The following is a 43,698-nucleotide window of genomic DNA, read 5'->3' as shown; positions in this document are numbered from 1 at the left end:
TGATGCCCTTTTTTAGGAAATTACGCGAGTAATTAACCTAATACTTTAGCAACAACGCCCGCACCTACTGTACGGCCACCTTCACGGATAGCGAAACGTAAACCGTCGTCCATCGCGATTGGGTGAATCAGTTCAACGATCATGTTGATGTTGTCACCTGGCATTACCATTTCTACGCCTTCTGGTAATTCGATAGTACCAGTTACGTCAGTTGTACGGAAGTAGAACTGTGGACGGTAGCCTTTGAAGAATGGAGTATGACGACCACCTTCATCTTTGCTCAGAATATAAACTTCTGATTCAAATTTAGTGTGTGGGTTGATTGAACCTGGTTTCGCCAGTACTTGTCCACGTTCGATTTCTTCACGTTTAGTACCACGCAGAAGAACACCTACGTTCTCACCTGCACGACCTTCGTCAAGTAATTTACGGAACATTTCAACACCAGTACAAGTTGTTTTCGCTGTTGGTTTAATACCAACGATTTCAACTTCTTCACCAACTTTGATTACGCCACGCTCAACACGACCTGTTACTACTGTACCACGGCCTGAAATTGAGAATACGTCTTCAATTGGTAACAGGAATGGTTTGTCAATTGCACGCTCTGGCTCTGGGATGTATGAATCCAGTGCTTCTGCTAATTCAACAATTTTTGCTTCCCACTCTGCTTCGCCTTCCAGTGCTTTCAGCGCTGAACCACGGATTACTGGAGTGTCATCACCTGGGAAATCGTACTGAGACAGAAGTTCACGAACTTCCATTTCGACTAATTCCAGTAACTCTTCATCATCTACCATGTCACATTTGTTCAGGAATACGATGATGTAAGGAACACCAACCTGACGACCTAACAGGATGTGCTCACGAGTTTGTGGCATTGGGCCATCTGTCGCAGCAACAACCAGGATAGCTCCGTCCATTTGCGCAGCACCAGTGATCATGTTTTTAACATAGTCGGCGTGACCTGGGCAGTCTACGTGTGCGTAGTGACGAGTTGGAGTGTCATATTCTACGTGTGAAGTAGAGATGGTGATACCACGAGCTTTTTCTTCTGGTGCGTTATCGATTTGATCGAATGCACGAGCAGCACCACCATAAGTTTTAGCTAAAACTGTAGTGATTGCAGCAGTCAGAGTTGTTTTACCGTGGTCAACGTGGCCGATAGTACCAACGTTAACGTGCGGTTTTGAACGTTCAAATTTTTCTTTAGACACGACTATATTCCTTAATATCGCTCCCTCAAATAGAGGGAGCGTAAACTAAATTGAACTCGAAAGGATCTTATTTCGCTTTACGAGCTTCGATAATAGCCTGAGCGACGTTGCTAGGCGCTTCGCTGTACTTCAAGAACTCCATAGAGTATGAAGCACGACCCTGAGTTTGTGAACGCAGGTCAGTTGCATAACCGAACATCTCAGCCAGTGGTACTTGGGCACGGATGATCTTACCGGTAGGCAGATCGTCCATACCTTCAACCATACCACGACGACGGTTTAAGTCACCGATAACGTCGCCCATGTAATCTTCTGGCGTTTCAATCTCAACTTTCATGACTGGCTCAAGCAGAATTGGCTTAGCTTTCATGAAGCCGTCTTTAAATGCCATTGATGCGGCGATTTTAAACGCGATTTCTGAGGAGTCAACATCATGGTAAGAACCATAATGTAAACGAGCCTGAATATCCACAACAGGATAACCTGCTAATGGACCAGATTTCAGCTGTTCTTGAATACCTTTATCAACAGCTGGGATGAATTCTTTAGGAATTACACCACCAACGATATCGTTGATAAATACGTAGTTCTCTTCACCACCTGCTGGTAATGGAGACAGGTCGATAACAACATGACCGTACTGACCACGACCACCAGATTGTTTCGCGTGTTTACCTTCGATATCAGTTACTGTATCACGAATAGTTTCACGGTAAGCAACCTGTGGTTTACCTACGTTCGCTTCAACTTTAAATTCACGACGCATACGGTCAACTAACACGTCTAAGTGCAGCTCACCCATACCAGCAATGATAGTCTGACCAGTTTCTTCGTCACTTGATACGCGGAAAGATGGATCTTCCTGAGCCAGACGGTTCAGAGCGATACCCATTTTTTCTTGGTCAGCTTTAGTCTTAGGTTCGATAGCAACAGAGATTACTGGCTCTGGGAATTCCATACGTTCTAAGATGATTGGTGCCTCAATTGCACACAGAGTATCACCTGTAGTAACGTCTTTCAGACCGATAGCAGCAGCGATGTCGCCTGCACGAACTTCTTTAATTTCTTCACGCTTATTAGCATGCATCTGAACAATACGGCCAAAACGTTCTTTTTTGTCTTTAACCGGGTTCAGAACTGTGTCGCCTGAGTTTACAACACCAGAGTACACACGGAAGAATGTTAAGTTACCAACAAATGGGTCAGTTGCGATTTTGAATGCCAGAGATGAGAACGGCTCTTCGTCGCTTGAATGACGTTCTGCTGGAGTATCTTTACCGTCTGGTAACATACCTTTAATTGCAGGAACATCTGTTGGTGCTGGCAGGTATTCAATTACCGCATCCAGCATTGCCTGAACACCTTTGTTCTTAAACGCAGAACCACAGGTAACCAGGATAATTTCATTATCTAGAACGCGTTTACGCAGAGCAGCTTTGATTTCTGCTTCTGTCAGTTCTTCGCCGCCCAGATATTTGTCCATCAGTTCTTCTGATGCTTCAGCTGCTGATTCGACTAGGTTGTTGTGCCATTCTTCAGCTAAATCTTGCAGATTTGCAGGAATGTCTTCGTATTCGAAGGTAACACCTTGGTCTTCTTCATTCCAACGGATTGATTTCATTTTAATTAAATCAACAACACCGGTGAAATGTTCTTCAGCACCTACTGGAATTTGCAGTGGAACTGGGTTTGCAGCCAGACGTGTTTTGATTTGTTCAACAACACGCAGGAAGTTTGCACCCATACGGTCCATTTTGTTAACGAACGCGATACGTGGTACATGATATTTGTTAGCCTGGCGCCATACTGTTTCTGACTGAGGCTGAACACCACCAACTGCACAGTAAACCATAACCGCGCCATCAAGAACACGCATAGAACGTTCTACTTCGATTGTGAAGTCAACGTGTCCTGGGGTGTCGATGATGTTTACACGGTGAGGCTCAAACTGTTTAGCCATACCAGACCAGAATGCAGTAGTTGCTGCGGATGTGATAGTAATACCACGTTCCTGCTCCTGCTCCATCCAGTCCATTGTTGCTGAACCTTCGTGAGTTTCACCAATTTTATGGTTTACACCGGTATAAAACAGAATACGTTCACTTGTAGTGGTTTTACCGGCATCGATGTGCGCACTAATACCGATATTACGGTAGCGTGCTATGGGGGTTTGACGAGCCATTTTTTCCTCTCTCGTGGGCGTTCAATTCAGGTAAAGGACAGCAGAGCTGTCCTGAAAAGAGTTGCGATACTCCGTGGATTACCAACGGTAGTGTGCGAACGCCTTGTTTGCATCTGCCATACGGTGAACGTCTTCACGTTTCTTAACAGCAGCGCCTTTGTTTTCAGCCGCATCAGATAATTCATTTGCCAGGCGAAGAGCCATGGATTTATCACCGCGTTTACGAGCAGCTTCAACAATCCAACGCATTGCTAATGCATTACGACGAACTGGGCGTACTTCAACTGGAACTTGGTAAGTTGAACCACCAACACGGCGGGATTTAACTTCCACAGTAGGGCGTACGTTATCTAATGCGATTTCGAACGCTTCCAGTTCAGTTTTGCCTGAACGCTGAGCCAGGGTCTCAAGCGCATTATATACGATAGATTCTGCAGTAGATTTTTTACCGTCTACCATCAGAATGTTTACAAATTTAGCCAGCAGTTCTGATCCGAACTTAGGATCTGGCAGAATTTTACGTTGACCAATTACACGACGACGTGGCATGGAAATACTCCGTTTAAAATTCAGGGTTGTCCAAAACTCAATGAGTTTATTTTGACATTATTGGTGAAAAAATGTTTGGCCTTACTTAACGGAGAACCATTAAGCCTTTGGCTTCTTCACACCGTACTTAGAACGAGCTTGTTTACGGTCTTTAACACCAGAACAGTCCAGCGCGCCGCGAACAGTGTGGTAACGCACACCTGGTAAGTCTTTAACACGACCACCACGGATTAAGATTACGGAGTGCTCCTGCAAGTTGTGGCCTTCACCACCGATGTAGGAAGAAACTTCGAAACCGTTAGTCAAACGCACACGGCATACTTTACGCAGTGCTGAGTTTGGTTTTTTTGGAGTGGTAGTATATACACGAGTACATACGCCACGTTTTTGCGGGCAAGCTTCCAGAGCTGGAACGTTGCTTTTAACAACTTTCGAGCTACGAGATTTGCGTACCAGCTGATTAATAGTTGCCATTTAAAAAAAGCTCCTGGTTTTTGCTTCGTAAACACGGATTTGAACTCTGTCTTGTCAACAAGACAAAACATGAGGACGCAGAATTTTATTGCTGACGGGCTCATGTGTCAAGAATTATACAGCAATTCTACGCTCCCCAATGAATTTGTTGGGGGTGTTTTACCGTTAAATCGACAAAATCACCATAATTGATGAGTTTAATATGATGAGATACTTGATCTTTTAAGCCTCTTGCCAAAACATCATCAATTAATGCGTAAATTGAAATTTGCTGTTGAAGACAATATTTTAATAAGGGATTCTCTTCAAGAACTGCCAGTACACCATCTTGTATTAACAAAACATCATCTTCTTTTGTCAATAAAGATAAAAAAGTCTCTAAATCACTTTGATAAATAGAGACGGAATAAGTATACAACATAACCGTTCAACCTTCCTGACTAACTTCTGTATTAAAAGCGCAATACCACATCATATTCACTCAATTTTTGAGCAATATCTTGTTGGGATATCACCTGTGCATCCAAGACAAAAGAAGTTTGAGAGGATAATCCACGATGAACCATGTCTTTCAGTGATATATAGACGCTTGTCACATCATACAAGGGTAGCACTTTAAATGTTGCTGCATGATGACGTGATAACACCCCTTCAGGCTGTTGATTTTCAACGAGTTGAAATACACCATCAGAGATAAAAAAAACGCCAATATCTTCTGTTAAGGCTGAGGTTGCTAGTAAAGCATCCAAACCTTCTCGACCCGCACTATTACCATGAGGTGCTTGAGTAAAAAGGAAGGCAACTGAATTCATTTTCTTCATTTAAAATTGCACCACACGAGAACAAGTCAACATAGCTTGAGCCAGTGAACCCAAACCACTTAACTCAAATTCAGGCGCCATGTTATCGTTCATCATTTCCAGTTCTTTGGCCTGTTGTTTATCAATAATTCCTCTACGCAATGCCGCAGCAACACAAACATGTAAAGGGATTTGATGTTTTTTCGCCAACGCAACCCACGCTTTATGAAGATCAAATTCATCATTTGCAGGCGATACCAATTTATTAGCATTCACAACACCTTCTCGATAGAAGAAAATTTGTGCAATTTGATGCCCTTTTTCAATAAGGGCATTTGCGAATAAATAGGCACTTGAAGCTTGTTCAGTTCCGTAATGAGGCCCCGTAACCACTAAACAATATGTCAAGGAACTCATAATGTTGCCTTATTCTCCATTTTTAAATTGGCGAATATAAAGATACACAGTATGTTTTGAAATATTTAAGCGGTCTGCAACCTGATTAATGGCATCTTTAATATCAAAAATACCTTTTTCATAAAGATTTAACACAACTTGCTTATTCTTGGCATTATTCGCGACTTCACGATCATTATTTACTTCTTCAATCGTGAACTCTAATGTTTGAGCCACTAAATCATCAACTGATGAGGCAAAGTTAACATCAGATGCAACTTCATGTGTTTCTTCAGGAATAAAGGTTTTAATTACTTCAGAGAATGGAACATCAAGGTTCATATTGATACACAATAAACCAATGACTCGACGTTCACGATTACGAATAGCAATCGTGATTGATTTCATCAGTGCACCACTTTTCGCTCTAGTAAAGTAAGCCTTTGAAAAACTTGAATCTTCATCTGTAATATCATGTAACATTTGTAATGCCAAATCGGTAATTGGAGAGCCAATCTTACGACCAGTGTGTTCTCCATTGGCGATTTTAACCGCTGAACATTTCAAATCTTCCAGAGAGTGCAATACGATTTCGCAATGGTTACCGATGAGCATAGCCAAACCATCCACGGCTGCTTCATAGGACTTCAATATTTCGTGATCAGTTTGAGTAAAAGGTCGGCTATCTAGTTTTTCAAACTCGCTGCTGTCACCATTAAATAACGGGCTAGACATTTGATTATATAATCCTTAAAGGCTTTAATTATGATAATGACTTGAGGTTCTATTTTTTATAACGATTCGTCATTGCGGATCAATTCAATATTGAAAAAATTTAAATATAAAAACAGAATTAAGAACGATTCTGACGTTAGATCGTCAGAAGATCTACGTCAAGTGACTTAAAATAAGAGCTTTGTGATAGGTCACAGCTTTTTTCATTTTTCTTCATATTTTGTACTCATCCCCTCTCTTTATTTTTGAAGAATTCCTTTTTTAGGCGTGAGAAGGATCAAAATTGACTCTATTGAATAGATTACCTATATTCCAATTTATTGTTATTTTAACTAGCGATTAATCCCATGAATATACTGATGATATGCCAATCTCAGCAAACTTCATCAATAATAGGATTAATTTCTGTCGCTTCTATGCCTATTGAAACTCTCTTTCCACCACCTCAACCTATGAAAGAGGTTGTAGTCAATACAACGGTTATTGTTGCAACTTGCATCGCTTGATCTATTTAATCGGCTTAATCGCATATTTAACCAACAGGCTAAATTGATGTGTTATTTACGTTTATTTATTGATGTTTTATCAATCGCCAACCATGACTAAAAATAATCAAGCTATCTTACTGCTCATTTTACAGGTGTATCATCATGCATTTACGTCAATATTGGGCGAAATTCGGTCCAACGACATTATTTGTTTTATTATGGAATAGCGGTGCTATCTTTTCTCGTTGGGGCTTAGATAATGGTAGCGCATTTGCTATTATACCGCTTACTCTCAAGCGGTAACTTAGTTAATGTCACGAGCTTATTCTATTTAGTACCCTAAGTGACAGCCTTAATGGATTATATTTTCTTGGGCAATAAGATGTCGCTACTTAGCTTAGTAGGAATGGGGCTATTATTATTGGTTTGCTGTTTTTATTAAAAAAAACAAAAATCGATTAATACTATATGTGTTAATAAATAATGTATTAGAAACAAAAATGCTGACATTTATGTCAGCATTTTTTTCTTTATAAATAAATTACTTGTCGCTTTCAACACTCAGTAATTCAATTTCAAACACTAAGGTTGAATTAGCTGGAATACCGCTAGTTGCACGTTGTCCATAACCTAATTCAGGTGGAATAACTAATTTGATTTTACCGCCTTCTTTGATGTATTTCATACCTTCAGTCCAACCAGGAATAACGCTTTTCAGGCTAATTGTCAGAGGTTCTTTACGATCATAAGAGCTATCAAATTGTTTACCATCAATCAGCATACCCTTGTAGTTTACAGTAACACGGTCAGCATCTGTTGGTGTTTTTCCTTTACCCGGATTTTCAACTAAATACAGTAAACCGGATTTTGTTTTTACCACACCTTTTTCAGCAGCAAATTCTGTGCGGAATTTATCACCAGCAGCTTTGTTTTCAGTCGCTTCTTTTTCCATTTTTGCCGTTGCTGCAGTACGGACTTGATCTTCAAAAGCCGCTAATGTTAATTCAATTTCAGCATCTGATAATTTTGATTTACTATTAAATGCATCCTGAACACCGGCTAACAGTTGTTTAGAATCTAAAGTAATACCAATATTTTTTTGTTCTTGTAATGCAGCTTCCATATAGCGACCCATCGACGCACCTAACGCATAGGCATTTTGCTCATTTTGAGTTTTAAATGCGCTATTTAGTGTTGGCACTTTAGCTGCTTCTTCAGCGAATGCATGCGGTGCACTGAATGCGAAAGCTAAACTGGTTGCCAACAACGTCGTTTTTAATAAAGATTTCATCCCATTCTCCAGTATATGTTAGTGAGTCGCTACGTTTTGCAAACGATCATCATAGACCTTCACTAAAACGTTTTGCATCACTTCTTGCTGTCGTTGCGGTATGTACTCGTCATACTTCAAGTTGTCGAGTTGTTGACTGAGTTTATTTGCACGAGTCACATACGATGTATGTTCTTAGTGACTTATTCACTTGTCGCCTAGTCGCACCTCGAATATTCAGAGTATAAACCTCATCTACGGGTAGCAATTTTATATGAATTTAAAAAATTTTGCCGACACTCTTAACAGTTAATGTTAGGATTTTTGTCAGCACTGAGTGCTACCACATTAGCAAAATAGTCTTTTATCTCAAACCAGATTTATGTCTTCCTGTGTATATATCAGTAAATAAGATTAAATTTCGCAAGTTTGTTAGTCATAGTCGTCGTAATAGGACATTTTAAAGGAGGAAAAACACAATGGATATTAAGGAAGTAGAGCGATTGCTCATTCAATTAGAAAGCAAAGTTGCTTTCCAAGATGCGACTATTGAAGAATTAAATCAGGTGGTCACACAGCAACAAATTGAAATCAGCCGCTTTAAAGAAGCCTTAAAAATTGTTTCTGAGCGCCTAAAAAATTCTCAAAACTCAATACTTGCTAGACCTGAGGATGAAACACCGCCACCTCACTATTGAGTTGTTGTTCGCTGTTAATATCAAAGCTGAAAACAAAAAAGGAGCGCTTAAACGCTCCTTTTGATCTTTTCAAAGAAAGATTAGTGCTGACAACCACAACCGCCATTGCCGTGACCGTGACCACCGTGACCATGACCACCGCCACAGCATCCACCTTCTTCACCGTGTGAATGACCATGACCGTGACCACCGCCACAGCATCCGCCTTCTTCACCGTGACCGTGGCCACCACAACATTCGTGCTCTTCTTCACCATGTACGTGACCGTGAGCTAATTCTTCTTCGGTCGCTTCACGAATTGCAACGATTTCAACATGAAACTTCAGGTTTTGACCTGCTAACATGTGGTTACCATCAACAATAACTTCGTCACCTTCAATACCTGTAATTTCTACTGGTACTGGACCTTGGTCGGTATCAGCCAGAAAACGCATACCAACTTCTAACTCATCAACGCCCACAAAAACATCTTTCGGTACGCGTTGAACTAAGTTTTCGTCATATTGACCATATGCATCATCAGAAGCCACTTCTACGTCGAATTTCTCACCGACTTCGCGACCTGTTAATGCATTTTCTAAACCACTGATTAAAGAACCACGGCCATGCAGATAGTCTAACGGTGCGCTCACCGTGGACTCATCAACTAAAACACCGTCTTCTGATCTTACTTGATAAGCCAGACTAACTACCAAGTCGTTTGCTACTTTCATGACATCTCCTACATACCCGTGGGCAAAATTTTCCCGATTGTAACGAAAAATAAATCTTCTGTATCGGGTTATATCAAAAAACCTATAATTATTGTGGTGTAAAGATCCCAATGACTTGTTCATTTTTACGAACAAGTGAGTTAACTTCACCCTCTGTTTGCCGTTGTTGATGGCCACATTTCGCACATTCCACAATATCCACTTTATCTTCACGCCACATTTTAAGTGTATCTTGAGCTTGACAGTGTGGGCACACAGCTCCTGCAATAAAGCGTTTACGGGTTGCAGACATGGGGTCAGTTCTCCTGTTTATCAATAGATCTTTTTTCTTTACTTATTTGAGGAATATCCTCTGTTAAAGACTCATCCCAAATATCCGGTTGGTGATGCTCTTGACGAATTTCTTCACTAAAAAGTTCTTCAAGCTCTCGCCTTGCTTCTTTTACACGAGAAACATTGGAAACTTCTTCAGGTGATTCATCCACCAACTTTCTAAGTAATTGCATATCCAAACGACGAAAATGCTGTTGTGCTCGATAAGCTTGGTGAGGATGCATACCTAATTCAATTAATGTCTTACGCCCTAACTCTAAAGCACTAGAAAATGTTTCTCTGCTAAAATCTGTTACACCTGCTTTAAGCAATTCATGAGCCTCAACACGTCCTCTTGCTCTGGAAATAATATGCAAATTAGGGAAGTGTCGCTGACAGAGATGAACAATTTCCATCGTTGCTTCAGGTTCATTACTAGTGATTACAATCGTTTTTGCGTGTTCCGCACCCGCTGCACGCAATAGATTGAGATCGGTTGCATCACCGTAATAAACTTTATAGCCGTATTTACGCATGGTGCTTATGCTTCCGACATCATGCTCTAATACCGTGACATTAACCTTGTTCGCCATTAATAAGCGCCCTACAACCTGTCCCATTCGACCAAAACCAACAAGAATAACTTCTGGATGATTGTTTTCAACAAAAGGCTGTTCGTCTGTTTTAGGATCATTATAACGGCGAGATAATACAGCGTCTGTCATTTGCATCACAAGTGGCGTTGTCATCATAGAAAGCGTGACAACAACCAACAATAATGCCATTTGCTGACTTTCTAATACGCCCATTGCCATAGACGTCGAGAAAACAACAAACGCAAATTCCCCACCTTGGCTTAATACAGCTGAAAATTGTAAGCGCGTGGAAAAACGTAATCTGGCTAACCAAGCGATACTATAAAGTATTAATGCTTTCACAATAACCAGCACTAAGACACCTAATAATACTTGTGGAAGATAACGCCATAAAATACCGATATCTAAAGACATACCGACAGAGATAAAAAAGAGTCCTAAAAGAAGACCTTTAAAAGGTTCAATAGAGATCTCTAATTCATGTCGATATTCTGAATCTGCCAATAACACCCCTGCAATAAAGGTTCCCATTGCCATTGAAAAACCTAGGGTTTCCATAAAAATAGCAGCACCTAATACAACAAGTAGCGCAGCCGCAGTAAAAACTTCCCTTACTCCAGATTTCACAACTAAGCGTAAGAGTGGACGTAATAAATAACGCCCACAAATCAGCAATCCAGCAAAAGCAGCTACTTTCAACCCAATTCGATACCAATCGCTGCTTGCCGTTTCTCCGGCTAACAAAGGAATAACGGCAAGGATAGGAATAACCGCCATATCTTGGAAAAGTAAAACAGCAAAACCTAATTGCCCGCCTTCATTATGGTTCATTCCTTTCTCATTCATAAGTTGCAATGCCATCGCCGTAGAAGACATCGCAATACCTAATCCACCAATAACAGCAGCCTGCCATGAAAAAGAAGTAAAAACGAGAATGAGCCCTGAAAAAATAGAAGCGGTTAATACCACTTGCATTGAACCAACACCAAAAATAGCACGTCTCAATTCCCATAACTTAGCTGGATTTAATTCCAAACCAATAAGGAACATTAAAAAGACCACACCTAGCTCAGAAAAATGCAAGATATCATCAACATCTTTAAACAGTCCGAATCCCCAAGGTCCAATGACAATCCCAGCAATCAAATAACCGAGTACTGCACCAATTTTAAGACGTTGAGCAATAGGTACCATAACTACAGCAGCACACAGGAAAAAGAGCACCGCCTTAATCATCCAATTATCTTCCATTAAGCTTGCTCCCCTTCAAGTGGCGCACTTAACCAATGACGATAAGCTTCACCAATATGGGTCAGTGTTGTTTTAGATTGTTGTCTTGCTGAATACACAATCATGGGTGGTAGCCAGCGCATACCACACATTTCTGCCATTAATTCCAAGGGACGTAATAGTTCTGTGAGTGTATAGTGATTTTTTCCATTATGTTGGTAAGCATATTCAGGTTCACCTGTGGTCACAACACAGCGGAATGCTTTCCCTTTTAAATGTGACCGTCCACTTTCATTCGCAAATGGACGTGTTAACACTCTGTCTTGCCACTCTTTTAATAACGCAGGGCAACTATATGTTTGCAATGGAAATTGAAAAACGATCACTTGATGCTTACACAACAAGGATTGTTCATGGTGTATATCAATAAAAAAATCAGGATAAGTAGCATATAAATCATGGATAGTTATATTCTCTAAATCCCTTACCGCTTTTAATAACGCTTTATTGGCGACTGATTGGCGCGGCTCGGGATGAACATACACCAGTAATACATTTGATGCGTTTGACATCATTCCTCCTTACAAAACGTGTCAGAAACGGTTTTTTCCGTTACCATGCACGCATTGTGACCAACTGTTACGAACAACTTACTCTATATATTAATTTACATACTCTTAATAGACGATATTTATGATTGTTTTTTCTTCTTTGCAAATTCGCCGTGGCGTCAGAGTGTTACTGGATAATGCCAGTGCAACCATTAATCCAGGGCAAAAAATTGGTCTAGTCGGCAAAAATGGTTGTGGTAAAACCACATTGCTCTCTTTATTAAAAGGTGAACTTCAAGCAGAAGCAGGCAATGTCACCTATCCTAGTACATGGTCAATGGCATGGGTTAACCAAGAAACACCGGCACTTGATGTACCGGCTATTGATTATGTTATTGATGGTGATAGAGAATATCGCCAGTTAGAGCAACGATTACAAAAAGCTAACGAGATAAATGATGGCCACGCCATTGCACTAATACATGGGCAATTAGATGCAATAAACGCATGGACAATACAATCTCGTGCAGCGACCTTACTAAATGGTTTAGGTTTCAGCCAACAGCAGCTTAGTGAACCTGTAAAATCATTTTCAGGTGGCTGGAGAATGCGTTTAAACTTAGCACAAGCGCTGATTTGTCGATCTGATTTACTACTACTCGATGAACCCACCAACCACTTAGATTTAGATGCTGTTATTTGGCTAGAAAAATGGCTGAAAAGCTACACAGGCACACTTATTTTAATTTCCCATGACCGTGATTTTCTTGATCCTATCGTGGATAAAATATTGCATATTGAGCAAGAAAAAATCTTTGAATATTCGGGTAACTACTCTTCGTTTGAAATGCAACGTGCAACCAAACTCGCACAACAACAAGCTTTGTTTGAAAATCAACAAGCCAAAATTGCACACTTACAGAGTTTTATAGATAGATTTAAAGCAAAAGCGACAAAAGCAAAACAGGCCCAAAGCCGTGTCAAAATGCTTGAACGAATGGAACGAGTCGCTCCTGCACATTCAGATAACCCATTCCAATTTAGTTTCCGCCAACCCGAAAGTTTACCTAATCCACTTTTATCAATGGAGAAAGTCAGCGCGGGTTATGGTGAAAAAGTTATTCTTAATGACATCAAACTCAATTTAGTTCCTGGCTCACGTATTGGATTATTAGGGCGCAATGGTGCAGGTAAATCAACACTGATTAAATTACTTGCAGGTGAAATTCAACCATTACAAGGGAAATTGGCTCTTTCTAAAGGTATAAAGCTTGGTTATTTTGCCCAGCATCAATTAGAGTTTTTACGCCCTGATGAATCGGCACTACAACATTTAACTCGTTTAGCGCCCAAAGAAACTGAACAAAAATTACGTGATTACTTGGGGGGATTTGGTTTCCATGGCGATAAAGTCACTGATGCTTGTGGTCAATTTTCTGGTGGTGAAAAGGCACGTTTGGTCTTATCACTTTTAGTTTGGCAACGCCCTAATTTGCTGTTAATGGATGAGCCAACAAACCACCTTGATTTAGATATGCGCCAAGCACTGACCCAAGCTTTAATTAGCTTTGAAGGGGCAATTGTAGTCGTATCGCATGATAGGCATTTATTACGTTCAACCACTGACGACCTCTATCTTGTTCACGATGGTCAAGTTGAATCATTTGATGGCGATCTTGATGATTACCAACAATGGTTAGTTGATCAAAATCGTCAAGAGACACAGGCAAATAAGAGCCAACAAGAGAATGGCAATGCTACGACAACCACCAATTTAAGTGCGCAAGACAAAAAAGAACAAAAACGTAAAGAAGCCGAGTTTAGACAACAAACTCAACCACTACGTAAAAAACTGACTACCTTAGAAAGTAAAATGGATAAACTCAGCCAAGAGCTTACCCTCATTGAAACAGCACTTTCTGACAGTGGCATTTACGATATCAGCCGTAAAAATGAGCTTTCAGATTGTTTAAGCCGACAAGGTATCGCAAAGTCAGCACTTGAAGAAGTTGAAATGGAGTGGATGGAATTACAAGAAACGCTGGAAGAAATGACAAACGCATTTGAAGCCCAGTAATACAACGCAATTCACTAATAAAGGAACAATTTTACTTAAAATCGTTCCTTTATTTTTACCCTTCAATTCATTCTTAAAATTTATACAATTCATTTCGCTTAGGGGATTTATATCATTTTACAATAGCACTATTTACACAAAACATAATCTCACCCTATCTAGTAATAACCCAATAAAAATAACCATCTAACGTTTATTTTTTACCTATTTATATTAAGTAAAGGAAATAAATTCTTTCTCGCTAAAGTTTTTAACATTCCAGCCGAATTAATCATTCTGCTAAGTGGACCTCCCACTTACCAACGAAAAGACAAAGCTAATAGGTAGGGTTATGTTAAAACGAATTAAAATCTCTCAAGGTTTAATGTGTGTCCTGACTCTGTTTTGTATTATTCAGATCATTTCTGGAGTACAGAGCATTCACGATGCCTACCAAACTCAAAATAAACTCAAGCAAATTTCATACAGTTTCGACCAACTACGCACAATGGATAATACCTATGCGGAGTTGAACACATTGCGTACAGATATTATTGCGCAAGCATTTAGCTATATATCAAACCCTCAAGCAGAAGATGCAAACATCACCGCATTTATGCAAACCATGCCAGCACGTAAAGCGCAAGTTGATGCTTTGATGAATGAGTATGTTGAGTTATCTGCTCAAACAGGTTTCGATCAGCAACGTATGGCACAGATCAAACAGCTCTATCAAAAGAGCCGCGCTGATCTTGATTTATTGGCACAATATTTAAATGAACGAAATACTAATGCTGTTCGATTGATCTTAAAAAGCCCAGCGAATACTAACTTTACTAACTCACTGTATGAAGCCACAGACTTTATTACAGATGAAGTGGTTAATCCGTCAGTGACCGAAGCGGAAAAGAACTACGACAGCATGCTGTGGATAGCGTCTACCTTTATGGGGATTTTCCTTATTTTCACCACATTAGTGCTTATTTGGATACGTAAATACATCATTGCTCGTATTAATCAAATGATCACCTATCAAGAGACAATTGCTAAAGGTGATTTAGTCAGTCGTGTGGACAGTGACATTTCAGGTAATACTGAAATAGACCAGCTAATGCTGGGATTACAGCAAATGCGCGCACAATTAAAAGAGATGGTAAGCTCTATCCGAAATAGTAGTGCGGCTATTTATACAGGTGTACAAGAGATTGCTGCGGGTAATAATGACTTATCGAGCCGAACTGAAGAACAAGCTAGCGCACTAGAAGAAACGGCGTCTAGCATGGAGCAGATGACCGCAACCATTCGCAATAACACAGAGAGCGCTCGTGAAGTCACAGAGTTGGTGATGAGTACTGCAGATATCGCCGTTCAAGGTGGCGAACACAGTAATAAGATGGTTATGACAATGACAGATATTGCCGATCGTTCACAAAAGATTGGTGAAATTACGGCTGTTATTGATGATATTGCATTCCAAACAAATATCTTAGCCCTTAACGCTGCCGTTGAAGCAGCCAGAGCCGGCGAACAAGGCCGAGGTTTCTCTGTAGTGGCAAGTGAAGTCCGCAATTTAGCACAGCGTAGTGCAGAAGCAGCGAAAGAAATTAAAGAGCTTATTGAATCGACGATATTACGTGTTAGACAAGGTAACGATCTCGTCGAACAAGTTAGTTTATCAATGGGCGAGATTGTGACATCGGTTAATCATGTCTCGGGTTCGATGAAAGAAATTTTATCGGCATCAGAAGAGCAAACGCGTGGTATCACACAAATCAGTCTTGCTGTTAATGAGATGGATAAAGCAACTCAGCAAAATGCAGCGATGGTTGAACAGTCAACAGCAGCTTCTGCCACATTAAGTGAACAAGCAAGTATGTTGGATACTATTGTGAATACATTTAAAGTTGAGCATGAAAAAGTCACACCCGTTAAAGCTATATTGCCTACATTATCAGCTAAATCACAAGACACTGAAACACTAAAAACACCAACAATAAAAACCAATAATCATGAAACAGATGATAATTGGGAAAGCTTTTAATGATATTTCTCACACAACATCGTGTGAGAGCTCTGTGTAGAAAATAGTCCAGAACATATAACAAAACCTCTACCTACCCTACTCCCAGTGATTTTTCTGGGAGTATTTCTGTTTCTTTCGTACATAAACACCCAAAAAAGATCGTTTTTCATACAAAATAAAGAACTTTTTTAAGAAAGATTAAGAGCATTTATGAAATATAAAATTTTATTTTACTTATCATAAGATAAAAAAATAAATAAAAACAAAATACTGCTTATTATCGTTTTAATATTAAACAATGCATTATTAAGATTTACATATTAGTAATTAACACAAAAAATAAGTTAGGTAATATACTTATGGTTTTTTCTATTAATCATTAGAAAATTTTAGCCATTAGCTGACAATTAAAGCTAAAAAAAGAAATATAAGTTGTCTTTACTATCAAACTGAGTAGAAAAGGTAAAGTTTTTAAATATCAAGCCGAATAAGTTTAATTGATAAATAGTTATCGCTCCTTGCTGTGTGTCCTATAAACCAATTAAATAGGTAAGGCTATGCTGAAACGAATAAAAATATCTAATGGCTTAATGTTTATCTTAATACTGTTTTGCGCTATTCAACTTTTTTCAGGTGCAATGAGTATCCGTGATGCGAGTTTAACAAATAAACGGCTCTCACAATTAGCGAATGGTTTTGAACAGATACAAACGATGGATTATGGTTATGCCGAGTTAAATAAATTACGTGAAGATATGCTAAATGTTATGTTTGAAGCTCATCTCACACCCGATATAGCAGAAAATAAAACCTCTGATTTCCTTTCCTCTTATCCACAAAGAAAACAAGAAGTTATAAGTATTATTACCGAATATTTTACGGCTACCGAAAAAGCAAATTTTGCTCCCGAAAAAATAGAGAGTATGAAAAAACTCTTTAATCGTGTGCTTTACGACCTTGATCAACTTGCATCATGTCTAGAGATCCGCGATTACTACGGCTTTCAATCTATTTATGCACATAATACCAATGAACGCTTTACTCAATCCCTTTATGAAGCAACAGATTATCTCAGTGATAACGTTGTTACTCACGCAATAAAAGCCGCTCAAGGTAATTATGAACGTACCTTGGTCTTAGCTTTTGTCTTTATGTTTATTTTTATTCTTTTCACTATTCTTGTTGTAGTTTGGATACGCCGAAATATTGTTTTACGTATCAATCAAATTGTCGGTTATATGTCGGAAATTTCACAAGGAAATTTATTAGAAAATAAAGATATCACCGCAAAAGGGAATAATGAAATCGACCAATTAATTACAGGTATTCAATATATGCGTACCGAACTGTCATTAATTGTGAATGCGATCCGAGGGACAAGTCATCATATTTATACAGGCGTTCAAGAATTATCAGCAGGAAATACTGACCTCTCTTGTCGTACTGAAGAGCAAGCGAGTGCCTTAGAGGAAACTGCATCAAGTATGGAACAACTCACAGCAACAGTGAGAAACAATACAGAAAGTGCTCGTGAAGTTTCACACCTTATCAGCCAGACCTCCAATATTGCCAGCAAAGGGGGCGATGTCACCAATAGAATGGTGAAAACGATGACTGATATAGCCGATAGCTCACAAAAAATTGGTGAAATCACTGCCGTTATCAATAGCATTGCGTTCCAAACCAATATTCTCTCCTTAAACGCAGCCGTTGAAGCAGCTAGAGCGGGCGAACAAGGGCGTGGTTTTTCTGTGGTGGCGACGGAAGTCAGGGAGTTAGCACAGCGTAGTGCTGAAGCAGCGAAAGAAATTAAAGAATTGATTGATGCCTCTATTAGCCGTGTTCGTCATGGTAATGATCTCGTTGAACAAGTTAGCATTTCTATGGGTGAAATACTGACATCTGTAAAACATGTTGAAGACTCAATGACTGAAATTTTATCTGCGTCAGAAGAACAAACTCGAGGTATCACTCAAGTCTCTCTTGCAGTCACTGAAATGGATAAAGCAACACAGCAAAATGCAACGATGGTTGAACAATCTTCCGCTGTTGCCAGTTTATTGACTGAAGAAGCAGGTAATCTTGAACAAATCGTTGAACAGTTTAAAACAGCGGAAAGTGAACTGTTCAATAACAAAAAGGCACAACACAAAGCAATAGAAAAACAGTTCTCATCTGAAAAATCACTACAGACAAAACATGAGGAGAGAAAAAACACAGTCAAAGATGAAGCGAAAGAGAGGAAATCGGCGAAAGGAACAGCGACTGTAAATGATGATGAAGATGATGATTGGACAAGTTTTTAATCCATTAATTTGATCATGACAAAAACATGATTTAGATAAACACAAAGACACCTATTTTAGTGGGTGTCTTTTATTTTTTAACTCATGACAAATTAATGAAATACATTGATTGCACTAACTAAGTAGTTAGTTTGTACTTTCATTTCACCTGAAATCATTGAGGCTTTGGAAACATAATTCGCATTTTCATGCGTAATCGATTCTAATTTTTCAACCGCACGACCAAGCTCTTTTAACCCCGCACTCTGCTCTGATGAGGCTAGGCTAATTTCACCAATTAAATCAGTCACATTTTTAACATGCACCACAATATCTTCCATAGTTCCGACAGTTTCATTAACTTGCTTTGAACCGACTTTGATATTGCTACTTGAGGCACTGATCAAGGCTTTGATCTCTTTAGCCGCTTCTGCACTACGCTGAGCCAGCTCCCTGACTTCGGTCGCAACGACGGAGAAACCTCGACCTTGTTCGCCGGCTCTGGCCGCTTCTACGGATGCATTAAGTGCAAGGATATTAGTTTGGAAGGCGATACTATCAATAACACCAATGATATTACTAATGCGATCAGAGCTTTTCGCAATATCATTCATTGTATTAACGATACTATCCATTGCACTACCTCCTTTTATCGCAGCTTCACAAGTGATATTAGAAAGACTGTTTGCCTGCCCTGCCGTTTCACTATTACTACTTACCGCTGTTGTTAACTCATTCATTGTTGAGGCAGTTGCTTCAACATTACTAGCGGTTTGCTCCGTTCTCACATACAGATCGCGATTACCTGCGGCTAATTGATCACAAGAGATATCGACTTGATGAATTTGATGACTCACATCACTGACTAACCAACGGAACATACGCCCTAATTGATTAACTGAACGCTGTGTCATACCCACTTCATCAATGCGGTTTATATATGTCACGTTATGTTCATCGCCAGTTGCAACACGATTTGCTTGTTCATTAAGTAGTCTAATTGGCTTAACAAGCTGAAAATAGAGAATACGCTCATTTGCCATCAGTAATACCAGCAAAATCATAATATGCATAAAAAGAGCATAACCCGATAAACCAGCAAACCATGCACTTAACAACATGAAAGGTAGAGGTAATAGGATAAAAAGACGGAGTCGTTTTTTTAATGAAATGGTTTGATTCCATGAGCGCCAACGTTGCCATCCTTTATACACAAAAGCGCCTTTTAAAAACATATGTGAAGGATACTTACCTTGATTAAATGCAGCGTAAAGTGCTGAAGCCTGTGCGATTTCCTCTTTTTTTACTGAAGTCCTTACCGACATAAAACTTTGAATTTTACCCTGACGTATAATTGGGGTGATATTCGCTCTTACCCAATAATAATCCCCATTTTTACGTCGATTTTTCACGATCCCTGTCCAAACTTCTCCTTGCTTTAACGTTTGCCACATATCCTTAAAGACTGCTGAAGGTATATCTGGATGTCGGACAATATTATGGGGTTGCCCCACAAGCTCTTCCATTGAAAATCCACTGACTTCAATAAAGTCCTCATTGGCATAAATAATATTGCCATCAAGATCTGTCGTCGACATCAGTGTTGCGTTTTCAGATACCGGGTATTCTCGCTGTGTCACCGGTTGATTGTTACGCATTAGTTACTCTCCTCGATATTGAAATTAAAACATCTCAACAAAAAAAGACTGCCTAAATAACTATCGTTTCGGCCGTTAAGAGAATAACTTTAGTAATAAGTGTAAATACTTATCTTTAAATATTAATTTTTTGAATCAGTTCAAATTTTTTAATTATCCAGACTATTAATTAATGCCTGTGAACTTAGTACTAATGTCTTCGCACATTCATCACGTTTCTTTAATAATGCCATAAAAATAAGGTCAGTGATCGTGTTTTGTGCTGTACGTGAAGAGATTGAAGCGCTTCGCCACTCTCCCTCATCCGCAATTGTTTCTAATATATAGTCAGAAATTTGGCCCAATGGTGAATGTTTTTCTCCTGTAATAGCAATGATTTTGGCCCCCTGTTTTTTAGCCACAGAGGCTGCAACTAACATGTCTTTCCTTTTACCACTATAAGAAATTACAATCTGTAAATCCTTTGGACTTAACATTTGAGCAACAGATATTTGTACATGATGATCTGTTTCAATCAGCGTTGTTATTCCTATTTTTTGCAATTTATAACTTAGATCTCTCGCAACTAACCCTGAGCCACCAATACCGATAATTTGAACACGTTGTGCTTCATCAATAAGCTGAACGACTTTTTCAAAATGAAGGTAATTAATTTGGCGAGTCGTATCACAAATTGAATTACTTTTCTCTTGAGCGAGTTTCTGTGCAATAACAACTAAGCTATCATCAGCGTCTATTTGGTTATGTAATATATTAGGGTTGGTTCCTGAGTTCGCATTTTTCCTGCCAAGATCTTCACTGATTGCAAGTTTCAAAGAAGGAAAACCTTTAAATCCTATTTTTTGGCTAAATTTAACAATTGCCGATTGACTCACTCCCATAATTTGAGCAAGTTGTTGTGATGAAAGAGTCACTGTTTTTTCCGGATTGTCTAAAATATAGTCCGCTATTTTGCGCTGATTTGTAGCCATACCTGGCTTTATCCAGGCAATTTTTGTTAATGTTGGCATAATGACAATATCCACTTCGAGTTCTATATAATTATATCTGGAATAGTTCTTAGTACAGCGTTTACTACCTAAAAAATGAAATTTTTAGAATAAAATCAATTAAAAATAGAAAATAAACAATCATAAAGTATAGGGGAAATTACCTTATTATTAGAATACTTATTTTTATAATAGTTTTATAATTATCTTTTCAATCCAATCTATGTTTATCGAACCCAGCTTTTATAATACTTAATTTACTTTCCTCTTTGTTTTAAATAATAATTTATTCTTTTAGGTCAATAGGACGATATAGGCTTATTCTATTTACATTTAATTATTTATTATTTTCAAATAATTTCATTAAGTTAACAACAATTCAAAAACGTAAACGTAATATAAAATATTTTAAAAGAAAACCACCAAAAAAGAATAAATAATTCTCTATAAAATAGTTATTTTTTCATTTTAATGATGTAAAGAATGAAAAATAAAAAATCAAGTCGTTAAATAATAACGATCTGTATAGCGACTAAAAATGAGTCATCTGTTTATATAAAGTAGTATTTTAACATGAATAATTGTGTCAGTGGGCGATCGTAGATCGCTCTTTTTATAGAGAAATACTCTTTTTTTAACACATATCAAAAGATATCATTTCAACCAATCTTAAAAAAACATCATTTACATCAAAAAAGGTTTATTAGTTATTGATTTTAAATTATTTTATTAACTTATTCTATCCAGATCAACGGTACACAGAGCGCCGTTAATAATCCCATTGAGATATTGAAAATAAACCAAGCGCGTCGGCTTTGTAAAAATAGGCTAATTAATGTTCCGCCTAATATCCAAACAATACCCGCAACGAAATTAACAATGACCATAACAATACTAATAGTAATAACCGAGCTAAAATAAGCATCGCCCGATAAACTGAAGCTTCCTACTGCACCTAATCCCATCATCCACGCTTTTGGATTTAGAAATTGCAATAATCCACCCTGAAACCAACTTACTGCCTGCAAGGTTTTTGCTGGAATATCTAAACGCTGATAAGATGATGCTGCGGTTTTCCAAGCAAGCCAAAGCAAATACGCACTCCCAACTATCTTCAATCCGACATGCAGAGCAGGATAAATTATCAATAAAGTGGCAACACCAAATGCAGAGCTCAATAAAACGCATTGCATACCTAGCATAATGCCGGCCATTAGTTTTAACGAGCCTTTGAAGCCTACATTTGCCCCTGATGAGGTAAGCAGTAAGTTGTTTGGTCCAGGTGTTATCGCGGCAATAAACAGGAAAATAGTTAAGGAAGAAATAAGGCTAATTGTCATGATAAAGACTCAAAAATGTGACAGGCGTTTTATTTTCACCGAAAATAGCAGTATGTTATTTAGCAAACAAGTGTTAATTCATTTTGATAGACGGAAAATATGTCTCAATACTTTAATCCAATGCGTTGGGCTAAAAATCCACATTTACAGACACTCTTACCAAGAATTATACGTAGGACGCCACAACTGACGCCACATTGGCAACGACTCAATCTTCCAGATAACGATTTTGTTGATTTAGCGTGGAGTGAAGATCCGACAACAGCACTCAATAAACCGCGCTTAGTCATCTTTCATGGCTTAGAAGGTGGATTTAATAGTCCTTATGCTCACGGCATGTTAACTGCAGCAAAAGAGAGAGGCTGGCTAGGCGTTGTGATGCACTTTAGAGGATGTAGTGGTGAACCCAATAGACAAAACCATATTTATCACTCAGGTGAAACGGAAGATGCTCGCTACTTCTTAAATTGGTTGAAAAAGGAATTTGGTGAACAACCAACAGCCGCGGTTGGCTATTCTCTTGGTGGAAATATGCTTGCCTATTATCTTGCAGAAAGTGGCGAAAATGCCGTTGTAGATGCAGCCGTTATTGTCTCTGCACCATTAATGCTAGAACCTTGCTCAACAAAAATTGAACATGGCTTTTCTCGTTTTTATCAATGGTATCTGTTAAAAGAACTCAAAAATAACGCAACACGAAAACTTATTCGTTATCCAGAATCCTTACCAATCAGCTTATTAACGATAAAATCCATCAAAAAACTACGCCAGTTTGACGATCTTATTACATCTAAAATTCACGGATTTAAAGATGCGTTAGATTATTATCGCCAATGCAGTGCATTACCTTTATTAAATAAAATAAAGAAAACTACACTTATCATTCATGCTAAAGATGATCCATTTATGTCTGCGGATGTTATTCCTGATGTCAGAACACTCCCCAACAACATTGAATATCAACTTACAGAATTTGGTGGGCATGTGGGATTTGTTGGTGGAAAACTATCAAAACCTGTGATGTGGCTTGAAAGCCGAATACCTGACTGGTTATCCGCTTATTTGGAGAAAACCCAATGATAATTCCTTGGAATGAGCTTTCCGCAGAGACACTTGATAATCTTATTGAAAGTTTTGTTTTACGAGAAGGCACTGATTATGGTATCCAAGAGAAAACGCTTGAACAAAAAGTCGCCGACGTAAAAAAACAACTTAAATCGGGTGAGGCCGTGTTGGTTTGGTCTGAACTTCATGAGAGCGTTAATATTATGCCAGCATCGCAGTTTCGCTCTGGTTAGTTATTCAAAGCAAACAATGCATCGCCATCAATAAGAGCCAACCTTATTTAGCAAAAGGATAACCTATGTCAATCAAGCACCCTATCATCGCAGTGACTGGCTCAAGTGGTGCAGGAACTACCACAACAAGCCAAGCTTTTCGTAAAATATTCCAACAACTCAATGCAAATGCCGCATTAATTGATGGAGATAGTTTCCATCGCTACACCCGTCCCGAAATGGATATGGCGATAAGGAAAGCGAGAGAACAAGGTAGACATATCAGTTATTTTGGCCCTGAAGCAAATGATTTTAGCCTACTGAGCAAGACATTAAGTCAATATAGTGATACAGGACAAGGTCAATCCCGCAAATATCTACACTCTTATGATGAAGCAACACCTTACAATCAATTACCAGGAACATTTACCCCTTGGGAACCCTTAGCCAATAATACTGATGTTCTCTTTTATGAAGGATTACATGGTGGCGTTGTTACTAACGAACATAATGTAGCTCAACATGTTGATTTATTAGTCGGAGTTGTTCCTATCGTAAACCTAGAGTGGATACAAAAGCTTATTAGAGACACCACGGAAAGGGGACACTCGCAAGAAGCGGTAAGAGATTCGGTTGTACGCTCAATGGATGATTATATTAGCTATATTATTCCTCAATTCTCGCGCACTCACATTAATTTCCAACGAGTCCCAACTGTTGATACTTCAAACCCTTTTTCTGCCAAAGCAATTCCCACTCTTGATGAAAGCTTTATTGTTATTCGTTTTCGAGGCTTAACCGATATTGATTTTCCCTATTTACTTGCGATGCTGCATGGCTCATTTATGTCGACAATAAACACAATTGTTGTACCGGGAGGGAAATTAGGATTAGCGATGGAATTAATTATGGCGCCATTAGTCAAAAAATTATTAAATGGCGAAAAGATAAGTTAACCAAAATAAAAATTATCTCTATAAAAATAATATCCCATTAATTAAGGGATATTATTTTTCAAATTAAACTTTATTTTAAAATATCAAATTTAGTCAGCGTTTTTTATTTCAAATGAATGCGTAATATTGGCTGCTTTTCCTAACATTAAAGAAACAGAACAATATTTTTCTGCAGATAATTGAACAGCTCGTTCTACGATTTTATCCGTTAATTCCTTACCTGAAACAATAAAATGTAAATTGATATCAGTAAATAAACGAGGAGCTTCTTCGCGTCGTTCTGATGTTAATTTTACTTCACAATCAGTCACTTGGTGACGACCTTTTCGTAAAATGCTTACAACATCAATAGCGCTACATCCACCCGCAGCAATTAATACCATTTCCATTGGGCTTGGGGCTTTATCTCCTGAATTCCCATCCATCATAATTTGATGGCCAGATGAAGATTCGCCGACAAAAGATAAATCTTCAACCCACTTAACTCTCGCTTCCATTTATTTTCCCCCTAAAGATGACAGAAACTAAAAGAGTACATTCTCATAATTCAACTAGCAATTAGCAAATAGGTTTATTATGCTGACTGCGTAAAACGAGACTTAATGCACTAATTGTGTTAAAAACAATATCTGCTTGATGATAGTGGTTAAGATCAATGCATTATTTTCTCATTTATTATAATCTACTCCATATTAACTTACCGTGTTCTCAGGAAGTTAATAGGTCAAGATAGGATTTTTAAGCACGCTGTCTCAAAAGGGAGCCTATCCGTTTTGAAAGGCTGCATTTAACGTACAGAGGATAACGCGAATGGTTCTCGGCAAGCCGCAAACAGACCCGACTCTTGAATGGTTTTTGTCACACTGCCATATTCACAAATATCCATCCAAGAGCACGCTGATCCACCAAGGTGAGAAAGCGGAAACACTTTATTATATTGTTAAAGGTTCCGTGGCTGTTCTTATTAAAGATGAAGAAGGAAAAGAAATGATCCTCTCCTACCTAAATCAGGGGGATTTCATCGGTGAACTTGGATTATTTGAAGAAGATCAAGAACGTAGTGCATGGGTTAGAGCAAAAACAGCCTGTGAAGTAGCAGAAATTTCCTATAAAAAATTCCGCCAATTAATTCAGGTTAACCCTGATATTCTGATGCGCCTTTCTGCTCAAATGGCGAACAGATTACAAACGACATCAGAAAAAGTAGGCAACCTTGCTTTCTTAGATGTAACAGGTCGTATTGCACAAACCTTATTAAACTTAGCAAAACAACCCGATGCAATGACGCATCCTGATGGCATGCAAATTAAAATTACACGTCAGGAAATCGGTCAAATCGTTGGTTGTTCACGCGAAACTGTAGGCCGTATTCTGAAAATGTTAGAAGATCAAAATCTGATCTCTGCACACGGTAAAACTATCGTCGTTTACGGGACTCGCTAAGTTTCCCAGCCCGAACAAACAATAGCCCGATACAAAGGGCTATTGATAAAAAATCTGTATAAACCCCATTCTTGCGATGGGGTTTATAATAATGCCTACCCTTTTACAAACTCCGCAATAGCCGCTTTTAATGCCGCCATTCCTTCTTGTAGCTCTTCTTGAGTAATAATTAATGATGGTGTAAAACGCATCACATTGGCTCCTGCGTTTAACATCATTAAACCATGTTTGGCAGCAAGGCCGAGTAACTCTTTGGCTTTACCTTCATATTGTGGTGCCAATTGCGCACCAATCAGTAAACCTTGCCCACGGATTTGCGAAAAGACATTGTACGTTTGATTGATTACCGCCAGCTCATCTACAATCGATTGATAGCGCTTTTCAACCCCCTCAAGTACTTCAGGTGTATTAATCAAATCAAATGCGACATTGCCCACTGCACAAGCTAATGGATTACCACCATAAGTTGTGCCATGAGTCCCTACGCCCATTACAGAAGCTATTTCATCTGTTGTTAACATCGCACTGAGTGGAAAACCACTTCCTAGCGCTTTTGCAGTGGTAATAATATCAGGTGTCACATCATAGTTCATATAGGCGAAGAGCTTACCTGTACGGCCCATACCTGTCTGTACTTCATCAAGAACAAGCAGAGCTTGGTGCTTATCACACAATGCACGTAGCCCTCTCATAAACTCAGATGTTGCAGCTGTTACGCCACCTTCACCTTGAACTGGCTCTAAAACAATGGCGCAAGTGTGATCATCTATTACTGCTTTAACAGCATCTAAATCATTAAAAGGAACATGTACGATATCGGCAGGTTTTGGGCCAAATCCATCGGCATATTTAGGTTGTCCACCAACAGATACTGTAAACAACGTTCTACCATGAAATGCATGGTGAAAAGCAATAATTTTAGTTTTATAAGGACTATGGCGAGTGATGGCATAATGGCGAGCCAATTTAAATGCTGCTTCATTCGCTTCTGCGCCTGAATTGGCAAAAAAGACACGTTCTGCAAATGTGTTATCTATTAATTTTTGAGCTAAACATAATGCAGGTTCATTAGTAAAAATATTACTAACATGCCAAAGTTTTTCACTTTGTTCTTTCAAGGCTTGGTTTAGAGCCGGATGAGCATGCCCCAATGCTAAAACAGCAATACCACCAGCAAAATCAATATACGATTTTCCTTGCTGATCCCAAACACGACTCCCCACCCCTTTTACAGGAATAAATTCTGCGGGTGAATAAATTGGCAACATTACTTGATCGTAAGTTGCCCTGTTAATGCTTTGCGTTGTCATTACCCCACCTGATCGTTATTCATGTTCAATATGAAAATATAATCACTAAATATGAATAAAAAATCAAATGTGGTTTTGTATAAAAAGACGTTATTTCGCTATTTAAATGCTATCCATTTAATATTTAAGGAAATTATTTAACAGCTCATGTCCTTGTTCACTTAAAATACTTTCAGGGTGAAATTGAACTCCTTCAATTGGCAGAGTACGATGACGAATTCCCATAATTTCATCAACATTTCCATCATGCTGGCTCCATGCCGTCACTTCAAAAGGTACAGGCAATGTTGTCGCATCAATCACTAAAGAGTGGTAACGCGTCACACTTAAAGGTCGATTAAGTCCTTTAAAAACACCTTGTTGATTATGATGTATTAATGAATTTTTACCATGCATCACTTCTCGCGCTCTGACAACCGACGCACCAAAAGCTTGCCCTATTGCTTGATGTCCAAGACAAACGCCAAGAATAGGAATTTCACCGGCAAACCGCTGTATAGCCTCAAGAGAGATCCCAGCTTCATCAGGAGTACAAGGTCCTGGCGAGATCACTAGATGTGCTGGCATCATCTTTTCTATCTCTTTAAGTCCGATCTCATCGTTACGCTTAACAACAACCTCAGCACCCAATTCACAGAAATACTGATAGAGGTTGTAAGTAAACGAGTCGTAATTATCAATAAGTAACAGCATATTAGCCTATCCGACTGATTTTCTTATCATTATCTATTTTATTACTATTTTAAAGCGAGTGTAGATTTGCCAAAATAGCTCGTTGTTTAACCGACTTGGGTACAACAAAGCCGATTATCATAGCACAGGTATAAAATATGAATAGTAAGCAAGAAAACCTGCTGGTTTATTGCGCAATAACAAGAATGACGGTAATTGATGATGAATAGAGTGATTAATAGTGTAATGAATACTTATTGCAGGAGATCACACGAAAAAAAGAAGGATAAAAATATTTTTTTCGTACTAAAAACCCCGGAATGAAAACATTCATTCCGGTTTATATGCTTTCTATCTTATTAGAATAAGTAAATATCCTATCCTAATAATGCGTTTATTGTTTTACAACTTCCGCAGATAAAATAGTGACCGTTTTTACTGGCACATTTTGGTAAGGTCCAATATTCCGAGTAGGCGTTTGTGAAATTTTATCAACGACATCCATTCCTTTCACAACTTTACCAAAGACAGCATAGCCAAAATCACGTTGGCCATGATCTAAAAATGCATTATCAGCCACATTAATAAAGAACTGGCTGGTTGCACTGTCTTTATCTGACGTGCGCGCCATGGCAATAGAGCCTTTTACATTACGTAATCCATTGTCGGCTTCATTTTTAATTGGTGCTCTGGTTTGTTTTTGCTGTAAATCAGCAGTAAAACCACCACCTTGAACCATAAAACCAGGAATAACACGATGAAAAGTGGTGCCGTTATAGTATCCATCTTCGACATACTGAATAAAATTTTTCGTTGTTATTGGGGCTTTTTTATTATCCAGTGATATTTCAATATTGCCTTCAGAGGTGACTAATTTAACGAAGGTTTCTCCCGTTGCCATTGCAAAAGTCGCTGTTGTTAAAGTGCAAGCGGTAACGAAGGTGACAAGAAAACGTTTTAACATGCAGGGATCCTTTACTTTAATAGTCTACAACTTACTTAATATGCAGCGATTCTAATTCGCTGAGGTAAATAGTGCCAATCATTTACCTTTATTTACGCTCAATAAGTCTAATTACGCTATAGCGGAGTAAATTTTAATTTTTAATCGCTGTTATAAGTCATTAAATTGCGCCAAAATAGAGCAAATAGATATTTTAGATATTCATTTTCATGCAAAATTGAAATGAGTATGCATGAAAAGCCGCATTATTTCAGAGAGGTTTATACCATAATGACCCAATTTAATTACCAAAAAGCACATTTCATCATCAGTGCACCTGATATCCGCCATTTACCACCAGATTCAGGAATTGAAATTGCCTTTGCGGGTCGCTCTAATGCCGGTAAATCCAGTGCTTTAAATGCGTTAACCCAACAAAACGGATTAGCCAGAACCAGTAAAACGCCAGGCCGTACGCAATTAATCAACCTTTTTCAAATTGAAGAAGGTTTACGCTTAGTTGATTTACCTGGCTATGGTTACGCCCAAGTTCCTGAAGAAATGAAGCGTAAATGGCAACGCTCTTTAGGTGAATACCTACAAAAAAGAGAGTGCTTAAAAGGTGTAGTTATTTTAATGGATATTCGTCATCCATTAAAAGATCTCGATATGCAAATGATTGACTGGGCTGTTGGCTCAGAGCTTCCGACTCTCGTTTTACTGACTAAAGCAGATAAACTAGCATCAGGCGCGCGTAAAAAGCAGCTCATGAGCGTACGTGAAGAGCTAGCAAATAAAGTAGGTGATATCCGCGTAGAATATTTTTCATCATTGAAAAAAATTGGCATTGATAAACTACGTAACACGCTTAATGAATGGTTTTCAGACAAAGAAGAAGCACCTGTAAACGACAATAACGTTTAATCTCTTCTTCCCACCCAAAACTGACTGATCTTTTATTGATTAGGGGAAAATCACCTTTCCCCTTTCACTTCTAGCACAAACCACTTCAGCAAATTTTAGGCAAAAAAATGCCCCAGCCGAAATAAAGTCGACTGGGGCAGCTAATATTCAGCTAAATCCGATTACGTGAAGTAAAAGGTCTGAAAGATAGAACATCTTACCTCTGTACCCTACGAGAGATAATGTACTCTATTTTATTGGTTAATAAAAGCCCTTTTGTAATTTTTTTTCACAAGCAGACACGATTCAGCTATGCATTTATGTATTCAAATCATAAATAAATGTAGTTTAATTACATAATTATGAGACTTTAATCACTCGCATGAATATGATTAAAAATAGAACAAATCACACAAAAGGTGCGGTTTCTCCTTAATGATTTTGTGATACGCTTACCGCGAGACCGTAGTAAATATGTAATTAGCGATAAAATGAGGTATCCATGGCTGTATTACCGCTCCTGCGTTTTCCCGATGAGCGTCTGCGCAGAGTCGCAGTACCAGTGGAAAAAGTAGATGACGAAATACGCACATTAATCGATGACATGATTGAAACCATGTATGCAGAACGAGGTATTGGCTTAGCAGCACCTCAGGTTAATGTATCTAAACGCATTGTTGTAATTGATGTTTCTGAAAACCGAGATCAACCGATTGCACTTATTAATCCTGAAATTATCAGCACTGAAGATGAAGTGATGGATATGATGGATGGGTGTCTATCTATTCCAGATTCTTTTGCCCCAACAGAACGTTACCGCTTCTTAAAGGTGAGAGCATTAGATAGAAATGGTGATGAAATTGAACTTGAAGCCTCTGATTTGTTTGCAGGCTGTATTCAACATGAGTTAGACCATCTTGATGGTAAACTCTTTATTGACCATTTATCTCCGTTAAAACGTCAACGTATTGAGAAAAAACAGAAGAAATTAAGCAAACTGATCGATTCACAAGTTGCTTAATAATTCACTTATCTCTTTTTCATATTTTGATAAGTTTTGACATAAAAAAGCTCGGTAATTAACCGAGCTTTTCTTTTTTCTACTTTAAACAAGAATAATATTTAAAAATTAATGTGCTTCATCCCAGTTATTACCCACACCCACTTCGACTTTTAATGGGATAGCTAATTCCATACTACTTTCCATCAATTTATGGATCATGATATTTGCGTTCTCTAGGTAAGACTCCCGCACTTCAAACACCAATTCATCGTGTACTTGCATAATCATATGCACATCAGCAGGACATTCATTGCAAATCCAATTATCCACAGCAATCATTGCTTTTTTAATGATATCCGCAGCTGTACCCTGCATTGGAGCATTAATCGCTTCACGCTCTGAAGCTTTACGACGAATTGCATTCTTTGAATTAATTTCTGGTAAATAGAGACGACGACCCTCTAACGTTTCAACATAGCCTTGTTCAGAAGCTTGTTTACGTGTGCGCTCCATATAATCCAATACGCCAGGATAACGCTCAAAATAGAGATCCATATAACGCTGAGCTTCTCTTCTCTCAACACCAATCTGCTGCGATAAGCCAAAAGCGCTCATGCCATAAATAAGACCAAAGTTAATGGCTTTCGCACTACGACGTTGTTCAGAAGTGACTTCTTCTAAAGGTATACCAAACACTTCAGATGCCGTTGCACGGTGAATATCTTTACCTTGAGCAAAGGCATCTAACAAGCCTTTATCTTGCGATAAATGCGCCATGATCCGTAATTCAATTTGTGAATAGTCGGCTGCAACAATTTTAAAACCTTCACGTGCGATAAAGGCTTGGCGAATACGGCGTCCTTCTTCGTTTCTCACTGGGATATTTTGAAGATTCGGATCGCGAGAAGATAAACGACCTGTTGCCGTCACTGCTTGATGATATGAAGTATGTACACGCTTCGTTTTACTATTAACCATCAATGGCAATTTATCCGTATAGGTAGATTTTAGTTTCGCAAGACCACGATGCTCTAAAATCAAACGGGGCAGTTCATGGCTATGCGCTAACTCTTCCAATACTTCTTCATTGGTAGATGGTGCCCCTTTTGGCGTTTTCTTAATAACAGGTAATTGCAGTTTATCAAATAAAATTTCTTGTAACTGTTTAGGTGAAGAGAGATTAAATTCTTGTCCTGCTAGCGCAAACGTCTCTTTTTCAATTTCAGCTAAACGCTGTGTGATTTCTTGAGATTGAACAGCTAACACTTGAGCATCAATTAATACCCCCTTGCGTTCCATTCTAGAAAGCACTGGGACTAATGGCATTTCAATATCGCGGTAAACATGTTTAAGAGGCTCAATGGCTTCTATTTGAGGATATAGCGCTTGATGGAGTAATAAAGTGATATCCGCATCTTCAGCAGCATATAACGTTGCTTGCTCAACCTCAATTTGGTTAAAAGTCAGTTGGCCTTTACCTTTACCCGCAATCTCTTCAAATGTTGTAGTTTTATGATTTAAGTGCTTTTCAGCCAACGTATCCATATCATGTCGATTACTGACACTATTTAATACGTAAGACTCCAACATCGTATCAAAATGGATACCGTTTAATTCGATGCCTTCATTTTCCATAATGCCACGGTCAAACTTCAAATTTTGTCCAATTTTTAGAATGTTCTTATCTTCTAAAATAGGTTTTAATGCCGCTAGCACATCATTAACAGGAAGTTGCTCTGGTGCATCTAAATACTCATGACGCAACGGAATATAAGCTGCTTTGCCTGGCTCAATCGCAAACGACATGCCAATTAAACGTGCATCAATATTATTTAAGCTGTCCGTTTCTGTATCGAATGCAAATGCGGGTGCTTTTTTGAGAAGCTCAACCCATCGTGCTAAGCTTTCATGTGTCAAGATAGCTTCATAATTCTCTTGTGTAATAACAGGGAAATTAGCTGATGCAGAGGCCTCTTTGGATTTAACAGCTTCAGAGGTATAAGGCACAGCAACTTTTTGTGTACTACGTTGTGCTAACCACCCACCATTTTGAAGATCACTTATCCAGCGTTTAAATTCATAACGCGTGAACATTTCTAGTAATTGCTCTAAATTTGGCTCACTAACCACTAAATCATCAAACGTTTTATCGAGTTCAACATCCGTTTTAATTGTTGCCAACTTATAAGAAAGTTTTGCCACTTTCTCATGCTCTGCCATTTTAGCGCCAAGTGTTTTAGCACCACGGAAACTCAACGTTGCGATATTATCAAGCTGTTGATAGATATCATCTAAACTACCAAGCCCTTGTAAAAGACCTAATGCCGTTTTTTCTCCCACTCCCGGAACACCAGGGATGTTATCGGATGAATCGCCCATTAATGCGAGAAAATCAATAATCAGTTCAGGAGGAACACCATATTTTTCTTTAACTTCATCAGGACCTAAAATAACGTTGGTCATAGTGTTAATTAGCGTGATCTTTGGCGTTACTAATTGCGCCATATCTTTATCGCCAGTACTGATTAAAACATCACGGCCATCAGCTGCCGCTTTTAGTGCCAGTGTTCCAATGACATCGTCTGCTTCCACACCTGAAATAGATAACAAGGGTAAACCCATTGCTTGTACCATTTCATGCAAAGGTGCTATTTGCTCGCGTAAATCATCCGGCATTGGAGGACGGTTAGATTTATATTCCTCATACAATTCATCACGGAATGTTTTACCTTTAGCGTCAAACACAACCGCAACATGGCTTGGTTTATACTGTATTATCAGGCTACGTAGCATGTTCAACACGCCATACATCGCACCTGTTGGCTCACCTTGGCTATTGGTTAGAGGTGGAAATGCATGATAGGCGCGGTAAAGATATGAGGAGCCATCTACAAGGATAAAGGGGTTTTCTGCTATCTGGACCATAATCTGTTCATCATTGTTCTGAGGTTCGTTGATATGACTAGAATGCCACATCACAGCCCAATAGACGAATATTACCTGTTCTTAAATGCAGAAATTCGGCTTAAATACTCAATTATTTATTATTAACCGGACTTAACAAAAAGAATAAGTATGAATGATAAGTTAATATTCATTAAGGTCATTTTGTCAGAGTAGATATCCATTAATCTAATTTCAATTAAAAACAAAGAATAAACAGTAAACTTATTGTGTAATTTAGAAAGTATTTAAGAAAGAGCCATCTACTCATCATTAATATTAACGTTCATATTAGTGTCATCTTTTTTATTAAGAATTTATTTTGTAACCAATATCAAAAAAACCTGTGGATAACTCTGTGAGTAGTTTTGTAACCCTCTCTATATTAATAAGTTAGCTTCCTTTTCAATTTATTAACATAATTAAAAAATCAATCACTTAGCAAATTCATTAAGATATTATAAATTAATATCTGTATTTTTTATTAATGTGGATAGTTATATTATGACAAAATTATGAAAGTAAAAAAATAGCACTCCTATTTCTTGAGTGCTATTTTTCATATAAGAACCTATATACTTTTACTTAGTCTACATAGGAAAAAATTAAGCCTATATTATTTTTTCAGCAATAACTGATTCACAATATCAGAATATGTCTTTGCATACTCTTCTGGTGATTTTGCGCTAATACCATCATTTTTCATTTTATATTTACCACCAATTATCATGGCAGGCACACCATTGATTTGAAAATCCGCAACAGCATTTTGTTGTTGGCTAACTAAAGAGTTCACCACAAAGCTATTCATTGCCGCATCATAATCTTCGCCTTTAACGCCGGCCTTAATAAAAGCATTACGGATATCATCAACAGAACGAATAGATTGAGTTTCTTGAATACCTTTAAATAAAACAGGAGAAACTTGATCTTCAACACCTAAGGCCATTGCCACAGCCCAAGAACGTGTTAAGTCCTTACCCAAAGGCCCTAAAAAATCAACGTGATAGCGGACAACATTGGTATTTTCTGGCACATTCTTTTCAACAGTACTATTGACTTTATACACTTCAGAAAATTGATAACAATGTGGGCAATAAAAAGAGAAAAACTCAACAACATCCGGCGCAGCCGCAACAGGTTTAGAAAGGTTAGTGTACTGTTTTCCTTCAGATATATCAGTAGCAGAAACACTGAATGCTAACACCATACTTGCTAACGCCAGCCAAATTTTTTTCATTTCTCATCGTCTCCTAAAAATTAATACATTGGACTAAGTTGTAAAGGAGGCTCATTTAGTTGCTCCACTTGTCCCTTGAATAAGGCTAATTGTTTAAACCAAAAATCTTGTTCTTGAAACCAAACAAAAGCACGAGGAAAAGCAGGATCATTCCAACGTTTTAATACCCACGCGAGATAATGCACCATTCTCATTGCTCTTAATGGTTCAATCAATGACAATTCACGTAAATCAAAATCTTGATATTCATAATAAGACTCAAGGATCGTATCTAATTGTATAACCTGCTCTTGCCGTGAGCCGTTTAATAACATCCAAAAGTCTTGTACTGCAGGTCCCATTCGGGAATCATCAAAATCAACCATTACAACTTCATCACGCCACAATATATTACCAGGATGGCAATCACCATGTAGCCGTAACATTTGCCATGCAGAGTCCTCTATTCTAGGACGCACATCATGAATAAGTTTATCTATAACCTCTATAAATTGAGGTTTCAGGTTATTAGGAATTAACGCACTACTTTCAAATTCTAATTTTGGCGCTATCAGATATTCTGCAATAGAAACTGTCGGTCGATATTCATAACTCTTTTTTCGGCCTATTTGATGAATACACCCTAATGTGCGTCCAACTTCTTCTAACTGAAATAAATTATCAGTTTCATAGGCTCTTCCCCCTATACTAGGAAAGATTGCAAAATAAAAGCCACCATCAGAAAGATGAACCGTCTCACTATTAATCATTAAAGGAGCAGCAACAGATATCTCAGCCTCCTTTAATGCTAAAACAAACTCATGTTCTTCTTTTATTTGTTCATACGACCAGCGTTGAGGACGATAAAATTTCACCACATAACGTTGTCGATGCTCATCCATAAATTGAAAAACACGATTTTCATAGCTATTTAATTCTGTTAACCCTGACTCAGGATAAAAACCAATTTTAACTAACGCGTCCCAAATGTTGTCAGGTGACAGGCCCTGAAAATTAAATGAGGCAGACATTTCCATTTTCTATCCTGAATTTAATCTTTAATCACACCACGAGCACGTAAAATAGCGGTTTTAAAATCTTCTTCGTAATCTTTTTTTAGTCCTGGTATCACTTCTGTCGGTGCTGAACCACGCATTTTCAGATGGTAAATCAAAATATCATCAGTCAGATCAGATAATTGACCTTTAAAACCCGCTTCATCAGCCAGTTTCTGCAATAATTGAACTAAGTTTAAATCAGAATTTTCTTCCCAAACTGGGTGCAGTAATTCCATAACTTCATTAAGACGGTGACATTTCATACAAAAAATCCTTATTATTAATTACAACAACAAAGTACCAATTATTATCCGATAGAAAAAGGAAACCTCTGTCAATATGCGTAAATATTACGCTTTTTTGATAAAAATTGCTGTCGCTTTACATGAAATCTCATTATGTCGATATTTTTTATTAGTATATCGTCTTTACTTGATAAAAATCGTTCGGAAATTTTAGCCAATTTATTCACAAATATTGAATATGAAAATGAAGAATATTACAGGTGGTATACTTGCGGGTGGTCAAGCAACACGAATGGGTGGCGCTGATAAAGGACTTCAAATTCTACATGGACAGCCTTTATACCGCCATATAGCCCAAAAACTAGCACCTCAAGTTGATAATATACTGATTAGTGCTAACCGCAATTTAGAACAATATCGCCAAAGCCAATATCCTGTTATTACAGATGAAATAGAAGGATTTTCAGGGCCTTTAGCTGGCATGCTCACATTATTAAAGCAAGCCCCAACACCTTGGGTTGCCTTTGTGCCTTGCGATGTTCCCTATTTCCCTCTTAATTTAGTTGAAAAACTCTATGAACAAAGAGGCGAAGCATTAGCCGTTTATGTTGATGATGGTGAAAGAGAACATCCTACCTTAGCACTACTAAATCGTCGTATTATTCCTATGCTAGAAGCTTATTTAGCACAAGGCGATCGAAAATTAATGTTGTTTATGAAGCAAATAAATGCACATCCTGTTTTATTCGCGGATCAAGCAAATGCTTTTATTAATTTAAATACCCCTGACGATATTGAAAAAGCCAATAAATTAAAAAATAGGAATGAAAAATATGGCGCAAGTTGATCTACCCCTTTTAGGGATCACGGCATGGAGTGGAACCGGTAAAACGACATTACTAAAACAACTTATTCCACAATTACGCAAAAGAGAAATTCGCGTAGGCATGATCAAACACACTCATCATGATATGGATGTGGATAAGCCTGGCAAAGACAGCTACGAGCTTAGAAAAGCAGGTGCAGATCAGACATTAGTCGCAAGCCAACAACGTTGGGCATTAATGACAGAAACCCCAGAACTACCAGAATTAGATTTGTATTACCTCGCATCTCGTTTTGATACAAGTAAACTAGATTTAATCTTAGTCGAAGGATTTAAAGGCGAAACCATTCCTAAAATTGCACTTTATCGCCACATCAACGAGCGTGATTTTAATGAATTACTCGATGAGCATGTTATTGCCATCGCCAGTGATTGTGATTTAAGTGTGGACTTTCCACTACTAGATATCAACGCACCCGAAGCTATTGCAGAATTTATTGCAGATTGGCTGAAACAAATGAAATAAAAATGGCCAATAATAAAGCGCCCAATAAAGGCGCTTTATTTTCAATCAAATAGAAGAAATTAAGCAAAAATAATCGCTTGATAAGGCTGAAGGATAAGGTCGCCGTGCGCATTTTTCACTATTGGGCTGTTATGCAAATAGATATCCTTAGCTTTAATGGTTAGTGCCTTTTCTTCACCACTAAAATTACAATAAATATTGATTGAATTACCTTCATAAGTACGCTTAAAAGCAATCACATTTTCTGGTGAATCTAATGGCAAAAATTCACCATAAATCAAAATATCACTGATCTCTGAATGCCGTCTTAATGCAATCAATTGCTGGTAATAAGCGAAAAGAGAGTGATTATCTTGCGTTTCTTTCTGTGCATTAATATCGACATAGTTAGGATTAACTTTTAACCATGGTTTACCTGTACTAAAACCACTATTTACTTCACTATTCCATTGGAAAGGTGTTCTTGAATTATCACGGCTACGGTCATTAAAGTATTCAATGATTTGCTTATCGCTGTAACCTAATTTCTTACCCCACTCATGTAATTTAAACACATGTAAATCATCATGTTCTTCTAATGTCATCAGGCAATTTGTCATGCCAATCTCTTGCCCTTGATAAATAAAAGGCGTGCCCCGTTGCGTTAATAAAAATGTTGCTAACATTTTGGCACTAATGGGATTAATAGCACCTTTAGGGAGAAATTTATTTAATGAACGAGGTTGATCGTGATTTTCTAAATAAGGCGCTCCCCACCCTACTCTTTGAGTATCTAATTGGCTTTTGATAAATACAGGTTTTAATCTTTCACCTGTAATTGGGTTAATTGTAAATGGCTTTTCATTGCGGATATCTAAATCGGCAATGCTAAAATCAAATACCATAGAGAAATAACCATCTTCGCCGACATAAGCACGTAAATCTTTTTCTGGCACATCAATTTCTGCAACGGTCATACTGTTCACAGGCTTAAAAGTTTTCTCGGCTAATTCAGTTAAGAATTTATCAATACCTGGTTGATTTAAAACCCAAGGCACTAAAGATGCAGTACCATCATCCTTATCAGGTTCAAATTGATATTCAGATAAGGCTTCAGGGGATTTTTTTAAATTACCAATCGCATCAATGCGAAATCCTGCAACCCCTTTTTTGATCCAGACATTTATCATGTCGATAATATCTTTACGTAATTGTGGGTTTTCCCAATTTAAGTCCGGTTGTTCCGGACCAAATGAATTAAAGTACCAACGATTAGTTTTTCCAACACGACTCCAAACAGAGCAATCAAAATAAGTGCGTAAATTATTAGGAGGAGTCGGCTTATCCCATTGTTTAAAAATATAATAATCGTTATATGGGCTATTAGGATCTTCAATTGCCGATTTAAACCATGGGTGCTCATCAGAAGTGTGATTTAATACTAAATCTAATAAAATTTTAATATCACGTTTTTTAGCTTCACTAATCAGTTTATCTAACGCGTTATTATCGCCAAAGATAGGATCGACAACAGAATAATCAGCAATATCATAACCATTGTCTTTCATTGGCGATTTAAAAATGGGGCATAACCAAATAACATTTGTACCGAGTGACTGAATATAATCTAACTTCTCTGTGATCCCTGCTAAATCCCCAACACCATCCCCATTACTATCATAATAACTCTTGGGATAAATTTGATAGACCACTGCTTCTTTCCACCAAGTTTTAGACATATTCACCTCACCAAGGTAATTAGTATATATGGAACTGTTCCATAGTTAATATAAGATACTATAAGCACTAAAAAGGAGGGTAAGGTAATTAACATACTAAAATGTGAAATAGCTCATACTAAAAAAACACAATTACCTCAATAAAAATGGGTTTGTAATAATCATATTAAGATATATTAGGACATCAACGAATTGAAAGGAGCAACAGCATATTCAATGGCCGGGATCCGTGATGTCGCAAAAAAAGCAAATGTCGCAGCAAGTACTGTTTCCAGAGCATTAAATAACAGTGGTTATGTGTCTCAAGCTGCACGAGAAAAAATAAAAAAAGCGGTAGAGGAATTAGATTATATTCCTGATACTTGGCTAAGAAATTTATATCAACAAAAAAGTGCAGTTGTTGGTGTCATTATTAATAGCCTTGAATACCCTTATTTTGCGACAGTAACCCGTTTTATTGAAAATAAACTCGCTGAAAATGGCTATAGCATGATGTTATGTGCAACCCAAAATAGCAAAGTACGTGAGCGTATATTTTTTGATATGCTTAAACGTGGTCAGATCGACGGTATTATTGCAGAATATCTGTTATTGGATGATAGTAAATATCAGCATATTCAAAGACCTGTAGTCACACTAGATCGCCATCTTCGTGATATTCCATTAGTTTGTTCTGATCACCACACGGGGGGTCGATTAGCAGCAGAACACCTTATTCAAAAAGGTTGCAAGAAAATCCTCTATATTGAAGATAACTCAAGTTATTTATCATCAACCCCTTCATATCAAAGCTGTTTAGCCTTTAAAGAAACGCTTATTCAGGCAGGTATTAACCCCATTCCTTGCAAAGTAAATTGGAAAGAAGAAGAGAAAGACTATTTTCACTCTTTCGCAACAAAAATACTTTCTTTGCATACAGATATCGATGCTATTTTTGCTGCTGATATTCCTGCCATGGCATTGTTTAATGAAGCTACAAGGCGAAATATTACCATTCCAGAGCAACTAAAAATTGTTGCTTACGATGGTAGCCCTTGGTTAAATCAAACACTGCGCCAGTTAACCTGTATTGAACAACCCTTTGAAAAACTAGCTGAAAAAAGCGTAGAAGTGATTAGTACATTAATTGAGAATAAAGAAATAACAGATAACGTTTCTGTTATTCCAGTGAAGTTTATTCAAGGTGAAAGTAGTTAGAGCCCCTGTAAAAAATACTTAATTTACCCCTTATAGTTTAAAGGCTATAAATCAAATAAAAAAACGCCAAAGAAAGTTACCCTTCTCTAGCGTTTTAGTGGATTGTGTTTTACGTCGAAACTGAATAAAAGCTATCGTTCTTATTTTGCAGGACGAACCGCAATCACTTCAATTTCTACACGCCATGCTGGATTCGCCAGTTTAGCGATTTGGAAAGTTGAGCGTGCTGGCAGTTGGTCAGTTTTCGAAGCATCAAAGTACTTAGAATAACCATCCATAAAACCTTTAAAGTCCATCTCACCTTTAGTTTCTTCACCACCAACTAGGAAGACTTGCATTTTAACAACGTCTTTCATGTCTAGGCCAAGTTCATTTAAGTGAGTTTTAATTTGTTCTAATACACTGATAGTTTGTTCTTCAGTGTTACCATAAGACGCTAATACGCCTTCTGGTGCATCTGCTGATTTCTTAGCGGGTACTTTACCGCTTAAGAATACAAGGTTGTTACCTGCACTCACTTCAACAGATTCTGAAATAGGCATACCGTTTAATTTATGGTGCACAACACCCTCCGCATTCGCGCTTGCTACACCAAAGATAAAAGGCAGGGCAACAAGTAAACTTTTATAACGCATGAAAACTCCTTAACATGTTTAATTTACAGTAAAACAAGGGGTTATTTACTTCTTAAAGCGATCCATACTAAATGGTGTTGGATCAATAACTGGTTTTTTGCCCGTTACGATATCAGCAGTAACTTCACCTGCTGCTGGGCCTTCGGTCATACCCCATACTGTCGCCGTATTAATGACAAGACCAGGGTATTCTTTAACCTCAGAGATAATTGGTAATTCATCAAATGTTGGGCTAACAACAGCACCCCAACGCTCCACAACTTGTGATTTTTCAAATACTGGGAATTCAGCTTTCATTCTTTGGAATACCGCATCTAAGTGCTCAGTATTTTGTGTTGCTGTTGCAATACGATATTGTTCAAACGGTGTTTTTTCATCTAATTTCCAAGATGTTGGCATCTTGAATGAATTAAACAAGTCTTCACCGATAGAGAATTCTAATGGCAGCTCACCACCACCTAATAGGTGCATGAACTTAGGCCCTAATAAGAAGCTATCTTTCACAATAGAACTGGTGAAAATACGCGGTGCGACAGCATAAGTACCGTCGGCTTGTTCACGGAAGTGAATACCATTCGGTAAATGCACGTTACCACGAGGTGCGCCAGGAACACCTGATACACGTTGTTGTGATAAGTAAACATTCAGCGTTGGAATATCAATGCCCATGTTACCCATAAATAAACGTGACCAAATACCACCAGCAAGAACAACGTGAGATGTTCTAATTGCGCCTTTTTCTGTTACAACATCAGAAATTTTACCACCGGCAGTTTCAATGCCTCTTACCGCGCAGTTAGTATAGATTTTTACGCCAATTTGTTTAGCGTAGCGTGCTAATGCAGGTGTTCCTGTTTCGGGATCAACAGAACCTGAGTCTTCTTCAAAAGCAGCAACTGTCCATGGTGTTTGAGCACCAACAAGACGGTTTGATAACTCTTCACCTTTAATAATGCGAGTATTTAATGGTGTATCAAATCCCGCAGTTTCTTTTGCTGTTTTGATCCACGCTTGAGCTTTATCAAATGCTTTTTCATCAGCAAGCGCTTCTACACGACCTTGTGTACGATAACTAGTATCAGCACCAATTTTCTCGTTCATTCCGCGCCATAAGATTTTCCCGTAATGGTGCAATGGGAAAATTTCTGGTGATGTTTGATAACTAATAATTTGGCTGTATGCACGGCCAGATTGTTCACCGCCAATCTCGCCCTTTTCTAAAATAGTGACACTCATGCCACGTTCTGCAAGGTTGATAGCAGTCATGATACCTTGAATACCACCACCAATAATCACTGCATCAGACTCTTTAGGCAGCGCACCCTCTGTACCTTCGACAAATGATGCTCTAGATTTAGCTTCAACGAATTTGCCATCACGGCGCACCATTGGAACTAATGCAGCACCACCGGCCAAAACCCCCGCAGCACCAACACCTAAAAGCAGCTTTCTCCTTGAAATTTTCATCTTCTACCTCAGTAATGGATTTACCATTTATATTTATAATGTCATTCATTTATTGCCTTAAAATTGAATAATACCATAGTTTATTATATTGTTAATAATTATAATTATTTGTTAACCATTTCTTAGAATAACAATATCCATAGATACAATATGGTTACTTCAATCGTTTTTTTTCATAGAAATTCATCACTCAATGAAATGACAATGAGAACTTTATCTTTATTACATATTGATAAATAATGAGATAATAAGAATGGAATAAGTTTTAAATAGAAAAAGTAATTGTTTAAATAATTAACATTTTGATACAAATAACAAGGAGGGTCTGTAAAAAATTATTTACAAAACAAGCAAAATCGGTAGCACAATTGCATAAATAAAAAGATGATCCTAATCCTGTAATAACCTTATTTTCACAAAATAAGTAAATTCACTTAATAACTGGTTTATTGGTCAGTAAGTAGACGAATATGCTTTTGGGAAAATGCATAGAAAGAGGAGGTTTGAGTTCGAAATAAAGCTAGGTTAAGTCAAAATTTTCAATAAAAAAGCCAGAGCGTTAAACTCTAGCTTTTGCATATTAATATCAAAGTAAGCCGTATTACGTGCTTATCTCATCGTAACAAATTCTTCTGCCGCTGTAGGGTGGATTGCCACAGTATCATCAAAGTCTTTTTTCGTTGCTCCCATTTTCAGAGCCACAGCAAAACCTTGTAGCATTTCATCCATACCAAACCCAATACCATGAATACCAACAATTTTTTCATCGGCACCAACACAAACTAACTTCATACG

The 43,698-nt window shown here is 38.0% G+C and carries 44 protein-coding genes (1 of these 44 running past the window's edge); 15 read left to right on the top strand and 29 right to left on the bottom strand.

The features are described 5' to 3' along the window. Positions 1–32: 32 nt before the first annotated feature. From tuf to GWI59_RS04045, 8 genes are all read right to left on the bottom strand, one after another. Positions 33–1,217, bottom strand: a complete 1,185-nt coding sequence (gene tuf / locus GWI59_RS04080; protein WP_006535489.1) for an elongation factor Tu — start codon at positions 1,215–1,217, stop codon at positions 33–35. A gap of 67 nt (positions 1,218–1,284) precedes the next feature. Next, entirely contained in the window at positions 1,285–3,399 is a 2,115-nt protein-coding gene (gene fusA / locus GWI59_RS04075; protein ID WP_109847982.1) for an elongation factor G, read from the bottom strand. A gap of 78 nt (positions 3,400–3,477) precedes the next feature. Then, positions 3,478–3,948 carry a 30S ribosomal protein S7 gene (gene rpsG / locus GWI59_RS04070; protein ID WP_004246897.1) on the bottom strand — a complete coding sequence of 157 codons (471 nt, stop codon included), beginning with the start codon at positions 3,946–3,948 and terminating at the stop codon, positions 3,478–3,480. A 99-nt stretch (positions 3,949–4,047) separates the two neighbouring features. Further along, positions 4,048–4,422 (bottom strand): 30S ribosomal protein S12, encoded by a 375-nt coding sequence (gene rpsL, locus GWI59_RS04065; protein WP_004236497.1) that lies wholly within the window; start codon positions 4,420–4,422, stop codon positions 4,048–4,050. Positions 4,423–4,549: 127 nt separating this feature from the next. Beyond that, positions 4,550–4,843, bottom strand: coding sequence for a sulfurtransferase complex subunit TusB (tusB, locus tag GWI59_RS04060; protein WP_006534698.1), 294 nt, complete (start codon positions 4,841–4,843; stop codon positions 4,550–4,552). Between the two features lie 31 nt (positions 4,844–4,874). Continuing rightward, on the bottom strand, positions 4,875–5,243 hold the full coding sequence (gene tusC / locus GWI59_RS04055; protein WP_161724030.1) for a sulfurtransferase complex subunit TusC: 369 nt from the start codon (positions 5,241–5,243) through the stop codon (positions 4,875–4,877). Beyond that, positions 5,244–5,639 (bottom strand): sulfurtransferase complex subunit TusD, encoded by a 396-nt coding sequence (gene tusD, locus GWI59_RS04050; RefSeq protein ID WP_115065670.1) that lies wholly within the window; start codon positions 5,637–5,639, stop codon positions 5,244–5,246. A 9-nt stretch (positions 5,640–5,648) separates the two neighbouring features. Continuing rightward, complete coding sequence (locus GWI59_RS04045; RefSeq protein ID WP_072064772.1) at positions 5,649–6,353, bottom strand: helix-turn-helix transcriptional regulator; 705 nt, start codon at positions 6,351–6,353, stop codon at positions 5,649–5,651. A 347-nt stretch (positions 6,354–6,700) separates the two neighbouring features. Here GWI59_RS04045 and GWI59_RS04040 point away from each other — a divergent pair, with 347 nt between their 5' ends. Beyond that, entirely contained in the window at positions 6,701–6,859 is a 159-nt protein-coding gene (locus GWI59_RS04040) for a hypothetical protein (protein WP_157955979.1), read from the top strand. 144 nt (positions 6,860–7,003) lie between these two features. After that, positions 7,004–7,144 carry a hypothetical protein gene (locus GWI59_RS04035; RefSeq protein ID WP_161669463.1) on the top strand — a complete coding sequence of 47 codons (141 nt, stop codon included), beginning with the start codon at positions 7,004–7,006 and terminating at the stop codon, positions 7,142–7,144. Positions 7,145–7,382: 238 nt separating this feature from the next. Here the strand turns inward: GWI59_RS04035 and fkpA are convergent, their stop codons facing one another. Continuing rightward, positions 7,383–8,132, bottom strand: coding sequence for an FKBP-type peptidyl-prolyl cis-trans isomerase (fkpA, locus tag GWI59_RS04025; RefSeq protein WP_072064774.1), 750 nt, complete (start codon positions 8,130–8,132; stop codon positions 7,383–7,385). Positions 8,133–8,590: 458 nt separating this feature from the next. Between fkpA and GWI59_RS04020 the strand changes: the two genes are divergently transcribed. Beyond that, positions 8,591–8,809: a SlyX family protein gene (locus GWI59_RS04020; RefSeq protein WP_161724028.1), complete on the top strand. Its 219-nt coding sequence runs from the start codon at positions 8,591–8,593 to the stop codon at positions 8,807–8,809. 80 nt (positions 8,810–8,889) lie between these two features. Here GWI59_RS04020 and slyD read toward each other — a convergent pair whose 3' ends face one another. The 4 genes from slyD to kefG all read right to left on the bottom strand — a co-directional run bounded on the left by slyD (position 8,890) and on the right by kefG (position 12,232). Then, entirely contained in the window at positions 8,890–9,522 is a 633-nt protein-coding gene (gene slyD / locus GWI59_RS04015; RefSeq protein WP_161669465.1) for a peptidylprolyl isomerase, read from the bottom strand. 88 nt (positions 9,523–9,610) lie between these two features. Beyond that, positions 9,611–9,814, bottom strand: coding sequence for a YheV family putative zinc ribbon protein (locus GWI59_RS04010; protein ID WP_006534684.1), 204 nt, complete (start codon positions 9,812–9,814; stop codon positions 9,611–9,613). Between the two features lie 4 nt (positions 9,815–9,818). Then, positions 9,819–11,681, bottom strand: coding sequence for a glutathione-regulated potassium-efflux system protein KefB (kefB, locus tag GWI59_RS04005; protein ID WP_161670871.1), 1,863 nt, complete (start codon positions 11,679–11,681; stop codon positions 9,819–9,821). Beyond that, a complete protein-coding gene (kefG, locus tag GWI59_RS04000) occupies positions 11,681–12,232 on the bottom strand; it encodes a glutathione-regulated potassium-efflux system ancillary protein KefG (protein WP_109399082.1) in 552 nt (183 codons plus the stop codon). The genes kefB and kefG overlap by 1 nt, the downstream gene beginning before the upstream one ends. Before the next feature lie 121 nt (positions 12,233–12,353). Between kefG and GWI59_RS03995 the strand changes: the two genes are divergently transcribed. From GWI59_RS03995 to GWI59_RS03985, 3 genes are all read left to right on the top strand, one after another. After that, on the top strand, positions 12,354–14,288 hold the full coding sequence (locus tag GWI59_RS03995; RefSeq protein ID WP_161707245.1) for an ABC transporter ATP-binding protein: 1,935 nt from the start codon (positions 12,354–12,356) through the stop codon (positions 14,286–14,288). 331 nt (positions 14,289–14,619) lie between these two features. Beyond that, positions 14,620–16,308, top strand: a complete 1,689-nt coding sequence (locus GWI59_RS03990; RefSeq protein ID WP_109847987.1) for a methyl-accepting chemotaxis protein — start codon at positions 14,620–14,622, stop codon at positions 16,306–16,308. Between the two features lie 539 nt (positions 16,309–16,847). Next, the gene (locus tag GWI59_RS03985) at positions 16,848–18,596 is read left to right on the top strand and encodes a methyl-accepting chemotaxis protein (RefSeq protein ID WP_161724026.1); all 1,749 of its coding nucleotides are present in this window, start codon (positions 16,848–16,850) and stop codon (positions 18,594–18,596) included. A gap of 92 nt (positions 18,597–18,688) precedes the next feature. Here the strand turns inward: GWI59_RS03985 and GWI59_RS03980 are convergent, their stop codons facing one another. From GWI59_RS03980 to GWI59_RS03970, 3 genes are all read right to left on the bottom strand, one after another. Next, entirely contained in the window at positions 18,689–20,233 is a 1,545-nt protein-coding gene (locus tag GWI59_RS03980) for a methyl-accepting chemotaxis protein (RefSeq protein ID WP_072064785.1), read from the bottom strand. Positions 20,234–20,382: 149 nt separating this feature from the next. After that, a complete protein-coding gene (locus GWI59_RS03975) occupies positions 20,383–21,243 on the bottom strand; it encodes an SIS domain-containing protein (protein ID WP_109848043.1) in 861 nt (286 codons plus the stop codon). Positions 21,244–21,956: 713 nt separating this feature from the next. Beyond that, a complete protein-coding gene (locus GWI59_RS03970) occupies positions 21,957–22,562 on the bottom strand; it encodes a LysE family translocator (RefSeq protein WP_161724024.1) in 606 nt (201 codons plus the stop codon). A 99-nt stretch (positions 22,563–22,661) separates the two neighbouring features. Between GWI59_RS03970 and GWI59_RS03965 the strand changes: the two genes are divergently transcribed. The 3 genes from GWI59_RS03965 to GWI59_RS03955 all read left to right on the top strand — a co-directional run bounded on the left by GWI59_RS03965 (position 22,662) and on the right by GWI59_RS03955 (position 24,795). Continuing rightward, positions 22,662–23,642: a hydrolase gene (locus tag GWI59_RS03965; RefSeq protein ID WP_161724021.1), complete on the top strand. Its 981-nt coding sequence runs from the start codon at positions 22,662–22,664 to the stop codon at positions 23,640–23,642. Beyond that, positions 23,639–23,860, top strand: coding sequence for a YheU family protein (locus GWI59_RS03960; protein WP_006534665.1), 222 nt, complete (start codon positions 23,639–23,641; stop codon positions 23,858–23,860). Before GWI59_RS03965 ends, GWI59_RS03960 begins: the two co-directional genes overlap by 4 nt. Before the next feature lie 65 nt (positions 23,861–23,925). Next, positions 23,926–24,795 (top strand): phosphoribulokinase, encoded by an 870-nt coding sequence (locus GWI59_RS03955; RefSeq protein WP_006534664.1) that lies wholly within the window; start codon positions 23,926–23,928, stop codon positions 24,793–24,795. Between the two features lie 89 nt (positions 24,796–24,884). Here GWI59_RS03955 and GWI59_RS03950 read toward each other — a convergent pair whose 3' ends face one another. Next, positions 24,885–25,292 carry an OsmC family protein gene (locus GWI59_RS03950; RefSeq protein ID WP_072064790.1) on the bottom strand — a complete coding sequence of 136 codons (408 nt, stop codon included), beginning with the start codon at positions 25,290–25,292 and terminating at the stop codon, positions 24,885–24,887. A gap of 313 nt (positions 25,293–25,605) precedes the next feature. Here GWI59_RS03950 and crp point away from each other — a divergent pair, with 313 nt between their 5' ends. Further along, positions 25,606–26,238, top strand: a complete 633-nt coding sequence (crp, locus tag GWI59_RS03945) for a cAMP-activated global transcriptional regulator CRP (protein WP_004246872.1) — start codon at positions 25,606–25,608, stop codon at positions 26,236–26,238. A 95-nt stretch (positions 26,239–26,333) separates the two neighbouring features. Here crp and argD read toward each other — a convergent pair whose 3' ends face one another. The 3 genes from argD to ppiA all read right to left on the bottom strand — a co-directional run bounded on the left by argD (position 26,334) and on the right by ppiA (position 29,184). Then, positions 26,334–27,548, bottom strand: a complete 1,215-nt coding sequence (argD, locus tag GWI59_RS03940; protein ID WP_161724019.1) for a bifunctional acetylornithine/succinyldiaminopimelate transaminase — start codon at positions 27,546–27,548, stop codon at positions 26,334–26,336. Positions 27,549–27,665: 117 nt separating this feature from the next. Then, positions 27,666–28,241 (bottom strand): aminodeoxychorismate synthase component II, encoded by a 576-nt coding sequence (locus GWI59_RS03935; protein ID WP_006534660.1) that lies wholly within the window; start codon positions 28,239–28,241, stop codon positions 27,666–27,668. A 373-nt stretch (positions 28,242–28,614) separates the two neighbouring features. Further along, on the bottom strand, positions 28,615–29,184 hold the full coding sequence (ppiA, locus tag GWI59_RS03930) for a peptidylprolyl isomerase A (RefSeq protein ID WP_072064793.1): 570 nt from the start codon (positions 29,182–29,184) through the stop codon (positions 28,615–28,617). A 270-nt stretch (positions 29,185–29,454) separates the two neighbouring features. On the opposite strand from ppiA, the gene yihA reads away from it, so the two are divergent. Further along, positions 29,455–30,087 carry a ribosome biogenesis GTP-binding protein YihA/YsxC gene (gene yihA / locus GWI59_RS03925; RefSeq protein ID WP_072064795.1) on the top strand — a complete coding sequence of 211 codons (633 nt, stop codon included), beginning with the start codon at positions 29,455–29,457 and terminating at the stop codon, positions 30,085–30,087. Between the two features lie 147 nt (positions 30,088–30,234). Here yihA and GWI59_RS17655 read toward each other — a convergent pair whose 3' ends face one another. Beyond that, complete coding sequence (locus GWI59_RS17655) at positions 30,235–30,282, bottom strand: hypothetical protein (RefSeq protein WP_438361642.1); 48 nt, start codon at positions 30,280–30,282, stop codon at positions 30,235–30,237. Between the two features lie 286 nt (positions 30,283–30,568). Between GWI59_RS17655 and def the strand changes: the two genes are divergently transcribed. Next, positions 30,569–31,087, top strand: coding sequence for a peptide deformylase (gene def, locus GWI59_RS03920; RefSeq protein WP_006534655.1), 519 nt, complete (start codon positions 30,569–30,571; stop codon positions 31,085–31,087). Positions 31,088–31,195: 108 nt separating this feature from the next. Here the strand turns inward: def and polA are convergent, their stop codons facing one another. The 4 genes from polA to GWI59_RS03900 form a co-directional block, all read right to left on the bottom strand. Beyond that, positions 31,196–33,994: a DNA polymerase I gene (gene polA / locus GWI59_RS03915; RefSeq protein WP_072065052.1), complete on the bottom strand. Its 2,799-nt coding sequence runs from the start codon at positions 33,992–33,994 to the stop codon at positions 31,196–31,198. Positions 33,995–34,628: 634 nt separating this feature from the next. Then, the gene (gene dsbA / locus GWI59_RS03910) at positions 34,629–35,252 is read right to left on the bottom strand and encodes a thiol:disulfide interchange protein DsbA (RefSeq protein ID WP_161724017.1); all 624 of its coding nucleotides are present in this window, start codon (positions 35,250–35,252) and stop codon (positions 34,629–34,631) included. A 20-nt stretch (positions 35,253–35,272) separates the two neighbouring features. Continuing rightward, positions 35,273–36,268: a serine/threonine protein kinase gene (locus GWI59_RS03905; protein WP_006534652.1), complete on the bottom strand. Its 996-nt coding sequence runs from the start codon at positions 36,266–36,268 to the stop codon at positions 35,273–35,275. A 14-nt stretch (positions 36,269–36,282) separates the two neighbouring features. Beyond that, positions 36,283–36,552 (bottom strand): YihD family protein, encoded by a 270-nt coding sequence (locus tag GWI59_RS03900; RefSeq protein WP_072064800.1) that lies wholly within the window; start codon positions 36,550–36,552, stop codon positions 36,283–36,285. 220 nt (positions 36,553–36,772) lie between these two features. Between GWI59_RS03900 and mobA the strand changes: the two genes are divergently transcribed. Both mobA and mobB read left to right on the top strand, forming a co-directional pair. Next, positions 36,773–37,381 (top strand): molybdenum cofactor guanylyltransferase MobA, encoded by a 609-nt coding sequence (gene mobA, locus GWI59_RS03895; RefSeq protein WP_109847992.1) that lies wholly within the window; start codon positions 36,773–36,775, stop codon positions 37,379–37,381. Beyond that, entirely contained in the window at positions 37,368–37,886 is a 519-nt protein-coding gene (gene mobB / locus GWI59_RS03890; protein WP_072064803.1) for a molybdopterin-guanine dinucleotide biosynthesis protein MobB, read from the top strand. Before mobA ends, mobB begins: the two co-directional genes overlap by 14 nt. Before the next feature lie 59 nt (positions 37,887–37,945). Here mobB and GWI59_RS03885 read toward each other — a convergent pair whose 3' ends face one another. Continuing rightward, positions 37,946–39,604 (bottom strand): alpha-glucosidase, encoded by a 1,659-nt coding sequence (locus tag GWI59_RS03885; protein WP_161724015.1) that lies wholly within the window; start codon positions 39,602–39,604, stop codon positions 37,946–37,948. Between the two features lie 216 nt (positions 39,605–39,820). Between GWI59_RS03885 and GWI59_RS03880 the strand changes: the two genes are divergently transcribed. Beyond that, positions 39,821–40,801 carry a LacI family DNA-binding transcriptional regulator gene (locus GWI59_RS03880; protein ID WP_161724013.1) on the top strand — a complete coding sequence of 327 codons (981 nt, stop codon included), beginning with the start codon at positions 39,821–39,823 and terminating at the stop codon, positions 40,799–40,801. A gap of 140 nt (positions 40,802–40,941) precedes the next feature. Here the strand turns inward: GWI59_RS03880 and GWI59_RS03875 are convergent, their stop codons facing one another. From GWI59_RS03875 to gorA, 3 genes are all read right to left on the bottom strand, one after another. Further along, positions 40,942–41,436: a RidA family protein gene (locus GWI59_RS03875; protein WP_006534642.1), complete on the bottom strand. Its 495-nt coding sequence runs from the start codon at positions 41,434–41,436 to the stop codon at positions 40,942–40,944. 45 nt (positions 41,437–41,481) lie between these two features. After that, a complete protein-coding gene (locus GWI59_RS03870; protein ID WP_006534641.1) occupies positions 41,482–42,903 on the bottom strand; it encodes an NAD(P)/FAD-dependent oxidoreductase in 1,422 nt (473 codons plus the stop codon). 609 nt (positions 42,904–43,512) lie between these two features. Then, on the bottom strand, positions 43,513–43,698 hold the 3' end of the coding sequence (gene gorA / locus GWI59_RS03865; protein WP_072064809.1) for a glutathione-disulfide reductase. The gene runs 1,170 nt beyond the window's last position; the window shows 186 of its 1,356 coding nt (coding positions 1,171–1,356); its start codon lies beyond the right edge, outside the window; it ends in the stop codon at positions 43,513–43,515.

It is taken from the genome of Proteus sp. G2673 (assembly GCF_009915125.1).
In the GTDB taxonomy this organism is placed as follows: Bacteria; Pseudomonadota; Gammaproteobacteria; order Enterobacterales; family Enterobacteriaceae; genus Proteus; species Proteus penneri.
The sequence above is the reverse complement of the archived record's forward strand: the minus strand, read 5'-3'. Positions and strand labels throughout refer to the sequence as shown.

Coding starts and splice junctions, on each gene's coding strand:
- GWI59_RS04045 (WP_072064772.1), bottom strand. CDS start 6,353: ATGTCTAGCCCGTTATTTAATGGTGACAGCAGCGAGTTTGAAAAACTA.
- def (WP_006534655.1), top strand. CDS start 30,569: ATGGCTGTATTACCGCTCCTGCGTTTTCCCGATGAGCGTCTGCGCAGA.
- GWI59_RS03950 (WP_072064790.1), bottom strand. CDS start 25,292: ATGGAAGCGAGAGTTAAGTGGGTTGAAGATTTATCTTTTGTCGGCGAA.
- GWI59_RS03885 (WP_161724015.1), bottom strand. CDS start 39,604: ATGTCTAAAACTTGGTGGAAAGAAGCAGTGGTCTATCAAATTTATCCC.
- tusC (WP_161724030.1), bottom strand. CDS start 5,243: ATGAAGAAAATGAATTCAGTTGCCTTCCTTTTTACTCAAGCACCTCAT.
- GWI59_RS04020 (WP_161724028.1), top strand. CDS start 8,591: ATGGATATTAAGGAAGTAGAGCGATTGCTCATTCAATTAGAAAGCAAA.
- ppiA (WP_072064793.1), bottom strand. CDS start 29,184: ATGTTAAAACGTTTTCTTGTCACCTTCGTTACCGCTTGCACTTTAACA.
- GWI59_RS03955 (WP_006534664.1), top strand. CDS start 23,926: ATGTCAATCAAGCACCCTATCATCGCAGTGACTGGCTCAAGTGGTGCA.
- kefB (WP_161670871.1), bottom strand. CDS start 11,681: ATGGAAGATAATTGGATGATTAAGGCGGTGCTCTTTTTCCTGTGTGCT.
- tusB (WP_006534698.1), bottom strand. CDS start 4,843: ATGTTGTATACTTATTCCGTCTCTATTTATCAAAGTGATTTAGAGACT.
- GWI59_RS04035 (WP_161669463.1), top strand. CDS start 7,004: ATGCATTTACGTCAATATTGGGCGAAATTCGGTCCAACGACATTATTT.
- GWI59_RS04040 (WP_157955979.1), top strand. CDS start 6,701: ATGAATATACTGATGATATGCCAATCTCAGCAAACTTCATCAATAATA.
- fkpA (WP_072064774.1), bottom strand. CDS start 8,132: ATGAAATCTTTATTAAAAACGACGTTGTTGGCAACCAGTTTAGCTTTC.
- rpsG (WP_004246897.1), bottom strand. CDS start 3,948: ATGCCACGTCGTCGTGTAATTGGTCAACGTAAAATTCTGCCAGATCCT.
- mobB (WP_072064803.1), top strand. CDS start 37,368: ATGGCGCAAGTTGATCTACCCCTTTTAGGGATCACGGCATGGAGTGGA.
- GWI59_RS03870 (WP_006534641.1), bottom strand. CDS start 42,903: ATGAAAATTTCAAGGAGAAAGCTGCTTTTAGGTGTTGGTGCTGCGGGG.
- GWI59_RS03965 (WP_161724021.1), top strand. CDS start 22,662: ATGTCTCAATACTTTAATCCAATGCGTTGGGCTAAAAATCCACATTTA.
- yihA (WP_072064795.1), top strand. CDS start 29,455: ATGACCCAATTTAATTACCAAAAAGCACATTTCATCATCAGTGCACCT.
- tusD (WP_115065670.1), bottom strand. CDS start 5,639: ATGAGTTCCTTGACATATTGTTTAGTGGTTACGGGGCCTCATTACGGA.
- fusA (WP_109847982.1), bottom strand. CDS start 3,399: ATGGCTCGTCAAACCCCCATAGCACGCTACCGTAATATCGGTATTAGT.
- GWI59_RS03905 (WP_006534652.1), bottom strand. CDS start 36,268: ATGGAAATGTCTGCCTCATTTAATTTTCAGGGCCTGTCACCTGACAAC.
- GWI59_RS03900 (WP_072064800.1), bottom strand. CDS start 36,552: ATGAAATGTCACCGTCTTAATGAAGTTATGGAATTACTGCACCCAGTT.
- GWI59_RS03995 (WP_161707245.1), top strand. CDS start 12,354: ATGATTGTTTTTTCTTCTTTGCAAATTCGCCGTGGCGTCAGAGTGTTA.
- polA (WP_072065052.1), bottom strand. CDS start 33,994: ATGGTCCAGATAGCAGAAAACCCCTTTATCCTTGTAGATGGCTCCTCA.
- rpsL (WP_004236497.1), bottom strand. CDS start 4,422: ATGGCAACTATTAATCAGCTGGTACGCAAATCTCGTAGCTCGAAAGTT.
- GWI59_RS03985 (WP_161724026.1), top strand. CDS start 16,848: ATGCTGAAACGAATAAAAATATCTAATGGCTTAATGTTTATCTTAATA.
- GWI59_RS03875 (WP_006534642.1), bottom strand. CDS start 41,436: ATGCGTTATAAAAGTTTACTTGTTGCCCTGCCTTTTATCTTTGGTGTA.
- slyD (WP_161669465.1), bottom strand. CDS start 9,522: ATGAAAGTAGCAAACGACTTGGTAGTTAGTCTGGCTTATCAAGTAAGA.
- GWI59_RS03880 (WP_161724013.1), top strand. CDS start 39,821: ATGGCCGGGATCCGTGATGTCGCAAAAAAAGCAAATGTCGCAGCAAGT.
- dsbA (WP_161724017.1), bottom strand. CDS start 35,252: ATGAAAAAAATTTGGCTGGCGTTAGCAAGTATGGTGTTAGCATTCAGT.
- crp (WP_004246872.1), top strand. CDS start 25,606: ATGGTTCTCGGCAAGCCGCAAACAGACCCGACTCTTGAATGGTTTTTG.
- GWI59_RS03960 (WP_006534665.1), top strand. CDS start 23,639: ATGATAATTCCTTGGAATGAGCTTTCCGCAGAGACACTTGATAATCTT.
- kefG (WP_109399082.1), bottom strand. CDS start 12,232: ATGTCAAACGCATCAAATGTATTACTGGTGTATGTTCATCCCGAGCCG.
- GWI59_RS03980 (WP_072064785.1), bottom strand. CDS start 20,233: ATGCGTAACAATCAACCGGTGACACAGCGAGAATACCCGGTATCTGAA.
- argD (WP_161724019.1), bottom strand. CDS start 27,548: ATGACAACGCAAAGCATTAACAGGGCAACTTACGATCAAGTAATGTTG.
- GWI59_RS03990 (WP_109847987.1), top strand. CDS start 14,620: ATGTTAAAACGAATTAAAATCTCTCAAGGTTTAATGTGTGTCCTGACT.
- GWI59_RS03970 (WP_161724024.1), bottom strand. CDS start 22,562: ATGACAATTAGCCTTATTTCTTCCTTAACTATTTTCCTGTTTATTGCC.
- GWI59_RS03975 (WP_109848043.1), bottom strand. CDS start 21,243: ATGCCAACATTAACAAAAATTGCCTGGATAAAGCCAGGTATGGCTACA.
- GWI59_RS04010 (WP_006534684.1), bottom strand. CDS start 9,814: ATGTCTGCAACCCGTAAACGCTTTATTGCAGGAGCTGTGTGCCCACAC.
- GWI59_RS03935 (WP_006534660.1), bottom strand. CDS start 28,241: ATGCTGTTACTTATTGATAATTACGACTCGTTTACTTACAACCTCTAT.
- mobA (WP_109847992.1), top strand. CDS start 36,773: ATGAAAATGAAGAATATTACAGGTGGTATACTTGCGGGTGGTCAAGCA.